Raw genomic sequence first — 55,461 nt, 5'->3', positions numbered from 1 at the left:
GGGAGGTGTCGGCGTCGCGGGGGACGCGGGCGTACATCTCCTCGGCGAGGGAGAAGACGTCACGGTGGCGGTACCGGCCGGCGGCGCGGTCGGTGACGCCGTGCGCCTCCAGGCCGGCCGCGATCTCCAGGGCGTCCACGGCCCGTGCGCACAGGTCGCGGTGACGGTGCATCAGCGCCTTCACGGGATCCGCGGCGCCGCGCGGGGCCGTGGGACGGCTGCCGGGGCGGTCCAGCTTCTCCGTTCCGGTCATCGCGCGCCTCCCACGGCCCATCCGGCCGTCGTGGCCCGCACCGGCGGCCCCCCGGATCGGACCGGGCCGCCGTCCGCGTCGGGCCGTGCCGCCGAGCCGGTCCAGCGACCGGGGACGTACGCCTCGGCGGGGACGGCGAACGGCAGGGGCTCGCCGGTCGCGTCGAGGACGACGCGGTGAACCGGGCAGCGCGAGACGATCTCCAGGTAGATGCTCTGGAACGCGTCGACGTTCTGCTCGACGGTGAACAGTTCCAGGGCGCGGGCGCGCGCCGCGGCGCCCAGACGTGCGCGGCGCTCCGGGTCGCGCAGCAGCGCCGCGCACGCCTCGGCGAGCGCCCGCGGGTTGCGCGGCGGCACGACGAGCCCCGTTCCGCCGATGACCTCCACGACCGCGCCGACGTCCGTGGACACCGTGGCGCGCCCGCAGAACATGGCCTCGACCAGGCCGGCCGGGAAGCCCTCCACGACGCTGGACAGGACGACGACGGCACCGGAGGCGTAGGCCTCGGCGAGGGTCGGTGTCTCCGGGTCGCCGATCTCGGTGAAGCGGACGGGGTTGTCGCCGACCGAGTGCAGGCCGTCCGCCTCGTCGGGGAACAGCTGTGCGGCCAGGGCGCGGCAGTGCGCCAGATAGGCCGGCCCGTCGGGGCCCGACGGGGAGCCGACGATCCGCAGCCGGGTCCTCGGCGCAGTCCGGCGGATCTCCGCGAAGGCGTGCAGGAGGGAGATCAGGTCCTTGGCCGGCTCGACGCGGCCCACCCAGACCAGCGTGTCCGGCGCCCCGCGCTCGGGCGACTCGCCCACCTCGGCGAACGGGGTCGCGTCCATGCCCGGGTGGACGGTGCGCAGCTTCGAGCGGTCGGCGCCGCAGCGTTCCTGCCAGCGGCGGGCGTGCGCGTTGCCGGGGGTGATGAGCGCGGCCCGGCGGTAGGTCTCCGCGGCGAGGCGGCCGTGGAAGGCGGCCAGCAGGGCGCGGACAGGGGACGCGGCAGACGGCGCGGCGGGCCCGGACGCCGGGCCCGCGAGGTAGTGGGCGCGCAGGTGCACGCCGTACTCGGTGACGAGCAGCGGAACGCCCGAGAAGTGCTGGGCGAGCAGGCCCGGCAGCGCGGCGACACCGCCGGACGCGGCGTGGCAGAGGTCGGCCGAGCCGAGCCCGTCGTCCTCGTACCAGTCGAGGGACAGGGGGCGCAGGGCGCGTTCCAGGTGGGCGGCGACGGCGAGCAGGTCGGGCACGCGCGCGGCGTGCGCCGGGGCGGACGCGCCGGGGGCCCGGCAGGCGCGCTCCAGGGCGCGTACGGCGGTCTCGGAGCGGAGGGCGACGGCCAGTCCGGCCTCGTCGCGGGCGAGTTCGGCGAGGCCGTACAGAGCGTTGCCGAAACGGTCCGCCTCTACGTCGGAGGAGACGGCGGAGGTGTCGGAGGCGGCCTCTGCGGACCCCCCGGCGCAGAGGACGGCGGCCAGTTCGCCGTACCACTCCCCGAACCGCCGGCGCGCACGACGGCCGAGGCGGCGGCCGTGACGACCGAAGCCGAGGCGATCCGGATCAGGTCCTCCAGCATCAAGACGACCAGAATCAAGACGGCCGGGACCGAGAAGGCCGGAGACGGCGCCGCCGGAGCCCGCACGGCCGTGGTCCTCGCCGGCCGTCCACAGCGGCGCCGTACGCACCCGGCGGACCTGTGGCGGCAGCGGGACCAGCCCGCCCTCCTCCTGACGGCGGCTGCGGCTGAGCGCGTACACCTCGAACTCGTGCTGCGCCAGCCCGTGCACGAGCCGGTCGCACCAGAGCCTGGCGTCACCGCTCACGTACGGATAACCACCCTCCGTAAGCAGTCCGATCCGCACGAGTGCCACCTCGATCTCCCGTAGGGGGAGCCGCCCCTGTCCGCGGCTCGCAGCGGAACGAAACGTAAGCGGACAGGCCGGTGGCGCGATGGACGGTTGTCCGTCGCACCACCAAAAGGGGTGAACGGACGTGACTTTCCCGTGCGGTGCGCGTTAGGCCGCGCTAAGCGATCGGACGTCCGCACATGGTCACGCCGGCGTGCGTCGGTGTGCGTCGAGGACTCAACCGCGCGGATAGGGCCAGGGGTTGGCCTTGCAGCGGATGCCGTCGTACTCCAGGAACTTCGTCTGCTGCTGCATGACCGGGGCCAGTTCGCCCTGCTTGTCGCAGGTGACGTGGGAGTAGCCGAGGCGGTGGCCGATCTCGTGGTTGATCAGCATCTGGCGGTAGGCGTGGATCTTGTCGCCGTAGGTCTTCGAGCCCTGGGCCCAGCGGTAGGCGTTGATCATCACGCGCTCGGTGGAGGCCGAGTCGCAGGAGACGTTGTCGACGGTGGTGTTCAGGCCGGACTTGGCGCACCACTCGGCGGTGGTACCCGGGCTCGCGAGTGTGATCACGAAGTCGGGTCTGCCGGAGTGGATCCGCTCGAAGGTGCGGCCCCCGTTGTGCGCCCAGCTGCGGTCGTCGTTCAGCGTCTTCTGCACGGCTTCGGCGAAGAGCTCGCCGTCGAGGCCGAGGCCCTGCTCGACGTCCACGCGGTAGGTGTACTTCTGCCCCGAGCCGGGCGCCTTGTCGATGCCCGCAATCGCGTCGAACCTGCCCGAGCCCTTGAGGGACGGGTCGAGCGGGTACGTACGGTCCATCTTCTGCTCGTACGTCAGCGGTGTCGCGCTCGGCGCGGCGGGGGCCGTCGGACGCCCGTCCCCGCGCGAGGCGAAGTCGCGGGCGTCCCTGGCCGGGTCGGTGGCCGACTGCGTCTCCACGTCGGTGTCGTCACGGCGGTCCGCGACCTGACCGGCGACGATCAGGCCGAGCACGGTGATGACGGCCGCGGCGGCGATGCCGGTGAACGCGCGGCCCTTGCCGCCCCTGGCGGGCTCGGCGGGCGGCCCGGTGGGCGGCGCGTCGTCGGGGTCGGCGTCGGACGGGGACGAGGCGGTGGCGCGGGGGGCGCCTACGGAGGGCGTACGGGGCGTGAATACGTCGTCGGCGTCGGTGTCGTCGTCCTCGCCGAAGGCGTCCAGGTACTCCTGCCTCGGGCCCCGTCCGGGCGGGGCCTGCCGCTGCCGGGGGAACGCGGCGCCGGTGCCTCGGGCCCCGTGGACGGGCCGCTGCCCGGGCAACTCGCCCCAGCCGCCACCGGGTTCCCGTTGCTCCGGGTGTCCACCGCGGACCTGCGGAATGCCGTGCGCGGGCGTGCCGTGGGGGAAACGGGGGACGCCACGAGCCGGAGTGCCCGGCGTGCCGTCAGGGAACCGAGGCAGCCCATGAGCGGGAGTGCCGTCAGGAAACCGAGGCACCCCCTGCGCCGGAGTGCCATCGGGGAACCGAGCCACCCCACGCGCGGGCGCGCCGTCCGCCACCCGCGGGAAGCCATGAGCAGGCGTACCGTCGCCCATCCGCGGCAGCCCGTGCGCCGGCGTGCCGTCCGGCGGACGCGGCACTCCCCGCCCCGGAACCCCCTGCCCGGGAACCCCCAGGCCCGGAAGCCCTTGCCCCGGCGCCCCGAAGACCGCCGTCCCCTCGACGGAACGCGGCACCGCGTCGTCAGCGGGCGCGGCGCTCGTCGGTACTGGGGTCTGGGGCCCCCCGGCGGGCCCGGGTGCGCGACTGCGGGCCTTCTTGTCCGGGGCCTCACCCTTCGGTGCCGGGCCCCGGCGACTATGGCGTCCCACCTCGCGTCTCAGCTCCCCGCGCTCGCGGAATCGGCTCCACTGGCGGACACCCTATCGGCAGACGCCCCGCCACCCGCCGGATGCGGGCCCGTCTCCGCCCGCGCCCCCGCGTTCGACGCGGTCTCCGCTCGCCCGCCCTGCGGCTCCGCCGCCTTCCTCCGCCCGCTCTCCGCCAGTAGCTGCCGGAACGACATGGCGACCGTCTCCGGGTACTCCATCATCGCCACGTGCCCCGCGTCCGGGAGCGTCACCAGACGGGAGTCGCGGAAGGAGCGGGCCGCCTTCTGGGCCATGCGGAAGCCGATGAGCTGGTCCCGGCCGCCGTAGATGAGGAGCGTGGGGGCGAGCACCCGCTCGGCCTGACGCCACAGCGCGTGCTGACCGCCCAGCGTGTAGGCGTTGACGATGCCGCGCGCGGAGCGGGCCATGGCGTCCCAGAAGTACGGCAGTTGCAGCCGCCGTTCCATCTCCTCCACCGCGTGCCGGAAGCCGTCCGGCGTCACCCGGCCCGGATCCCCGTAGCAGAGCGCGAGCACACCCCGCACTCGCTGCTCCGCCGTCCAGCCGGTCGTGTACCGGGTGAAAAGCCGGGCCACGCCGGGCACCGCCAGCAGCGCGGTCGGCACGGCCGTGCGCTGCACGCGCAACTCCGGCAGCGCGGGCGACACCAGGGTGAGCGTCCGGACGAGGTCGGGCCGGACGGCGGCCACGCGCGTGGCGACCGCGCCGCCGAGCGAGTTGCCGAACAGGTGGACGGGGCCCCGGCCGGAGGCGTCCAGGTAGCGGATGACCGCGCGCGCGTGCCCGGTGATCGAGTAGTCGCCGTCGTCCGGCGGCGGGGAGTCGCCGAAGCCGGGGAGGTCCACGGCCTCGCAGTCGAGGTCCGCGTCGAGCAGCTGCATCAGCGCCGACCAGTTCTGCGAGGAACCGCCGAGACCGTGCACGAACAGCGCGGGCTGAAGCCCTTCGCGCACGGGCGGCCGCGCGCGAACGGTCAGCGAGATGCCGGGCAGTTGGACCGACCTGAGCCGCTCGCCCTCCGCGACCCTCACGGGCGCCACCTTCGGGAGCACGTTGGTGGTCGGCACGTACGGCATCTCGGTCGAAGACATGCGGCAATGTTACGAGACGATCACGCCACGGTTCATGTGTTCGCCCTCACAGGCACGCGCGGTCTCACCGAATCCGCACAGAACCGCATCCGCGCAGGAGTGATCCCAAGCGTGGCGCGGATATACGCAGGGGTGACCACACATCCGCACACACACGATCCCACCGGATCGGCACGACCGCCGGACCGGCACGAACCACACCGCCGGACCGGCACCACCGCCGGATCGGACCACTACACCGCCGTCCGGTCCCGCCGCCGCGCGGCCGGACGGCGTCAGGGGTGCGCACCGCGTGACGATCCGGACGCGGATCGCATAGCGTCCGGATCGGGTGTCTCCTAGGCTCGTAAAGAGGGCACCCGCGTGTGGCCCCTGCTGCTTCAGGGACGTTCGTAGGAAGGGAGCCCACCATGGCCGTCGACCCCACCGACCCGGAGACGTTCGAGGACGAGGAGACCGCACAGGCCCAGGAGATCGGCGTCGAGGCCCCCGAGGGGGACGCCGCGGAACAGCAGGCGGACATCGCGCCCGAGCGCGACGAGCCGCTGACCCGCGTCGACCCCGACCGGGCCAACGAGGCGGACCTCGTGGAGCAGGCCCGGATCGTCTCGCTCGACGAGGACGACTACCGGTAAGCCGGCGCCGCTGAAACCTCCGGCTCACCACCGGACGCCGTGCGGCTTGCCGTCGAGCAGGAACGAGGCCGATCCTTGCCCGCTGTGCACCTGTTTCAAACCTTCTGCGTCGTTTTCATAGCCGTCCGGTCCGTGAAATTCTGCGCTCGCACCGCGCACAGCACGGTTACCGAAAAGTACGATGGCCGCGCGGCGCACACCGCATGTGGACGATCTTGGGAGGCGGCGTGACAGCCATCGAGCAGACAGAGGCGGCACGCCCACGAGGTACGCGCCTGCCGCGCCGTGCCCGCAGGAACCAGCTTCTGGGAGCCGCCCAGGAAGTCTTCGTGGCCCAGGGGTACCACGCGGCCGCGATGGACGACATCGCCGAGCGCGCCGGGGTCAGCAAGCCGGTGCTCTACCAGCACTTCCCCGGCAAGCTCGACCTCTATCTCGCCCTGCTGGACCAGCACTGCGAGTCCCTCATCCAGTCCGTGCGCAGCGCGCTCGCGTCGACGACCGACAACAAGCAGCGCGTACGGGCGACCATGGACGCGTACTTCGCGTACGTCGAGGACGACGGCGGCGCGTTCCGCCTGGTCTTCGAGTCGGACCTGACCAACGAGCCGGCCGTGCGCGAACGCGTCGACAAGGTGACGAACGAGTGCGCGGAGGCGATCTGCGACGTGATCGCCGAGGACACCGGCCTCTCACGCGCGGAGTCGATGCTGCTCGCGTCCGGTCTCGGCGGCCTCGCCCAGGTGGTGGCCCGGTCCTGGCTGCACAGCGACCGCAGCGTTCCGCGCGACCAGGCGGTCCAGCTGCTGACCTCACTGGCGTGGCGGGGCATCGCCGGTTTCCCGCTGCACGGCACCGAGCACCAGCACCACTGAGCGGTTCCGGTTCCGTTCCCGCCCGCTGTTCGCTACCGGCGTGCCCGGGCAGAGCGTGCCGGTCCCCTCACCGGGCTAATGTGTGCTGGGTACGGCGCGGACGTCCGCGCACTTCACTGACCGTCGGAGGGACATAGCCGTGGAGGTCAAGATCGGCGTGCAGCACGCGCCGCGCGAGATCGTTCTGGAGAGCGGTCAGAGCGCCGAAGAGGTCGAGCGCGTGGTGGCCGAGGCACTGGCCGGCAAGTCGCAGCTGCTCAGCCTCGTGGACGAGCACGGCCGCAAGGTGCTGGTCCCGGCCGACCGTCTCGCGTACGTCGAGCTGGGCGAGCCGGCCCCGCGCAAGGTGGGCTTCGGCGCGCTGTAGCCGGACCCGAGCACGACCCGAGCACAGGAGCCCGGCGGTTTTCAGGACCGTCGGGCTCCGGCGTTCCCGGAGGCCCCCGGCTTCACGAACGGCTCACGACTCGCGCACAGGGGAGGATTGCATTCCGCAGGCCACGGGTAGGACGGGCTACGACCGATCAGGGCAGACCGGCCGTGTGGAAGGACCCCGACATGCTCCTGGAAGCGCTCAGCTCCGCGATCCTCGGCCTGGCCCTGTCGTGGGCCCTGGCCCGTCGCCTGCCGCACCGCCTTCCGGCCCGCCCGCTCGTCCTGTCCACGGGGATCGCCGGCGCCCTCTTCGGCGCCTTCGTCACGCACGGCGCGCTGGAGGCCGGGGGCATTCTGCTGGTCCTGGCCGGTGCGGCGATCGTCTCGGCGGCGTCGCTGTCGCTGCTGGTGCGCCCGTCGGGAAGACTCCGCCGCCGCTCGGCGACGGCCTGAACGACCGCCGCCGCGATCGCCTGCGGCGGGCGGTCCACCTCCGCGGCAGGCCCGCAGCCGCACCGTCCGCAGGCCGCGGCGGACACACGACGCCGCGATGACGTCCGTGCCCTGCGCACCGATGGACGGCCGCCCGTGACGCCCCGCTGCCCGCCGACCGCACCCGTCGGCCGCCGCCATCGACCACACCACCGGCCGCCGCCGACCGCGCGGGCGAAGCCCCAAGGGCTCCGCCCGACCCCACCGCAATGGAGCGGACCGCCGTCCGACCGTACGGCCATCGGACCGAACCGGACTGAACCGCCGTCCGACCAAACTGCCGTCGGGCCAAACCGCCATCCGGCCCAACCGCCGTCCGGCCCACCGCCCCCGAACCGCCTAAGCCGCCAGCCCCAACGCGGCCATCCGCTTCGTGTGGGCCTCCGTGATGCGGGAGAACATCCGGCCCACCTCCGCGAGGTCGAAGCCGTCGGCGACGCCGCCCACCAGCATCGTGGACAGGGCGTCGCGGTCCGCGACCACCCGCTGGGACTGCGACAGCGCCTCGCCCATCAGCCGCCGCGCCCACAGCGCGAGCCGCCCGCCCACACGCGGGTCGGCGTCGATCGCCGCGCGCACCCGGTCGACGGCGAAGCCGGCGTGGCCGGTGTCGTCCAGCACCGCCAGCACCAGGGACCGGGTGTCGGAGTCCAGCCGTACCGCCACCTCGCGGTAGAAGTCACTGGCGATCGAGTCGCCGACGTAGGCCTTGACCAGGCCCTCCAGCCAGTCCGACGGCGCCGTCTGCTTGTGGAAGCCGTCCAGCGCGGCCACGAACGGCTCCATCGCCGCCGTCGGCTCCTCGCCGATCTCGGTGATCCGGTCCCGCAGCCGCTCGAAGTGGTGGAACTCCGCCGACGCCATCTTCGCCAGCTCCGCCTTGTCCTCCAGCGTCGGCGCCAGCTTGGCGTCCTCCGCGAGCCGCTCGAACGCCGCGAGTTCCCCGTACGCGAGCGCGCCGAGCAGGTCCACGACCGCGGCCCGGTACTGCGGATCGGCGGAGGCGGTCGCCCAGTCCTGGGCGGCGATCCCCGTGTGGGCGGCGGACTCGTCGGGGCTGTCGGAGGCGTTCTCGGGCCTGTCAGAGGTGGTCATGCAGCGCACAATAGCCCGCTCACCGCACGGCGGAAGTCCCTGGTCACCAGTGGGACGACGCAGACGCGCGGGACCGCCGGAATCGGTACGGGCACGACACCCGGCGGACCGGGTCGGCAGGTGTGACGACCACAACGTGACCGAATCGGCCATCGCGTGTGCGCCAATCCGGGGTATGGTGGTAATGCGCCTGCTGAGTACGCCAGCGGAATCGGACGTATCTCGACAGGCCGCACGTATGAGGATGCCCGGTCGGTGGCCCGATCGGCTCCGACCCGACAGCTCTCCCTGACCGTACGGCACAGTGCGTACGACGATCGGAGGGACCCCTCAGCGGTACGAACGCTAGAGCGTCGGAAGTGGTCCCGTGCCACACGGCCCGACCGAACACGGCGGCCGACGTCCCCGGCACGGTCCGACACGACCCCCGCGCTCGCCTCGCACCGCACACACAGAAGAGGCAGCACCCTGACTACGACGTTTCGATCCCTCGGAATCCTGCCCGAGACCGCCGAGGCCCTGGAGGCCGTCGGCATCGTCACCCCCTTCCCCATCCAGGAGATGACGCTTCCCGTCGCCCTCTCCGGCAAGGACGTCATCGGCCAGGCCAAGACCGGCACGGGCAAGACGCTGGGCTTCGGCCTCCCGCTCCTCGACCGCGTCACCGTCCCCGCCGACGTCGAGGCCGGCCGCGCCGAGCCCGAGGACCTCACCGACGCCCCGCAGGCGCTCGTCGTCGTCCCCACGCGCGAGCTGTGCACCCAGGTCACCAACGACCTGCTGACCGCGGGCAAGGTGCGCAACGTCCGCGTCCTCGCGATCTACGGCGGCCGTGCCTACGAACCCCAGGTCGAGGCACTCAAGAAGGGCGTCGACGTCGTCGTCGGCACCCCCGGCCGACTCCTGGACCTCGCGGGCCAGAAGAAGCTCGACCTCAAGCACATCAAGTCGCTCGTCCTGGACGAGGCCGACGAGATGCTCGACCTGGGCTTCCTGCCCGACGTCGAGAAGATCATCAACCTGCTTCCGGCCCGCCGCCAGACCATGCTGTTCTCGGCCACCATGCCGGGCGCCGTCATCGGCCTGGCCCGCCGCTACATGTCGCAGCCGACGCACATCAGCGCCACCGCGCCGGACGACGAGGGCGCGACGGTCGCGAACATCAAGCAGTTCGTCTACCGCGCGCACAACATGGACAAGCCCGAGATGGTCGCGCGCATCCTGCAGGCCGACGGCCGGGGACTGGCCATGGTCTTCTGCCGCACCAAGCGCACGGCGGCCGACATCGCCGAGCAGCTCCAGCGCCGCGGGTTCGCCTCCGGCGCGGTCCACGGCGACCTCGGGCAGGGCGCCCGCGAGCAGGCGCTGCGCGCGTTCCGCAACGGCAAGGTCGACGTCCTCGTCTGCACCGACGTCGCCGCCCGCGGCATCGACGTCGAGGGCGTGACGCACGTCATCAACTACCAGTCGCCGGAGGACGAGAAGACGTACCTGCACCGGGTGGGCCGTACGGGCCGCGCGGGCGCCAAGGGTACGGCGATCACCCTGGTCGACTGGGACGACATCCCGCGCTGGCAGCTCATCAACAAGGCGCTGGACCTCGACTTCGCCGACCCGCCGGAGACGTACTCCACCTCCCCGCACCTCTTCTCCGACCTCGGCATCCCCGAGGGCACCAAGGGCGTCCTGCCGCGCGCGGAGCGCACCCGGGCCGGCCTGGCGGCCGAGGAGATGGAGGACCTGGGCGAGCCGGGCGGGCGGGGTGGCCGCGGACGCGGCACCCGAGGCGGCCGTGACGGCAGGGACAGCAGGGACGGGCGCGACAGCCGTGACGGCCGTCAGAGCCGCGACGAGTCCCGCTCCGACGACGGCGAGCGCGCGGGAACGCCGCGCCGCCGCCGTCGGATGCGAGGCGGTACGCCGCTCACCGAGACGCCCGCGTCGGCTCCGGTCACCGCCGAGCCCACCGCCACCGCGGAGGTCACGGCCGAGGAGCTGACCGCTCCCCGGACCCTGCGCCGCCGTCGCCGCACCCGCGGCGGCACCCCGGCGGAAGCGACGGCGACGGTCGCGGCAGCGGTCGAGACCCCGGCCGCCGAGGCCGCACGGACCGCCGTGGAGACGGCCGAGGGCCCGTCCGCCGCCGTGGACGCCGACGAGACCGCGGCGAAGCCGCGCCGCCGTCGCGTCCGCAAGACGGCTCAGGCGTCCGCCGCCCCCGCCGAGACGGCCGGGGCCGCAGAGGCGACCGCCGCGTCCGCCCCGCAGGCGACGCAGCCGGCGGAGACGGTGGAGACGGTGGAAACCACGGCGCGCCGCCGCACCCGCAAGACGACAGCGACCACGGCCCCCGAGGCCGCCGTCGAGACGGCCGAGGGCGCCGAGGCCAAGCCGAGGACCCGCCGCACCCGCAAGACGGCAGCGACCACGACCGCCCCCGAGGCCGCCGAGGCGACGGCCGAGGCAGCGGAGGCCACGGAGGCACCCGCCGCCAAGCCGCGCCGTACCCGCAAGGCAGCCGCGGCCGCCCCGGAGGCCACCGCCGAAGCCGCCGTCGACACTGCCGAGGGCGCCGAGGCCAAGCCCAAGGTCCGCCGCACCCGCAAGACGGCAACGGCCGCCCCCTCCCCCGAGGCGACGACCGAGACCGCTCAGGCAGCGGAGGCCAAGCCGAAGCGCACCCGCAAGACCGCGGCAGCGACCACGGCCACGGATGCGGCCACGGCACCGTCGGAGACGGCGACGGCCGCCGGCGACGCCGCCGAGGCCAAGCCGAAGGCCCGCCGCACCCGCAAAACCGCCGCGACCGCCCCGGCCGCCGCCCCCGAGGCGACCGCCGGGATCCCGGCGCAGTCCACGCAGGAGCCGGAGGCGAAGCCGCGCCGCCGGATCCGCAAGGCGACGGTCGCCGCGGAGCCCAGCGACGGCTGATCCACGCGAGCACCCGTACGACGGCCCGGTCCCACCCCGCGTGGGACCGGGCCGTCGGCGTTCCCGCTACCCTGCCCCGGGTGAGCACCCCGACGCCTCCCGCACCGCCCTCCGACGCCCACGCCCGCTTCCTGCGCACCGCCCGCGGGGACTTCGCCGTCGTCGACGTGCCCGCGGCCCCCGGCGTCGAGCCGAAGGGCGTCGCGCTCCTGCTGCCCGGGTTCACCGGCAGCAAGGAGGACTTCCGCCTGATGCAGGGACGGCTCGCGGAGCGCGGATACCGCACCGTCGCCGTGGACGGCCGCGGACAGTTCGAGTCGGACGGACCGGTCGACGACGAAACCGCTTACGGGCAGCGCGAGTTGGCGCTGGACGTCCTCGCACAGGCACAGGCGCTCGGCACCGCGCCGGTGCATCTGCTCGGGCACTCCCTGGGCGGCCAGATCGCGCGGGCGGCGGTGCTGCTCGACCACTGCCCGTTCCGCTCGCTGACGCTCATGTCGTCGGGCCCCGCGCAGATCTCCGTCTCTCAGCAGCAGCGCGTGAAGCTGCTGCACGACGCCCTCTCCGCGATGACGATGGCCGAGGTGTGGGAGGCGATCGGGGCCATGGGACCGCCGGAGGAGGTCGGCGGTCCGGCACGCGGCATCGGCGGCCCCGAGCTGCTGCGCCGCCGCTGGCTGGGCAACAGGCCCGCGCAGTTGCTGGCCACGGGCCGGCAGCTGTGCACCGAGCCGGACCGGGTCGCCGAGCTGGCCGCCGTACCGCTTCCCGTCCATGTGCTGTCGGGCGAGCGCGACGACACCTGGCCGCTGCCGCTCCTCGACGAGATGGCGGACCGGCTGGGCGCGCGCCGCACCGTCGTCAAGGGAGCCGAGCACTCGCCGAACGCGGACCGCCCGCTTCCGACGGCCCGGGCCGTCGCCGACTTCTGGGACGCCCACGCCCCCACGACCGCACCCCGCACCGCCGCCGACGACGCCGAAGACCCCACCACCCCCGCCGCTTGACGCCGCCCGTACGGCCGTCGGCCGTCGGCCCGTATTGCCAGTACCGCTGGTACCGCTCAGTACTGCGTCTGCAGGTGCTCCCAGAACCCGTCCCGCAGCGCCCGCCGCAGGTCGGCCTGGCCGCGCAGGGAGTACTGGAGCATGCCCTCCGCCTCCACCAGCAGGTCCTGGTCCACCGAGCCCGGCAGATAGGGGTGCCCGGGCAGGAGCTCGACCAGGGCGTCCCGGCCCCGTGCCGCGAGCCACTTCGCCGAGATCTGCGCGCCGATGAAGCGGACGTCCTCGCGGGTGGGGCGGGCGGCGGCGGTGGCCTCGTAGGCGGCGGCCGTGCGCCGGGCGACGTACGGCTTGAAGAAGTCGAGGTCGAGGGTGCGCTGGCTGTCGACCTCCCACAGCAGCGGCTCGGCCTGGTTGCGGCCCTCGGGCGCCTCGATGCCCCACAGGTGCACCCGCGCCCCGTAGCCCTGCGCCGCCTCGACCGCCGAGACCAGGTCCTCGTCGCCGCCGAGGAGGGCCGCGTCGCTGATGGCGCGATGCCGGGCGAGGGACTCCAGGTCGGTGCGGATGAGGGAGTCGACGCCCTTCTGCTGGTTGTTGGCGTTGAGATTGCCGAGGCGGACCTTGACGTCCGGCAGTTCGGCGATGGTCTGCTGCTCGGCTGTGTGGATGCGGCGGCGGGCGCCGTCGTACCAGTAGACCCGCAGCAGCCGGCTGTCGGCGAAGATCGTGCGGGCCCGGTCGATGAGCGCGTCGATGAGCCCCTCGGCGTCCAGGTCGAACGCCCGCCGGTCCTCGGTGCCGGCGACGAGCCGTCCCGCGGCGGCGTAAAGGTACCCGGCGTCGACGAAGATCGCGTGGGTCGAGGGCGTCTTGGCCACCTCGGCGAGCATCCGCTGGAGCAGCTCGTTCGTGCGGTCGATGCGGGCGGCCAGGGCCGCGAGGTCGTCGTTCATCATCACCCATTGTTCCGGTGGTCACGCTGCGAACACAACCGGTCCCGGTTAGTCTCGAACGAGCAGCTTACCGGTCAGTAATTAGTCGTTCGAAAAATTTATTTAGCATAGGGAATGTTCGTAACAGTCGGCCTGTTGCATACGTATGGAACCCGGGGCACTTCCGCCGCACGGGACTCCACCCAGTAGTTCTCCTCAGGAGGATGACCAGACGAAGGGAGAAGCCCCATGCGCTTCGAAATCATGCGCCTCGACGACGTCGACGGCACGCCCGTCGACACCACCGTCGTGGACGCGGCCTCCGTCAACCGGATCGTGCAGCAGGCTGCCGCCATCGGCCAGCGCCTGTGGATCCGCCCGGCCGGGACCCCGGCCTCGTAACGCGGATCGTACTCTCACACACTTCGCGGCCCTCACCGGGAGCCTTTCCGGTGAGGGCCGCGCTGTATGCGCCGGGGACGGCGGGGTCAGCCGCCGGCCCGGATCACCTGCGTCACGCCGTTGATGATCTGCTGCACGGCGATCGCGGAGAGCATCATGCCCGCGAGCCGTGTCACGAGCACCACGCCGCCGTCCTTGATGACCCGGATGATCAGCAGCGAATAGCGCATCACCAGCCACAGCACGACGTGGATGGCGAGGATCGCCGACCACACCGACAGCTGTGTGGCGGCGCTGTCGGCCTTCTGGACGGCGAGGATGACCGACACGATCGCGCCCGGCCCGGCCAGCAGCGGCATCCCGAGCGGTACGAGGGCGACGTTGACGTCCTTGGTCTGCTTGGGCTCGTCCGTCTTGCCGGTGAGCAGGTCGAGCGCGATCAGCAGGAGCAGCAGCCCGCCCGCGATCATCAGCGCGGGCACGGAGACGTGCAGATAGGCGAGGATCTGGTGCCCGAGCAGCCCGAAGACGGTGATCACGCCGCCGGCGACGCACACGGCCTGGAACGCCATCCGCCGCTGCACCTTGGCGGGCCGCCCGGAAGTCAGGGCGAGGAAGATCGGGGTGATCCCTGGGGGATCCATGATGACGAAAAGGGTGACGAAGAGGGAGCCGAAGACGGCGACGTCGAACATAAGGGTGGTACTGGCCTTGCGCTGAGGAATGAGAAGGGGGAACGGGGGCGGGCGCGGCACAACGCCGTGCGCCTCGGTCAGGCCCCGCCGGTCCCCGGCACCGGGAACGCCCCGGTCGCGCGCCGCGTGATCTCGCCGTACACCTCGGGGTCGGTGGTGTACTCGCCGAGCACACAGGTCTTGCGGCTGCCGTGGTAGTCGCTGGAGCCGGTGACGAGCAGCCCCAGTTCCTTGGCCAGGCCGCGCAGCCGCGCCCGGGTGTCCGGGTCGTGGTCCATGTGGTCGACCTCGATGCCGTCGAGCCCGGCGGCGGCCAGCTCGGCGATCACCGCATCCGGCACCGTACGGCCCCGCTTGGATGCGGCCGGGTGCGCGAACACGGCGACGCCCCCGGCATCCTTGATCAGCCGGATCGCCTCGAAGGGGTCGGTCTCGTGCTTCTCCACGAAGGCCCGCCCGCCGTCTGCCAGCCACTCCTGGGTGAACGCGTCGCCCACGGTCTCCACGACGCCCAGCTCGACCAGCGCGGAGGCGACGTGCGGCCGTCCGACCGAGCCGTCGCCGGCGATCCGCGCGACCTGCTCCCAGGTGACCGGCACGCCGAGCGCGTTCAGCTTGGCGATCATGCCCTTGGCCCGCGGCACTCGGTCGTCGCGCACCAGCTCACGCTCGGCGAGCAGCGCGGGCTCCTCGGCGTCGAAGAGGTAGGCGAGCATGTGCATGCTGACACCGGACAGACGGCAGGACAGCTCGGCGCCGGTGACGAGGGTCAGCCCCTCCGGCAGGGCGGCGAGTGCCTCGGCGTGGCCGCGGGTGGTGTCGTGGTCGGTGAGGGCGACGACGTCGAGCCCCGCGGCGGCGGCGTGTCGCACCAGCTCGGCGGGGGTGTCCGTCCCGTCGGACGCGGTGGAGTGGGTGTGCAGGTCTATGCGCACGACACGGACTCCAAGCGGTGGGACGGGCAGCGGGCGGGGGACGAGCACTCAGGATAGCCGCCCGCCGGTCACCTCCGTGTCACACCCGCTCGCCGGGAGCGCCCCCTACGCGTGGCTCCACCGGGCGGCCTCCCGCCACGCGTGCGCCCCCACGCCGCCTACGGATGCAGCAACCGCGGCGACAACGCCCCGCACGGCACCAGTTCCAGCTCCGCCCCGGCCTCCCGGACGTCCGTCAGCACCAGTTCGTCGTACATCAGCAGCCCCGACTGCTCGGGCCAGACGACCGCCCACAGCCACAGCCCGAGCGCCTCGCCCGCGAAGACCGCGCGGTCGTCCGGCGTGCCGGAGACCAGCCAGAGGGGGGTGGGACGGCCGGCGGCGAGGACCTTGGCCTGGGGCGGCTTGCCGACGTCCATGTACGGGCCCGGGTCCGGGCCGTCGATGCCCGCGTACCGCGCGCCGAGGCCGACGCCGAGCTCCTCGGCGACCAGGATCAGCTCCCCTATGCCGCCGAGCGGCCCGGGGCCGGAGCAGGCCACTGCCGTGGCGCGGCCGCCGCTGCGGTCGTCGCCGGCACAGGCCACGCCCGTGAACAGCCAGCCGACCGGCAGCGGCCACGGCATCCACACCGGTACCTGCGTGCGATGCACCACGACGCTGAGGGCCTCGACGCTGGGCGGGATCACGGGCTGCAGCGGATGCACGGCGCCGTGGACATCGCACTGCCAGGAATCGGCGAAGAGTCCGGGAGCCCTGACCCGGCCACCACACTTCGGGCAACTGGGTTCGCCCCTCATAGGGCTCCACGGTCCTACCCAAGTCCCGTCCCGTCAAGGACGATCACCCGTCCGGGGGAAACCCGGGCCGAGCGGCGGTACGGGTGACGTTCCTCACCTCCGGCGACCGCTCGCTCGGGCGCCGGGTCAGTCCAGCGGGACGGACCGGCGGGCCGGGTCGCGCAGGTCGGTGCCGTGCGTCAGCCACCGCTCCTGGAGGGCCGCGGCACCGTGCACGCGCTTCCAGGCGGCCTCGTTCGGGGTCATCGGCAGCAGCGGCAGGAACCGCACGGGGTCGAGCGGCGGGTCCAGCTCCAGGTCCTCGACCAGGCCGCCGGGCTCGGCCACCAGCACGGAGGTGAAGGGAGCGCCGGGCCACAGCGGCTCGCCGACGTCCAGTGACGCGCCCGGCGCCACGACGACGCCCTCGACCTGCGGGGAGGCGGCGAGCACGGCGAGCGGGCGGAGCACCTTGTCGGTGTCGGCGCGCCCCGCGCGGACCGACAGGACCAGTTCGGCGCGCGGCCCCGCCACCGGGTCGGCGACCAGGGCCGTGGGGTCGGACATGGGCTGGGCGGACATGCCGAGCGTGGCGTAGCGGACGACGTCCCCCTCCTGGAAGCGGAGCACCTCGATGCGGTCGGTGCCGAGGAAGGTGACCGCGGCGCGGGCGTCCGGCTCGCCGAGCGCGGTGCGCAACCGGGCCTCGACCAAAGGAAGAACGTCAGCCATGCGGTGAGCATAGAACTCGTCAGGAGCGGGCAAAGCAGCACCTTGACACTTCAGTCGGCTGATACTCTTGGCCGGTGTTCGGGCAGCGCGCCAAGGCCCCTGGCAGGCCGTCGAGGCACTGAGGGAGCCGCGTTCCCGTCCGACGCCTGAAGACTCCCCTGCGGGGAACACCCCGTATCAGGGGGAATGGCTCGTCCCTCACGAGGGACCGACCGGAGGAGGTGGGGCTGTCATGGATCGAAGTCGACCGTGCAGTAGCACCCGCTCTTCCGGCCACTGACGGCCACTGACGTAGCTGCTTGGCTCTGGCCCGCCGCCGCCTTTCGCTCACGCGTCTTCACACGGAAGAGCACTTCGTTCGTTCTGCCTGATCTGTCTGACTGTTCTGTTGATCTGCATCAGCAGCTGAATCAGTAGCGAAGCTCGCCACCGCGACGGTGCGGTGCTCCCCGCTTTGTGGACGTGCCAAACCTCCTTCCCGTGCGCGATGTCGGGAAGACCCGCAGGACGTCCCCATTCCGGGCAGTTCCACCCGCCGCCGGCGGCCTTTCGTTGCTCGCGAAGGAGCCTGCCATGTCGATGATCCGTGACCTGCGCGCCGCGGTCCGGCCCTCGCGTCCCGCGCTGCGCAAGGAATCCGGCGCGTACGACACCACGCGCGACCCCCGCTCCACCAGCGCCGTCGTCGATTGCGCCGTCTACCGCGACGGCACCCGCGTCGAGACGGCGGGGCCGCTCACCCCGCACGAGGCGATGCGTCAGGTGCGGCGCGACGGCGGCTTCGTCTGGATCGGGCTGCACGAGCCGACCGAGGCCGAATTCGCCGGAATCGCCGGGGAGTTCGGGCTGCACCCGCTCGCCGTCGAGGACGCGGTGCAGGCCCACCAGCGGCCCAAGCTGGAGCGGTACGACGACTCGCTGTTCACCGTCTTCAAGACCATCCACTACGTCGAGCACGACGAACTCACCGCCAGCAGCCAGGTCGTGGAGACCGGCGAGGTGATGTGCTTCACCGGCCGGGACTTCTTCATCACCGTCCGGCACGGTGGCAAGGGCTCGCTGCGGGCGCTGCGGCACCGGCTCCAGGACGACCCCGAGCTGCTCGCCAAGGGCCCCTCGGCCGTGCTGCACGCCATCGCCGACCATGTCGTGGACGGCTACGTCGCGGTCGCCGACGCGGTGCAGGACGACATCGACGAGGTGGAGACCGAGGTGTTCTCCCCGGGCCGCAAGGGCGCACCGCGCGGTACGGACGCCGGCCGGATCTACCAACTCAAGCGCGAGGTGATGGAGTTCAGGCGGGCGGTGCAGCCGCTGATGCGTCCGCTGCAGCTGCTCAGCGAGCGGCCGATGCGGCTGATCGAGCCGGACATCCAGAAGTACTTCCGGGACGTCGCCGACCACCTGGCCCGGGTGCAGGAGCAGGTGACCGGCTTCGACGAGCTGCTCAACTCCATCCTCCAGGCCAACCTCGCGCAGGCGTCCGTCGCGCAGAACGAGGACATGCGCAAGATCACGTCGTGGGCCGCGATCATCGCCGTGCCGACGATGGTGTGCGGGGTGTACGGGATGAACTTCGACTACATGCCTGAGCTGCGCTGGAGGTTCGGCTACCCGCTGGTGCTCGGCGTCACCGCGATGATCTGTTTCGGGATCCACCGCACCCTCAAGCGCAACGGCTGGCTGTGAGGGCGGCCCGGATAGTCTGGGTCCCATGACTGGTGAGCTGCTCGACCGGGCCCTCGTCGAGGAGGCCACGAAGAAGTCCGGCCTGATCTGGGTCAAGGGCTCCGGCGTGCCGGCCGCGCGGGCGCTGTGGCATGTGTGGCACGACGGCGCCGCGTACGTCGTCGGCGACGGTCCGGGGGAGCAGCCGCTGCCGGGGCTGGTGGGCGGGGCGAGCGCCGAGGTGACGGTCCGCAGCAAGGACAAGGGCGGCCGGCTGGTCTCCTGGACGGCGCGCGTGGAGGAGCCCGCCGCCGGGTCCGAGGAGTGGGAGGCGGCCGTCGCCGAGTTGAAGGGCAAGCGGCTCAACGCCCCCGACGGCGAGGCGATGACGGAACGCTGGCGACGCGAGTGCCGGGTGGTGCGGCTGGCGCCGACCGGTGAGACGCACCCGCTGCCGCAGGGCTCGCTGGCCGCCGCGCCGGCGTCGACGCCGGCCACGACGCGCGAACCGATCCCGGCGGGGCTGCCCCGGCTCCTGAGGAAGCGCCGTCGCAAGTAGCCGGGCCGGCCGCTCAAGTCGTCGGCAGCTGGCGGCCGTAGTCGACCGTCTCCTCCTTCGCCGGCTGCTTCAGCTCGAAGTCCTTGCCCCACTCGGAGAAGCGGAGCGTGCCCGCGCCGCCCGCGCGCACCAGCCGCAGCGGATACGGGGTGCCCTCCAGGGAGACGTCGAGCGTGCCGCCGGCGCCCTCGTCGCCGGTGATGCGGACGGTGCGCACACCGGACTGCTCGTGGCGGCCGTCGGTCTTCAGGGCGCCGTGCAGGGTGAGCAGGCCGTCGAGGAGCTGGTCCTTGTCGGTGAAGCCGCTGAACCTCTTGTACGAGGGGTCGCCCTCGGGCACCTTCACGTACTTGCCCTCCAGCTTGCCCGCCGCCGCCTCGGAGTCGCCCTCCTCGCCGTCGCTCCAGAACTCCGCGTCGGCCATCAGGAACAGCTCCTCGCCGACCCGCAGCAGCCGGAAGGTGGCCCCCTCCGCGGTGACCGACCCGGTGCCGCCGTCGCCTTTCAGGCGCATGTCGAGGGAGTAGGTGTTCTTGCCGGCGACCACGGTCCCGGACAGGTGCACGGCCTCGGCGGACGCCGCCGCCTTCCGCGTCCGGGTCTGGATCTGCTCTGGCGGCAGCTTGCCGACCCCGTTCGTGCCCGCGTCGGGGTCCTCGCTGCTGCACCCTGTCAGCCCCGTTCCGGTCACGGCCAGTGCGCACATCGCGCTCACCAGTGCGGCCCGGCGGAGACGGCCGTGGAGCATCGCGGTCACAGGTTGGGACTGCCTTTCCGATCGGTGGTCCTGGGCGGCGTACGGCAGCGTACCGGGGCCAGGTGAAGCGGGCGGAGCCAGTCCGTCCGGACCGTTCTCCGGGGCGGAGCCGATCAGTACCGGCTAGCCTGAAGCCCACGCAAGCGGGCAATCGGAACAAGACAGACACCCGTGGGAGAAGGAGGCGCGGTCATGGCAGCGGGCGCCCCCCGGATCTTCGTCTCGCACCTGGCCGGTGTCGCCGTCTTCGACCCCAACGGCGACACCGTGGGCCGGGTGCGCGAGCTGGTCGTCATGCTGCGCGTCGGCCGACGGCCCCCGCGGCTGCTCGGCCTGGTCGTCGAACTGGCCACCCGCCGCCGGATCTTCCTGCCCATGACCCGGGTCACCGGCATCGAGTCCGGCCAGGTCATCACCACCGGCGTGCTCAACGTCCGGCGCTTCGAACAACGCCCCACCGAGCGCCTCGTCTTCGGGGAACTGCTCGACCGGCGCGTCACGCTGGTCGAGACCGGCGAGGAGGTCACCGTCCTGGACCTGTCGGTGCAGCAGCTGCCCGCCCGGCGCGACTGGGAGATCGACCGCGTCTTCGTCCGCAAGGGCCGCAGGGGCGGCGCGTTCCGGCGGGCCAAGGGCGAGACGCTGACGGTGGAGTGGTCCGCGGTCACCGGGTTCTCGCTGGAGGAGCACGGGCAGGGCGCCGAGAGCCTGCTCGCCACCTTCGAGCAGCTGCGCCCCGCCGACCTCGCCAACGTCCTGCACCACCTCTCCGCCAAGCGGCGCGCCGAGGTCGCCTCCGCCCTGGACGACGACCGGCTCGCCGACGTGCTGGAGGAGCTGCCGGAGGACGACCAGATCGAGATCCTCGGCAAGCTGAAGGAGGAGCGGGCCGCCGACGTCCTGGAGGCCATGGACCCCGATGACGCCGCCGACCTGCTCGCCGAGCTGCCCGAGGAGGAGAAGGAGCGCCTGCTGAGCCTGATGCAGCCCTCCGACGCCGCCGACATGCGCCGCCTGATGGCGTACGAGGAGCACACCGCGGGCGGTCTGATGACGACCGAGCCGATCGTGCTGCGTCCCGACGCCACCGTCGCCGACGCCCTCGCCCGGGTCCGCAACCCCGACCTCTCCCCCGCCCTCGCCGCCCAGGTCTACGTCTGCCGCCCGCCCGACGAGACGCCGACCGGCAAGTACCTGGGCACCGTCCACTTCCAGCGGCTGCTGCGCGACCCCCCGTACACGCTGGTCAGCTCGCTCGTCGACGACGATCTCCAGACGCTCGCGCCCGGGGCGGCGCTGCCGCTGGTCGCCGGGTTCTTCGCGACGTACGACATGGTCGCGGCGCCCGTCGTGGACGAGTCGGGTTCGCTGCTGGGGGCGGTGACGGTGGACGACGTGCTGGACCACATGCTGCCCGAGGACTGGCGGGAGACGGAGTTCCACTTCGACCAGGACGTCGAGGGGGCGGTCGCCGATGGCGCCTGAGCGCGAGGCGTGGCGCGAGACGGGCCGGGAGCGGGTACCGGCGGGCGCCACCGCCACCACGCGCAGCCGCCCCCGGCTGGACCAGCCGCGCCCGCCGCGCCGCCGGCTGCTGCCCGAGTGGGACCCGGAGGCCTTCGGCAAGGTGTCGGAGCGGATCGCGCGCTTCCTCGGCACCGGGCGGTTCATCGTCTGGATGACGTTCGCCATCGTGCTGTGGGTGGTGTGGAACGTCTCCGCGCCCGAGGCGCTGCGGTTCGACGAGTACCCGTTCATCTTCCTGACGCTGATGCTGTCGCTGCAGGCCTCCTACGCCGCCCCGCTGATCCTGCTCGCGCAGAACCGGCAGGACGACCGCGACCGGGTCAACCTGGAGCAGGACCGCAAGCAGAACGAGCGCTCGATCGCGGACACCGAGTACCTGACCCGGGAGATCGCCGCCCTGCGCATCGGGCTCGGCGAGGTGGCCACGCGGGACTGGATCCGCTCCGAGCTGCAGGACGTGGTGAAGGAGCTGGAGGACCGGGCGGACGGCAGGCGGGACGGGCGGCGGGTATTCCCGGCCGACCGGTCGGGGGCACGTGACGTAGACGACCGCTGACGGGCTTTCCCGGGTCCCCGCCGCGCGCCGTACCATCGTCCCTATGGCTACGGAAGACGCGGTGCGCGAGGCACTGGCGACGGTGAACGACCCCGAGATCAACCGCCCCATCACGGAACTCGGGATGGTCAAGTCGGTGGAGATCGGTGCGGACGGTGCGGTCGCGGTCACCGTGTACCTGACGGTCTCCGGCTGCCCCATGCGGGACACGATCACTCAGCGGGTGACCGACGCGGTCTCGCGGGTCGAGGGCGTCACGCGCGTCGACGTCACGCTGGACGTGATGAGCGACGAGCAGCGCAAGGAGTTGGCGGCGGCGCTGCGCGGCGGCCAGACCGAGCGGGAGGTGCCCTTCGCCAAGCCGGGCTCGCTGACCCGCGTCTACGCGGTCGCCTCCGGCAAGGGCGGGGTCGGCAAGTCGTCCGTGACCGTCAACCTGGCGGCGGCGATGGCGGCGGACGGGCTGAAGGTCGGTGTCGTGGACGCCGACATCTACGGCCACTCCGTGCCGCGGATGCTCGGCGCGGACGGACGTCCCACCCAGGTCGAGAACATGATCATGCCGCCGTCCGCCCACGGCGTGAAGGTGATCTCCATCGGCATGTTCACGCCGGGCAACGCCCCGGTGGTGTGGCGCGGCCCGATGCTGCACCGGGCGCTGCAGCAGTTCCTGGCGGACGTGTACTGGGGCGACCTGGACGTGCTGCTGCTGGACCTGCCGCCCGGCACCGGTGACATCGCCATCTCGGTGGCCCAGTTGGTGCCGAACGCCGAGATCCTGGTCGTGACGACCCCGCAGCAGGCGGCGGCCGAGGTGGCGGAGCGGGCCGGCTCGATCGCCGTGCAGACCCACCAGAAGATCGTCGGCGTGGTCGAGAACATGTCCGGGCTGCCCTGCCCGCACTGCGGCGAGATGGTCGACGTGTTCGGCACGGGCGGCGGTCAGACCGTCGCCGACGGCCTGACCCGCACGACCGGGGCGAACGTCCCGGTGCTCGGCTCCATCCCGATCGACGTCCGGCTGCGCGAGGGCGGCGACGAAGGCAGGCCGGTGGTGCTCAGCGACCCGGAGTCCCCGGCGGGCGCGGCCCTGCGCGCGATCGCGGGCAAGCTGGGCGGCCGTCAGCGCGGACTGTCGGGGCTGTCGCTGGGGATCACCCCGAAGAACAAGTTCTGACCGGGTTCCGACCGGCCGGACGGACACGGGAAGGGGCGCCGGCGCCGGCGCCCCTTCGTCACGTCCTGCGCGGGACGTACCGCGCGCCCGGTCAGGCGTACTGCGCGATGTCCTTGATCATCGCGAAGCCCAGCCCGTACGCGCTCATCCCCCTGCCGTACGCGCCCACGTGCACCTTGGACTCGGTGGATCCGGCCAGGACCCAGCCGAACTCCGACTCGCGGTAGTGGAACGGGGTGGGGACCCCGTCGACCGGCAGCGACAGCGTCGACCACTCGGGGCCGGCCAGGTCGTCCGCAAGGGCCCAGGCGGTCTCCGTCTGCTGCTCCAGCCAGTCGTCGCGCAGGCTGTGGTCCATCTGGCCGGGCCAGGTGAACGACAGCAGCCCGACGCCCGCGAGCCAGGCCGCGGACGACACCGTGGTCGCCTCCAGTACGCCCGTGCCGTCCGCGGTGCGCCGTACCGGGTGGGCCGCGACGGTCACCACGACCGCGAACCGCTCCCGGTCCTCCGTCCCCTCGTGCCGCACCGTGGGTTCGTCGCCGTGGCCGATGGAGCCGTGCTCCACCGCGCCGTCCGCCGTCGTGCCGACCTGCATCAGCCAGCGCGGTCCCATGAACGCCTCGTCGAGGCCGTACCACGGGAAGGGCGCGCGCAGGTAGCCGTCGACCGCGCGCCAGGCCGAGGGGGCGTGCGGTGCGCCCTCCGCGGCCGGCGCCTGCGCGACTGCCCTACTCGTCGTCTCCATGTGCCCGGACGCCTCCTCGCTCTCGTCGGACCGGTCGGCCCGCCCCCCATCGGGCGTACTCGTCCGGTCCGGACAACAACTCGGCAGCATAGCCACCCCGTCCCCGGGCGCCGGGAACACGCCCGTCGGGCGGCGGGGCGTCGCCCCTGCGCGGGCAGGCTCAGGTGGCGTCGGCGTCGAAGGGCGGGCGGTCGTCGGGCTTCTTCGTCATGTCGACGCGGTCGGCGGCGGGGGCGGCCGGCGCGGCGGTGGCGGAGGAGTCGGCGTCGCGGCCGTGGACCGCGTCGGTGACCTCGGCCATCTCCTTCTTGAGGTCGAAGCCGTTGCGGATTTCCTTGAGCCCCAGGTCGTCGTTGTCCAGCTGCTTGCGCAGGAACGTCTTGGGGTTGAGGTCCTCGAACTCGAAGTCCTTGAACTCCGGGCCCAGTTCCTGCCGGATGTCCTGCTTGGCACTCTCCGAGAAGTCCCGGATCTTGCGGATCGTGCGGGTGACGTCCTGGATGACCTTCGGGAGCTTGTCCGGACCGAAGACGAGCACCGCGAGGACGATGAGCGTCACCAGCTCGAGCGGTCCTATGTCATTGAACACCTGAAAGCTCCTTGCGATGTCCGGCCGGCACCACGGTACCCGCCGATCCCGTCCGGCCGGTACTGCCCCGTGCCCCCCGAGTGTGGGCAAGTGGGCGATTCGTCCCCTCTTCCCTTTTCCTGCATGGACGAATGGTCCGGACTGCGAGGTTCGTATGCGTTCGCTCAGCCGTCGCTCGAGCCGAGCACGAGGGAGAGCGTGCGCTCCTCCCCGTCACGGACCAGGGTCAGCTCCAGGCGGTCGCCGGGGCGGTGGGCACGGGTCTTGACGATCAGCTCCTCGCCGGAGTGGACCCGCTGCCCGTTCACCTCGGTGATGACGTCGCCGGGCTCGATGCCGGCCCGGTCGCCGGGGCCGCCGGGGACGACCGGGGGGCCGCCGTCGTTGTCCTTGACGCCGACGCGGGCGCCGTCCCCCGCATAGGCCATGTCGAGGGTGATGCCGATGACGGGGTGGGTCGCCCGGCCGGTGTTGATCAGTTCCTCGGCGACGCGCTTGCCCTGGTTGATGGGGATGGCGAAGCCGAGGCCGATGGAGCCGGACTGGCCGCCGCCCTCCTCGTCGTCCGGGCCGCCGCCGGCCGAGCGGATCGCGGAGTTGATGCCGATGACGCGGGCGCGGGCGTCGAGCAGGGGGCCTCCGGAGTTGCCGGGGTTGATGGGGGCGTCGGTCTGGAGGGCGTCCACGTAGGAGACGTCGCTGTCGTCGCCGCCGGCCGTGATGGGCCGTTCCCGGGCGCTGATGATGCCGGAGGTGACCGTGCCGGCGAGGTCGAAGGGGGCGCCGATGGCGACGACCGGGTCACCGACCTCGACGTTGTCGGAGTTGCCGAGCGGCAGGGGCTTGAGGCCCTTGACGCCCCGGACGCGGACGACGGCGAGGTCGTAGCCGCCGTCCCGGCCGACGATCTCGGCCTCGGCGGTGTCGCCGCTGTGGAAGGTGACGGTTATCTCGCCGTCGTCGTCGGCCGAGTCGACGACGTGGTTGTTGGTGAGGATGTGACCCCGGTCGTCGAGGACGAATCCGGTGCCGGTGCCCTGCCCGCCGGAGCCGTTGACGTGCAGGGTGACCACGCTGGGCAGGGCGCGCGCGGCGATCCCGGCCACGCTGTCCGCGGGCCGCCCGGCGGGCTCCTCACCTGCCTGGGGCAGCTCGATCTGTCCGACGCCGCCGTTGCGCTCCAGATAGGCGCCCACGACACCGCCGACGCCGCCCGACACGAGCGCGATCGCCGCTGCCGCGGCGACGAGCCCCCGCCTGACCCTGGTCCGCCGCTGGTCCCGGGTGAGCACACCGCCGCCGGTCTGCTGGAGGGGGGCGGAGGGGGACACGGGAGCGGCCCAGGGGTCGTAGCGGCGCCAGGGATCCAGGGAGGTGGGGGCGGGGGCGTCGGGGGTGGGCACGGGACCGGGGCCCGGGCCGGCCGTGGTGGGGACGGAGTCCGACACGGGGCCCGGCGCGAAGGGCGCGGGTGCGGTGAGGGGGGTGGCCGCGTCCGTCGAGGCGGGCGGGAAAGCGCTGTGCGGGGACGGCTCGGGCACACCGTGGGCCGGGGCCGCGCCGGACACCGGCAGGGCGGGCGCAGGGGCGGGGCCGTGCCCGACGGGGGCCGCTTCCGCCGTACCGGGCGGGAAGACGCCGTGCGCAGACGGCTCGGGCACACCATGGACCGGGGCCGCGCCGGACACCGGCAGGGCGGGCGCAGGGGCGGGGCCGTGCCCGACAGGGGCCGCTTCCGCCGTACCGGGCGGGAAGACGCCGTGCGCAGACGGCTCGGGCACACCATGGACCGGGGCCGCGCCGGACACCGGCAGGGCGGTTCCCTGCGCGGGCGTCGTGGCGGGGTGCTGTACGGGCGGGGCGGGCGCCCAGGGGCCCGGTTCGCCATAGGGAGGGGTGCTGTAGGGGTCGGGGTCGTGAAGCGGCCTGGGCCCGTCCTGCGGGGGCACGGCCGCGGGGGCGGTGCCGTCGGAGTCGGGCGCGGGCCCGGCCTCCGGCGCCGGGACGGGCTCGACGGCCTCTTCGCGGGCGGCCGGGCGGTCCGCCGCGAGCCCATAGGCCGTGGGGCGGTCCGCCGCGGACTCACGCGTCGGAGCGGACTCGGGCGCCGGACCGGACTCGCGCATCGCACCCGTCGCGGACGGAGGAGCCGGCACAGGAACGGCCTCCCCGTCCTCCGGCCGGCGCAGTGCGAAGTCGCCCTCCGCCGCTGCGGGCGGCTTCGGGCGTTCCAGTTCGAAGTCGCCGGCGTGCGCGGTGCCCTCCCGTTGCCCCGCAGGGTCCTGCGCGGGCTTCCCCTCGTTCATGCTCTCCCCACAGCCGGGCGCGGCCCGCTCGTCGTTGGTGGCCGCTGTCTTCGGTGCCACCTCGGATTCAACCAGGTTCGCGCGCCCGGGCGCAGCGGCGTCAGCGGGAGGGCCCCGGGGCGGGGGTGGGCTCCGAGAGCAGGTCCGGCGTCGTCGACCAGGCGGTCAGCGCGATCGGCGGGGCCGCCGAGAGCGGGCGTATGAGCGGGGACATGGCGGCCGCGCCCGCGACGACGGGCGCCGTGAGCGTGTCCACCGCCTGCCCGGCGCCGCCCGGCAGCAGCGGGGCGGACAGCTGTGTGGGAGCCGTCGGACTGCCGAGGGCCCGTCCGCCCTGGCCCTGTGCCAGCAGCGGGGCGACCGCGCGCCGCCGCTGGCCGTCGGGCGCCGTCGCGGCCCCCGACCCCGGCGAGCGCACCGGCGTCACATTGCTGCCGCTGCCCGAGCCGCCGCGGGTGTCCGTGTCGCCCGGCGTGCCCGTGGTGACGCCGCCCAGCGCGATGGCGGCCAGCGACACCGCCCCGGCGGCGACGAACGCGAAGCGCCGCCCGCGCGAGGCCGCGGCGCGCTCGGCCTCCTGACGGCCGACGTCATGGATGCGGAAGCCCGCGGCGGGCAGGTAGTCGAAGCCGAGACGCTCACCGCGTCTCATGCCGAAGACGCCGTCGCCGAGGCCTCCCCCCAGCGGCGGCAGTCCGCCGTCGTCGCGGTCGCCCGCCATCGGTCCGCCTCCGGGCAGGCCCTGCAGGCGGGCCAGGAAGCTCTCCGAGGGCGGCGGGGGCGCGGCCTGGGCGAAGACGTTCTTCAGCCGGCGCTGGGCGTCGACCTCCGCCTTGCACTTCGGGCAGGTCGCCACGTGCGCCAGCACACGCTCGCGCGTGTCATGACCGAGCTCTCCGTCGACGAGCGCGGCGAGCCGGTCTCCCAGGTGCTGTTCCGCCAGACGGTCCCCGGTGAGGCGGCCTTCGGCGGATTCGGGCCGTGTTCCACTCACGCGGACGCGCCCCCTCCTCCCAGAGCGGGCACCCGGGCGGCGAAGGAGCGGCGCTCGGCGCGCGCCTCCGGCGAGCGGTGCGCGAGCGCCTTGCGCAGCTGCGAACGGCCGCGGTGGATCCGCGACCGGACGGTGCCGAGCTTGACGCCGAGGGTCGCGGCGATCTCCTCGTACGACAGCCCTTCGATGTCGCAGAGCACGACCGCGGCACGGAACTCCGGCGCCAGGGTGTCCAGGGCCTGCTGGACGTCCGCGTCGAAGTGGGCGTCGTTGAAGACCTGCTGGGGGTTGGGCTCCCGGCTGGGCAGGCGCTCGGCCGCGTCCTCGCCGAGGGCGTCGAAGCGGATCCGCTGCTTGCGGCGGACCATGTCCAGGAAGAGGTTGGTGGTGATGCGGTGCAGCCAGCCCTCGAAAGTGCCCGGCGTGTACGTCGACAGCGAGCGGAAGACGCGGACGAAGACCTCCTGGGTGAGGTCCTCGGCGTCGTGCTGGTTGCCGGTGAGGCGGTAGGCCAGTCGGTACACGCGGCCACTGTGCGTGCTGACGATCTCCTCCCACGTGGGCGGAGTCCAAGCCTGCCCGTCCGCGTCGGTGGAGAAGGTCGCGGTCTGGGCACGGCCGCCGGAGGAACCGGCGGCGTGGCTGTGGTCAGCAGCGGTGTCGTTCACGGATTTCGGCCTGCCCGCCGACCCGAGGAAGCGCCTCAGCCCTCCTGCCCGGTCCACAGGCGCAGCCGCACCTCCCCTGTCGGCTCTGGTGGTGTCCAGTGGAGCCCCTACCATAGCCACCTCGTCCGTTAGCTCCGGATAAGCGGTTTTACGAGAATTTGATCTGGGCTGATACGGCTCATACGGCTGCGTCAGCACTTGCTCGTCGCCCCGCTGTTCGTCGTGATCCAACCGTGTCCCCCGCCCTCGTCTCCCGCCCTTCCAAACGTCCGGTCCCATCTGCGGGTTCCCGGCGGCAGCGGATACAGTCACGCCCAGGCAACCGTGGGGACAGGAGAGGGTCATTACCGGCAACCGGCAGACGAGCTGGGCGTTCGCCGACGCCTATGTCGCCGAGGACGAAGCGCTGCGCTGGGCCCGCGACCGGGCCCGCGAGGCAGGGCTGCGCTCGGTGTCGCCCGGCACGGGCGCCGCCCTGCGGTTGCTGGCCGCCTCGGTGGACGCCAAGGCCGTCGCCGAGATCGGCACCGGGACCGGCGTGTCCGGGATCCATCTGCTGCACGGGATGCGGCCGGACGGGGTGCTGACGACCGTCGACCCGGAGCCGGAGCACCAGCAGTTCGCCCGGCAGGCGTTCCGCGCCTGCGGCTTCGCCAGCAACCGGGCGCGCTTCATCCCCGGCCGCGCGCTGGAGGTGCTGCCGCGCCTGGCGGACGCCGGGTACGACCTGGTGTTCTGCGACGGCGACCGGCTGGAGGTGCTGGACTACCTCGCTGAATCGTTGCGGCTGCTGCGGCCGGGCGGGCTGGTCGCCTTCGAGGGCGTCTTCGGCGGCGGGCGCACCGTGGACTCGGGTCCGCAGCCCACGGAGGTCGTGCGGCTGCGGGAGCTGTTGCGGGCGGTGCGCGAGAGCCAGGAGCTGGTGCCGTCGCTCCTGCCGGTGGGCGACGGCCTGCTGTGCGCGGTCAAGCGCTGAGCCGCCCTCCGACGAGCAGGGCAGGTGCCCGGTACGCGTCCGCCCCGGCACCGAAGCGGCGCCGGGGCGGACGGAAGGGTTGGGGTCGTTCGCGGCGTCAGCCCACGACCTTCTTGAGGGCGTCGCCGAGCGCGTCGGCCTCGTCCGGGGTCAGCTCGACGACGAGCCGACCGCCGCCTTCGAGCGGAACGCGCATGACGATGCCCCGCCCCTCCTTGGTCACCTCGAGCGGGCCGTCACCCGTTCGCGGCTTCATGGCCGCCATGCTCGTTCCCCTTCCTGAAACCCAGCTCATCGTCAAAGCCGACGCGGCCCCCTGAAGGGCACGCGCGTCCTTCAGCAGGACGCGCGACACCGGCATCGAACACATTGCTTCCCAGCCATTATCCCGCATGGGACGACCCGATGACCAACATCGGTCGGCATCGCTTGGGCAACGCGCGCGAGCAAAACCACTCAATTCGGCGATGCGACTGCGATACTGCGCCACCTGCCGGACCTCGGCCGACCGGAAACTGCCGGAGATTCTTTGACGCAGGTCACACGCGCGCTCCGGCCCCGCGCCGCCGATCTCCGCCATGCTGTCCTCGATGACGGGCCCTACCGACCGGTAGGACCGAGCCGCGACACCGGAGGGGATGCCCCATGGCCGACACCGTGCTCTACGAGGTGAGCGACGGACTGGCGACGATCACGCTGAACCGCCCCGAGGCGATGAACGCGCTGAACATCGAGGCCAAGGAGGCCCTCCGGGACGCGGTCCGGTCCGCGGCCGGCGACGACGCCGTACGGGCCGTGCTGCTGACCGCCGCCGGCGACCGGGCGTTCTGCGTGGGGCAGGACCTCAAGGAGCACATCGGGCTGCTGGCCTCCGACCGGGAGTCGGGCGGGGGGCGGACCATGACCACCGTGCGGGAGCACTACAACCCGATCGTGCGGGCGCTCGCGGGCGCGGCCAAGCCGGTCGTCGCCGGGGTGAACGGTGTGGCCGCGGGGGCCGGGTTCGGCTTCGCCCTCGCCGCCGACTACCGGGTGGTGGCGGACACGGCGGCCTTCAACACCTCGTTCGCCGGGGTCGCGCTGACCGCGGACTCCGGGGTCTCCTGGACGCTGCCGCGGGTCGTGGGGCCGGGCCGCGCCGCCGACCTGCTGCTGTTCCCGCGCAGCATCACGGCGCAGGAGGCGTACGAGCTGGGCATCGCCAACCGCGTCGTCCCGGCGGCCGACCTGCGAGCGGAGGCCGAGACCGTCGCCCGCACGCTCGCAGAGGGCCCGACGGTGGCGTACGCGGCGCTGAAGGAGTCCATGGCGTACGGGCTGACCCACTCCCTGTCCGAGACCCTGGACAAGGAGGACGAGCTGCAGACGCGCGCCGGGGCCTCGGAGGACCACGCGATCGCGGTGCGCGCCTTCGTCAACAAGGAGAAGCCGAAGTACCTCGGTCGCTGACCGGCGGCGCGACGGCTCGGGCGGGCGACGGGATCACGCGGCGGCGCGGCGGGCGACGCAGTCGGCGAGGTGGTCGTCGACCAGGCCGCACGCCTGCATCAGCGCGTACGCCGTGGTGGGGCCGACGAAGCGCAGGCCCCGCTTCTTGAGCGCCTTGGACAGGGCCGTCGACTCCGGGGTGAGCGCGGGGACGTCGGCCAGGGCCTTGGGGACCGGGCGGGCGGCCGGGTCGGGGGCGTGGGACCAGATCAGCCCGTCCAGCTCGCCCGGCGCCCATCCGGCGAGCACGCGCGCGTTGGCGAGGGTGGCGTCGACCTTGGCGCGGTTGCGGATGATGCCGGGGTCGGCCAGCAGCCGCTCCCGGTCGGCGTCGGTGAACTCGGCGACCCTGGCGATCTCGAACCCGGCGAAGGCGGCGCGGAAGCCGGGGCGGCGGCGCAGGATGGTGATCCACGACAGCCCGGACTGGAACGCCTCCAGCGAGAGGCGTTCGAACAGGGCGTCGTCGCCGTGGACGGGGCGGCCCCACTCCTCGTCGTGGTAGGCCACGTAGTCCGGGGTGGACAGCGCCCACGGGCAGCGCAGGGCGCCGTCCGGGCCGGCCAGGGCCTCGCTCACGGCTGCTCCTCCCGCTGCTGCTGCTCGGGCTCGTCCGGGGCGCCGCCGCCGGCCGCGGTCCGGGCGCCGGCCAGGGCGGACTCCAGGTCGGCGATGCGGGCGTCGCGCTCGGCCAGCTCGGCGGCGAGCCGGCCGAGGGCGTCGTCGACGTCGGCCATGCGGTAGCCGCGCAGGGCGAGCGGAAAGCGCAGGGCGTCGATGTCCGCGCGGCCGACGGGACGGTCCGGGGGCAGCGGGTCGCGCAGCAGCTCCGGCCCCGTCCCGGTCAGCGGGCCGTTCTCGCCGCCGCCCACCACCGCGAGCGTCACCGCGGTGACCACGACGGCGAGGGCCACCACAAGGAACAAGAACATCACCATCGCTGAGGGTCCCCACGCTCGTGTCTCACGGACGGCACGCACCGGCGTACGGGGTGTCCCGCGGCGCGCGCCGACTTCGGATGTGTCAGGGTCCGATCGTGCCATGCGGTGCTGGCGGTTAGGGTCGCAGGCGGCCGAGAAGAGGCCGCCCAACGGGACGTACGAGGAGAGGCCACAGCGGATGCTCAGGCTGGGCAGGCGGGAATTCGAGCCGCACGAGCCGGTGATCATGGCGATCGTGAACCGGACCCCGGACTCGTTCTACGACCAGGGGGCGACCTTCCGCGACGAGCCCGCCCTCGCGCGCGTGGAGCGGGCTGTGACCGAGGGCGCCGCGATCATCGACATCGGCGGGGTCAAGGCGGGGCCCGGCGAGGAGGTCACCGCCGAGGAGGAGGCGCGGCGCACGGTCGGCTTCGTGGCGGAGGTGCGGCGGCGCTTCCCGGACGTGGTGATCAGCGTGGACACCTGGCGGCACGAGGTCGGCGAGGCCGTCTGCGAGGCGGGCGCCGATCTCCTGAACGACGCCTGGGGCGGGGTCGATCCCCGGCTCGCGGAGGTCGCCGCCCGCCACCGGGTCGGCCTGGTGTGCACGCACGCCGGCGGCGCCGAGCCCCGCACCCGCCCGCACCGGGTGACGTACGACGACGTGATGGCCGACATCCTCCGGGTGACCGTCGGACTCGCGGAGCGGGCGGTGGCGCTCGGCGTGCCGCGGGAGTCGGTGCTGATCGACCCGGGGCACGACTTCGGCAAGAACACCCGGCACAGCCTGGAGGCGACCCGGCGGCTCGGCGAGATGGTGGAGACGGGCTGGCCGGTGCTGGTGTCGCTGTCCAACAAGGACTTCGTCGGCGAGACCCTGGACCGCCCGGTGAAGGAGAGGGTGATCGGCACCCTGGCCACGACGGCGGTGTCGGCGTGGCTGGGCGCTCAGGTGTACCGGGTGCACGAGGTGGCGGAGACCCGCCAGGTGCTGGACATGGTGGCGTCGATCGCGGGCCACCGCCCCCCGGCGGCGGCCCGGCGGGGACTGGCCTGACCCGGGCGGGGCGCTATCGCCCCGCCTCCTTGGAGACCAGGGCCACCGCCTCGTCCACGTCGTCGGTGACGTGGAAGAGGAGGAGGTCCTTCTCCGCCGCCTTGCCCTGGGCGATGACCGTGCCGCGCAGCCAGTCGACCAGCCCGCCCCAGTACTCCGTGCCGAACAGCACGATGGGGAAGCGGGTGACCTTCTGGGTCTGCACCAGGGTGAGCGCCTCGAACAGCTCGTCGAGGGTGCCGAGGCCGCCCGGCAGGACCACGAAGCCCTGCGCGTACTTGACGAACATCATCTTCCGGACGAAGAAGTACCGGAAGTTGAGGCCGATGTCGACATAGGGGTTCAGCCCCTGCTCGAAGGGCAGCTCGATGCCGAGGCCGACCGAGATGCCCTTGGCCTCGCAGGCGCCCTTGTTGGCCGCCTCCATGGCCCCGGGGCCGCCGCCGGTGATCACCGCGAAGCCCGCCTCGACCAGCCCTCGGCCGAGCCGCACGCCCGCCTCGTACTCCGGGGAGTCGGCGGGGGTGCGGGCCGAGCCGAAGACGCTGATGGCCGGCGGGAGTTCGGCGAGGGTGCCGAAGCCCTCGATGAACTCCGACTGGATGCGCAGCACCCGCCAGGGGTCGGTGTGGACCCAGTCGGTGGGCGCGCGCTCGTCCAGCAGCCGCTGGTCGGTGGTGCTCGACTGCACCTGGTCCCGCCTGCGGAGGACCGGGCCCAGGCGCTGTTCCTCCGGCGGCCTCTTCTTGCCCTCGGGGTTGCCGGTAGCCATGTGCGCTCCCTCCGTCTGCAGGTGGTTCCACCTCAGCCTAGATCTACGCGGGTTACGTACGGGGGACCTCAGCATGTCCGCCGTGCGCCGGCGTAAACGCGATCACGCCGTCAGCCAGGCCCGCAGCCGCTCCTCCCCCGCGAGGATCTTCGCGGTGTCCACCCTTTCGTCCCGCTTGTGCGCCAAATGGGGATTGCCGGGACCGTAGTTGACGGCGGGGATGCCGAGGGCGCTGAAGCGGGAGACGTCCGTCCAGCCGAACTTGGGCTGCGGGGTGCCGCCGACCGCCTCGATGAAGGCCGCCGCGGCCGGGTGGGACAGCCCGGGCAGGGCCCCGCCGCTGTGGTCGTCGACCACGAACTCCTCGACCCCGCAGTCCGCGAACACCTCGCGGACGTGGTCGATCGCCTCCTGTTCGGTGCGGTCGGGCGCGTAGCGGAAGTTGACCGACACCACGCACTCGTCGGGGATGACGTTCCCGGCGACCCCGCCGGAGATCCCGACCGCGTTGAGGCCCTCGCGGTACTCCAGCCCGTCGATGACCGGCCGGCGCGGCTCGTAGGAGGCGAGGCGGGCCAGGATCGGGGCGGCCGCGTGGATGGCGTTGGACCCCATCCAGCCGCGCGCGGAGTGCGCCCGCTCCCCCTTGGTCTTCAGCAGCACCCGCAGCGTGCCCTGGCAGCCGCCCTCGACCTCGCCGTCGGACGGTTCCAGCAGCACCGCGAAGTCGCCGCGCAGCCACTCGGGGTGCGCCTCGGCGACGTGCCGCAGACCGTTGAGCTCGGCGGCGACCTCCTCGTTGTCGTAGAAGACGAAGGTCAGGTCGCGGTTGGGGGCCGGGACGGTGGCCGCGATGCGCAGCTGCACGGCCACGCCGGCCTTCATGTCGCAGGTGCCGCAGCCCCACAGCACGCCCTCGTCGTCGAGCCGGGAGGGCACGTTGTCGGCGATGGGCACGGTGTCGATGTGCCCCGCGAGGATCACGCGCTGCTCGCGGCCCAGATCGGTCCGGGCGATCACGTTGTTGCCGAAGCGGTCGACCGTCAGGTGCGGCAGGGTGCGCAGGGCGGCCTCGACGGCGTCCGCGAGGGGCTTCTCGGCGCCGCTCTCCGAGGGGATGTCGACGAGCCGGGCGGTCAGCCGCGCGGCATCCAGCGTGAGGTCAAGCGGGGTATCGGCCATGCCCCCGACCCTAGCGCCCGCCCCCGCGCACACGGTCCGTACCCTGCACGGAACCGCCCGTACTCTCCAGTACCTTGTTGGGATGCCAGAGCCGTCCCCCACCCCCAGCACGTCCCGGCGTCGCGGCCGCCTCCTGCGCACCGGGGCGGCCCTCGTGGTCCTGCTCGCCGTCGCGGCCTACCTCGCGGTGCAGTACGTCACCGGAGGCGCGGGCGGTCCGGGATGCAGGGTCGTCGCGGCCGACGGCGACGGGGAGACGTACGAGTTCTCGCCCGAGCAGGCGGTGAACGCGGCGACGATCACCGCCGTCGGCACCGCGCGGGGCCTGCCCGAGCGGGCGGTGACGATCGCGCTCGCGACCGCGCTCCAGGAGTCCGCCCTGCGCAACATCGACCACGGCGACCGCGACTCCCTCGGCCTCTTCCAGCAGCGGCCCTCCCAGGGCTGGGGCACCGAGCGCCAGATCATGGACCCGATCTACTCGGCGGGCATGTTCTACGACCACCTCGTCGAGGTGCCGGACTACACCGAGCTGCCGCTCACCGTCGCCGCCCAGCGGGTGCAGCGCAGCGGTTTCCCGGAGGCGTACGCCAAGCACGAGCCCGATGCCGCGCTGCTCGCCGCCGCGCTGACCGGGCGGGCCGGCGGAACGCTCACCTGCGCCGGCCGGCCGGACGCCGTGCGGGCCGCCGGTCCGGACGCGGTGCGCGACGCGCTGCTGCGCGACTTCGGGCGGGACGCGGTGCAGCAGGCCGGCTCGGCCGTGCCGGACGCCGCCGCGGCCTCCCCCGCGCCCGCGCCCGCCCCGGCGACGAGCGTCCCGGAGGCCGAGACCAGCGGGCGCACGGTGACCGTGCCCGTGGAGGGCGCCGGCCGGGACGGGCGGGACGCCGGGGAGCGCGGCTGGCAGTTCGCCCACTGGGCGGTGGCCAACGCCTCGGCGCTGCGCATCGAGCGGGTCTCGTACGCGGGCCGGGAGTGGATCGCGGGCCGCACCGACAGCCAGTGGCGGCCGGTCGCGGAGGACGCCAAGGGCGGCGACGGGGCGGACGGGGCCGCGGAGGCGGCGGTCCGCATCGTCACCGCGCAGTAGTACGACGCTTCACCCGCAGGGGTTACGCAGGCCCTTGTCGCGGCCGGTGGGTTCAGGTTTTCGCGCCTTCACCCCCAGGCACGCCGGACCCCTTGGGCGGCAAGGGCCGTAAGGATTCAGCAGACTTTAGGACCGGGTCCCTTTCATCCCGTTTCCTTCACAGCCGATTATGCGACGCATTGCCAACTCTTTACGGTGGGCCGCCGCAACCTTCGGAGGCTTCGAGCGGTAGTCACTGCGTCCGGGCCCGGTCGGCGGAAGTCGCCAACCGCCGGGAAACACCGGACAGTTCACCGTTCTCTTCCGTCAAAGGAGCATCATGTCCCTGCCTCTGACCCGCCGGATCGCCCGTGCCGCGCTGCTCGTCGCCGCGGGAGCGGCAGCCGGGGTCGGTGCGGCCGGCTCCGCCAGCGCGGCGCCCGAGCTGCCCGCCGCCCCGAACCTCGGCGGGCTGACCGCGGTGGACGGCGCGCACGTCGGCGAGGCCGTCGACGGCGCGGCCCAGAAGACCACGAAGACGGTCGGCGACGCCGGCGGCAAGACGGTCAAGAAGGCGGTGCCGGCCGCGGGCAAGACCGGCGGCCAGGCCGTGAAGAAGGCGGCTCCGGCGGTGCAGCGGGCGGCGGGCGACGTCGCGGCCTCGGCCGGGGACGTCGTCGGCGACACCGCCTCCACGGCGGCCAAGGGCTCGCTGCCCACGGACGGCCTGGCCAAGGGCGGCCTGCCGGCGGGCCAGGGCCTGCCGCTGAGCTGACGCCGCCGCACCCCCGAGCACGACGGCGGGGTCCAGGGAGTTCCCTGGACCCCGCCGTCGTGCGTGAACGTCCCGGACGCCTACCGGGCCGCGGCCAGGCGCTCGGCGGCCGCCCGTACGCGCTCGTCGGTGGCCGTGAAGGCGACCCGGACGAAGCGCTCGCCCGCCGGACCGTAGAAGTCGCCCGGGGCGACCAGGATGCCCAGTCCGGCGAGGTGGGCGACGGTGTCCCAGCAGGACTCCTCGCGGGTGGCCCACAGGTACAGGCTGGCCTCGCTGTGCTCGATGCGGAAGCCGTGTCCGACCAGCGCCTCCCGCAGGATCGCGCGGCGGGCGGCGTAGCGCTCGCGCTGGACGCGGACGTGCTCGTCGTCGGCGAGGGCCGCGGCGGCCGCCGCCTGCGTCGGGGCCGACGTCATCATGCCGCCGTGCTTGCGGATCTCCAGCAGCGGGCCGAGGACCGCCGGGTCGCCCGCGAGGAACGCGGCGCGGTAGCCGGCGAGGTTGGACCGCTTGGACAGCGAGTGCACGGCGACGATGCCCTCGTAGGAGCCGCCGTTGACGTCGGGGTGGAGCACCGAGACCGGGTCGGCCTCCCAGCCCAGCTCCAGGTAGCACTCGTCGGAGAAGACCAGCACCCCGTGCTCGCGGGCCCAGGCCACGACACGCGTCAGCTCGTCCTTGCCGAGCACCCGGCCGGTCGGGTTGGAGGGCGAGTTGAGCCAGAGCAGCCGCAGGTTCGCCGGGTCGAGGGCGGTCGGGTCGTCGTACGCCTGGTGGTCGGCGCGGGCGAGCCGGGCGCCCACCTCGTACGTCGGGTAGGCCAGCCGCGGGTAGGCCACCGTGTCGCCGGGGCCGAGCCCGAGCTGGGTCGGGAGCCAGGCGACCAGCTCCTTGGAGCCGACGATCGGCAGCACATGCCGGTGGGTGACCTCACGGGCGCCCAGCCGGCGCTCCAGCCAGCCGGTGATCGCGTCGCGCAGCGCGGGCGTGCCCCACACCGTCGGATAGCCCGGCGAGTCCGCGGCGTCGACCAGCGCTTTCCGGATCGGCTCCGGCACCGGGTCGACCGGGGTGCCGACGGACAGGTCGACGATGCCGTCCGGGTGCGCCGCGGCCGTCTGCTTGTACGGCGCGAGCTTGTCCCACGGGAAGGCGGGCAGGCGGTCGGAGACTGCGGACACGGTTACTGGCTCACTTTCGTACGGTGCGGCGCCCCGCGGGCTCACAGGGGAACGCCTCGGTCCCGCACGGCGCGGGGCCGTACGGGACCGAGGCGGCACGGCAGGGGCGGGCCGATTACGTGATTACTCGGCCGCCTGCGGCGGGAGCGCGGCGACGAACGGGTGGTCGCGCTCGATCAGCCCGAGCTTGCTGGCGCCACCGGGGGAGCCCAGCTCGTCGAAGAACTCGACATTGGCCTTGTAGTAGTCCTTCCACTCCTCCGGGACGTCGTCCTCGTAGAAGATCGCCTCGACCGGGCAGACCGGCTCACAGGCACCGCAGTCGACGCATTCGTCCGGGTGGATGTACAAGGACCGCTGGCCCTCGTAGATGCAGTCGACCGGGCACTCCTCGATGCACGCCTTGTCCTTGACGTCGACACAAGGCTGCGCGATGACGTAGGTCACGCTGTCGTTCCTCCTCGATAGGGCGCTGGCGGGCCTCCGTAGGCTCCGCCGCCTGGCGCGCGGGAGCGCGGCGTCGTCGATGCCCGCCCCTAGTATCTCCGTTCTTGGGCGTGAACCGAACAGGAGGGGTGAAGCGACCTGTGGAAATATCCGCGAAGGGACGCCTCGAAGTCCGTATCACCGCCGCTGACGTGGGCAAACGGGTCTCCGTTCGGCGTCTGCTGGCCCCCGCTGGCACGGGGGAGATTTTCACCGACACGGTCGGCGTTCTCACATCATGGGACCGCGGTGTGCTGACGATCACACGACGCGACGGCGAACGCGTCACCGTCGAGGAGTCCTCGCTGGTCGCGGGCAAGACGGTGCCCGCCGCCCCGGCCCGCCGCCGGGGGCCGGCCGCCTCCTACGAGGAGCTGGCTCGGGTCGCGGCGCGCGCCTGGCAGCCGGTCGAGAGCACCCGTCTGGGTGACTGGGAGCTGCGGGCCGCCGCCGGGTTCACCCGGCGCGCCAACTCCGTCCTCCCGCTCGGCGACCCCGGCGTGCCCCTGGACGAGGCGCTGACGGCCGTACGCCGCTGGTACGGCGCGCGCGGCCTGCCGGCGTACGTGCAGACCGCCACCGGCGCCGAGGGCACGCAGGAGCTGCTCTGCGCAGAGCTGGAGGAGCGCGGCTGGGTGCGCGAGGTGTCGGCCGAGCTGTGGGTCGGCGCGCTCGCCCCGCTCGCCGACCGCGCCCGGGGGCCGGAGGTGGCGCTGTCCAGGGAGGCGGACGGCGACTGGCTGTCCCGGTATCGGCGCAAGGGCGTGAGCGAGGTGGCGCTGCGGGTGCTGGGGGCGGGGCCGTCGGTGTGGTTCGCGACGGTGCCGGGCGAGGGCGGGCCGGCCGCGATCGGGCGGTGCGTGGTGGACGGGCGGTGGGCCGGTTTCGCCGCCGTGGAGGTCGATCCTGCGCTGCGGCGGCGGGGGCTGGCCTCGGCCGTCATGGCGGCGCTGGCCCGCCGGGCCCTCGACGAGGGCGCGTCCGCGGCCTGGCTGCAGGTCGAGACGGACAACGCGCCGGCGCGTGCGCTGTACTCGGGAATGGGCTTCGCCGCGCACCACGCCTACCACCACTACCGGTCTCCGTGAAAGGGCTCCCCTCCCCCATGAACGACCCCTTCCCGCCGCCGCCCGGGCGCGCCGCCGAGCTGCGCCGGCGGTTCGCCGAGGAGGCCCGCGCCGAGCGGCCCGATCTGGCCGCCCTGTGCCTGCTGGCGGCGGCGCAGGGGGACGCCGCACTGGACGAGGCGGGGCTGGACGCCGCGCAGGTCGAGCTGGACCGGCTGGCGGGCGAGGTGCGGTTCCGCCCGGGCGGCCCGCGCGCCTGGGCCGAGGCGCTGCGCGAACTGCTCGGCGAGCGGTACGGCTTCCACGGCACGCCGGGCGACTACCAGCGGCTGGACTCCTCGCTGCTGCACTCCGTGCTCCGGCGGCGGCGAGGGCTGCCGATCCTGCTGTCGGTGGTGTGGACGGAGGTCGCCCGGCGGGCGGGCGCGCCGGTGTACGGGGTGGCGCTGCCGGGGCACTTCGTGGTCGGGTTCGGTCCCCGCGAGGATCAGGTGCTGGCCGACCCGTTCGACGGAGGCCGCGTGCTCACCGGGGACGACGCGGAGCTGCTGGTGGCGGGGGCGACGGGGACCGGGCTGGACCCCGCGCTGCTGGAGCCGGCGGATCCGCTGGACGTCGTGCTGCGCATCCTGAACAACGTGCGGGCGTGGGCGGCGGCGCGGCCCGAGCGGACCGACGTGGCGCTGTGGGCGGTGGAGTCGTCCCTGCTGCTGCCCTCGCATCCGGCGCGGCTGCGGTTCGAGCGGGCGCAGTTGCTGGTGCGGCGGGGCGAGTTCCTGGCGGGGGCCGGTGAGCTGGAGGCGTACGCCGAGGTGGTGGGGGCGGTGGACGCGGAGGCCGCCGAACGGGTGCGGGCGCTGGCCCGTGCGGCCCGGGCCAGGCTCAACTAGGAGGCTCCGGCAACGGGACAGGGCGCCCGGCCGTGTCCGGGCGCCCTGTCCTCGTACGGTCCTCGTGCGTCAGCTGGGGTCCGTGTCGATCGTCGCCACCCGGTTGGTGGTGCTCGTCAGGGCCGGGCGCAGGGCGCCGATCACGTCCTCCACCGTCACCGGGGTCTTCTGGCCCGTGGCCCGGGTGATGAGCACGCCGTCGAACGTGCTGCCGTACAGCTCCTTGAGCGCGGCCTTGTCGTAGGTGTCGACCAGCTTGCCGTCGACGGCCTGGACGCGCAGGAACTTCCACAGCGAGTTCTCGGGGCTGAACGCGATCCGGTGCGCCGGGTCCGTCTCGACGGTGACGATGTCGGACATCGCCGGCTCGGCGAACTCCTTCATCATCCGGTCGACCTCGGCCTTGGCGACCGTCGGCTCCTTGGTGGTCGTCGGCACGCCCACCGGCGCGCCGGTCCCCTTCTCCACCTGGGTGCGGTACGCCTTCTCGACGGCCTCGGCGGCCTGGTCGACGGCGATGCCCTTGCCCGGCTTGCCGTAGACGGGGACCGCCTTGCCGGACTCGAACCTGATCGTGCCCTCGGTCGCCGTACCGGCGCCGCCCGCGGCGGTCTGAAGCGCGGACCGCAGCTTCTCCTCGTCCACCGGCATGACCGGCTCCACGACCCGCTGCTCGCCGAAGAGGGAGCCGATCACGGAGACCGGGTTGTAGTCGCTCCTGGCGGCGGCGCCGACCGTGGCGTCCACGTCGAACTGGAGGCCGGCCTGGTCCGGCTTGAGGGAGACCGTGTCGCCGTCCACGGACAGCTTCAGCGGCTTGGCGATGCGGTCGCCGAGGGCCTCGTCCAGCTTCTTGACGGCGTCGTCGCGGGTGCCGCCGCCGATGTCGACGCCGAGGACGTAGGTGCCCTTGGGCACGTCGGAGTGGTTCATCAGCAGCCCTGCGCCGTAGGCGACGCCGAGCAGGGTGATCGCGGCGCCGACGAGCAGGACCAGCTTGCTGCGGCCCTTCTTCCTCTTCGGGGGCGCCGCCGCGGGCACGCTCTGCTGCACGGGCTCCGGCAGCTTCGGCGGGGTGTGCGGCAGCACCCCGTCGGAGGCGCCGCCGGGGCCGAAGGGGGCGGGGCGGTCGGCGGAGGGCACCACGGGGATGCCGCTGCTGACGGTGTCGCCGGAGACGTTGTCGGGGCCGTAGAAGCCGCCGGGCGGCGGTTCGGGGGCCGGCTTCTGCGGGGTGAGGATCGCGGTGTCGTCGCTGAGGCCGCCGCCCGGGAGCGCGCCGGTGTGGCCGGGGTGCCCGGCGGCAGCGGGCGGGGCGAGCGGGCCGTCGCCGGCGGCCGGACCTCCGGGCGGGAGCGGGCCGTCGCCGGTGACCGGGCCGCCGGTCGGGCCGGCGGGGCGCCGGGGCAGACCGGGGCGCGGCTCGCCCTCCTCCGGGAAGTACGGGGTGTCCTCGCGCCGCGACTCGGCCGCCGCGAGGGCGTCGGTCACGTCGAAGGAGCCGGTGCCGCCGCCGTGCCCGGGAGCGACCGGGCCGCCCGTGGCGCCGGGCAGGCCCGCACCGTTCGTCCTGTTCGCCCCGCTCGTCCCGTTGGCGCTGCTCGCGCCGTTCACGCCGCTCGGCCGGGAACCGCCCGGCAGGCTCATCGCGCCGACCACGCCACCGGGGCGACCGGCCGCGGGACGCGCGCCGCCGGGGGCGGGGGCGCCGGCGGCCGTTCCGCCCGCGCTCGGGCCGGAGCCCGTGGACGCGGCGGCCGTGCCGTTCTGGGCGCCCTGGGCCGGGGCGGACTTGCGGGGCGCGAACCAGTCGCTGGTCTTCTCCTCGGCCGACGCCGACGCCGACGCCGGAGCGGACGTGGACGCCGGCGTCGCCGGCCGGCCCGGCTGGGACGCGTCCGCGGCCTGGGCCGACGGTGCGGGCGGTACGGGCCGCCGGGGCAGGTCCGCCGGCTCGGCGGGAGACCCGGCGGCGCCCGCGCCGGGGGCCGCAGCGCCCGGCGTCGTGGGCTCCGCGCCCGTGTCGTCGGCGGATTCGCCGTCCGCCACGGGCTTGCGCATGACGACCGGCGGGATCGGCCGCGATCCGGGGATGTTGATCCGGATACGGGTCGTCAGCGTGGTCTCGGTCTTGCGCTCCTCCGGCTGCGTGGCCGAACGGCCCGCGCCCGCACCGCCGTCGGCGCCCGCGGAGGTGCCGTAGGGCGGGGTGCCCGAGGGGTATGCGGCTCCGCCGCGCCCGTTGGGCCCGGAGGACGGACTGTCTGTTTCACGACTCAAGGCAGGTTCTCCCGGTTGGCTCCGCCGCCCTCGAACGCCTTGCTCTGCGCTGGGGGTACCCCCTGCTCCAGCCAGGTGGAGAGCTCGGGGAGGCTCGGCGGCGGCACCAACCATACTGGCCGCTTCCGGCGCTTATCCCACGACCGCCGGGGAAACCCACACGGGACTCGCACGAGCGCGAACCGGCGAACGGGTACGTCACTTGCCAAGTCGGACGGCCGGCCCGTCCGGTTGCCGCCCCGGTCCGAGGGTGGCGCAGATCACAGCCACGGCGATGCCGCCGAGCAGGAAGAGATAGGAGCCGGCTCCCGCGGCGAAGAGGAAGTCGCCCTCGGGACGGGAGGCGGTGAGCAGGATGACGGAGAGCATCCAGCCCCCGGCGCCCGCCGCCGCCCCGCCCCGGCCGCCGGTGAGCCGGGCGCCGCCGAGAAAGGTCCCGGCCGCGCCGGCGAGCGCCAGCAGCAGCCCGCCCGGGAACCAGCCGGACTGCACCAGCGCCCCGGCGCCGCCGACGGCGAGTCCCAGCAGGAACAGCCCGAGATGGGCGAGGATCCGCCCGGCGGAGGGCCGGTGCGGGGGCCGGGCGAGCAGCGAGCCGCGGTCCGTCGTCATGACGCCTCCCCGTTCCGCGTGGTCCCGGAGGCGCCGGCGGCCCCTGCGGCCCCCGGGCCCTGCGCGATCCCGGCGAACAGGTCCGTCTCCCGCTCGTCACCGCGCCCACCGCCCTCTCCGCGCACCAACTGGTAGTACTCGGTACGGAAGACCGGCTGCGCCAGCTCATTGGAGAGCGCGAAATACGGCTCGGCGACCTCGATCTGCGTGGCGTGCGCGCGCATCGCGGCGACCTTGGCGGCGTAGTACGGGCCGGCGTCGATCCCGGTGGTGATCAGCTCGTCCTCGACCACGCCCGGCACGTCCCCGACGGAGGCCGCGGCGGCGAAGGGCAGGCCGGGCAGGTCCTCGCGCAGCCGGGCGAAGGCTGCCTCGGCGACCGTGCGGGGGACGCGGTTCCAGTAGACCTTGGCGACCGGGCAGCCGGCGTCGGCGGCCAGTTCGGCGGCGCGCATGGCGATGCGGTGGGCCTGGATGTGGTCGGGGTGGCCGTAGCCGCCGTCCGGGTCGTAGGCGACCATCACCTGGGGGCGCACCTCCCGGATGACCTCGGCCAGCAGGGCGGCGGCCTCCTCGACGTCGGCCTGCCACAGGCAGTGCGGGTCGTCGTTGTCGGCCAGCCCCATCATGCCGGAGTCGGCGTAGCGGCCGGGTCCGCCGAGCTGACGGAAGTCCGTGACGCCCAGTTCGCGCATGGCGGCGGCCAGTTCGCGCAGGCGGTGTTCGCCGAGGGCGGGACCGGAGAGGTGGGCGAGCTCGGGCGGGATGACCTCGCCGCGCTCACCGAGGGTGCAGGTGACCAGCGTCACCCGCGCCCCCTCGGCGGCGTACTTGGCCATGGTGGCGCCGTTGTTGATCGACTCGTCGTCCGGGTGCGCGTGCACCAGCAGCAGACGCCGGCCGGGCTGTTCCGTCATGGGGCAAGCCTACGAGGGACCGGGGCCCCGGCCCGCCCCGGCGGCTCAGAACTTGATGCTTCCGATCATCCCCGCGATGTTCGTCGTCAGCTCGTCGATCGTCGGAGCGATGGTCGAAGAGGCGAGGTAGAAGCCCAGCAGCATGCAGACCACCGCATGCCCTGCCTTCAGCCCTGACTTCTTGATCAGAAGGAAGACGATGATCGCCAGCAGCACCACCGCCGAAATCGAGAGTGCCACGGCGGCTCACCTCCAAGGACCCAGGGGACGTGGGGGATTCAGCATCAGGGGCAAGCGGTTCTTACCCACTTTGCGCGACTGATCATAACTATCCGTACGAGGGCATCGGTCGGCGCACGGCGACACAAGGGGGCGCATGGCCAATATGGTCGGGGCATGACGACCGAGGTTGAGTCCTTTCCCAGGCGCCATGCCCGAACCCAGCGGTTCACGCTCGGCGCGCCGCGTTCGTTCACCGTGTCGCCCGACGGGGCGCGTGTCGTGTTCCTCCGGTCCCCTTCGGGCACGGACCGGGCGAACTCCCTGTGGGTGCTCGACACGGCGGACGCCGTGGAGCGGGTGGCGGCGGACCCGCGGGCGCTGCTCGGCGGGGCCGAGGAGCGGCTGCCGCCGCAGGAGCGGGCGCGCCGGGAGCGCAGCCGGGAGGGCGGTGCGGGCATCGTCGGCTACGCCACCGACGCCGCCGTGGAACTGGCCTCTTTCGCCTTGTCGGGGCGGCTTTTCACGGCCGAGCTGCGGGCCGGCACGGCGCGGGAGCTGCGGGTGCGCGGTCCGGTGGTGGACCCGCGGCCCTCCCCCGACGGACGGCACGTGGCCTACGTCGCGGACGGCGCGCTGCGCGTGGTGGGCGCCGAGGGCGACGGTGACCGGGCGCTGGCCGAACCGGACGGCGAGGGGGTGACGTACGGGCTCGCGGAGTTCATCGCGGCGGAGGAAATGGGGCGTTCGCGTGGTTTCTGGTGGAGCCCCGAGTCCGACCGGCTGCTCGTGGCCCGCGTGGACGACACGCCGGTGCGGCGGTGGTGGATCTCCGACCCGGCCCATCCGGAACGTGAGCCACATCATGTCGCCTACCCGGCTGCGGGCACTGGGAACGCGGACGTGCGGCTGTTCGCGGTCGGGCTGGACGGGGGCCGCACGGAGGTCCTCTGGGACCGGGCGCGCTATCCGTATCTGGCGCGAGTGCACTGGTCAGCGGCGGGTGCGCCGCTGCTCCTGGTACAGGCGCGGGACCAGCGCGGCCAGCTGTTCCTGGCCGTCGACCCGGACACCGGCGCGACCCGGATGGTGCACGCCGATGAAGATCCAACTTGGCTGGAACTTTTCCCCGGAGTGCCCTGCTGGTCCCCCTCCGGGCAGCTGGTGCGGATCGCCGACGAGGGCGGCGCCCGGGTCCTCGCGGTGGGCGAACGGCCGCTGACCGGAGCCCAGTTGCACATCCGTGCGGTGCTGGACGTCACCGACCAGGACGTGCTGGTCTCGGCGTCCGCGGGCGAGGAGGCGGAGCATCCGGAGATCGGCGAGGTGCACGTCTACCGGGTCAACGAGCTGGGCTGGGAGCGGCTGTCGCAGGAGCCCGGCGTGCACTCGGCGGTCCGCGCGGGGGACGTGACCGTGCTGGTGTCGGCCACGCTCGACCGGCCGGGGGCGCTGGTGCGGGTGCTGCGCGACGGCGAGCCGGCGGCGACGGTCCGGTCGTACGCCGAAGACCCCGGCATGTCGCCCCGGGTGACCCTGCTGGAGGGGGGCGCACGGCGAATTCCGTGCGCCCTGCTTATGCCACGGGACTACCGCGGTGACACTCCCCTGCCGGTTCTGCTCGATCCCTACGGCGGTCCGCACGGCCAGCGGGTGGTCGCCGCGCACAACGCGCACCTGACCTCGCAGTGGTTCGCCGACCAGGGGTTCGCGGTGGTCGTGGCGGACGGGCGCGGCACGCCGGGCCGGTCGCCTGCCTGGGAGAAGGCCGTCAGGGACGATCTGGCGGAGGTCGTCCTCCAGGACCAGATCGACGCGCTGCACGCGCTCGCCGCCGACCATCCGCTCGACCTCGGCCGGGTCGCGATCCGGGGCTGGTCCTTCGGCGGCTATCTGGCCGGGCTCGCGGTGCTGCGCCGCCCGGACGTCTTCCACGCCGGCGTGGTGGGCGCCCCGGTGACGGATCTGCGGCTGTACGACACCCACTACCAGGAGCGCTACCTCGGGCACCCGGACGAGCGACCCGAGGTGTACTCCCGCAACTCGCTCGTCGACGACTCCGGCCTGGTGGCCGCCGCCGAGCCGCACCGCCCGATGCTGATCGTCCACGGCCTGGCCGACGACAACGTGGTGGTGGCGCACACCCTGCGCCTGTCCTCGGCCCTCCTGGCCGCCGGCCGCCCGCACGAGGTGCTCCCGCTGTCGGGGGTGACCCACATGACCCCGCAGGAGACGGTCGCGGAGAACCTGCTCCTGCTCCAGCTGGACTTCCTGCGGCGGTCGCTGGGCCTCTAGGAACAGCAGCGGGCCGGGGTGACATGGCGCAACCCCGGCCCGCTCACGGCACCCGCACGGCCGTACGCTGTACAGACTGACGCGTCCGTATATCGGAGCGGCTTCCGTGAAGTTGCCTGCGTGTTAACGCGTTTCGTGGTCATTTGCGCGGGTGTGGCCGGTGCTCCTCCGGCGGCACCACCTGCTTCTCCTCCGCGAAGTGGCAGGCCGAGTCGTGCGCCGCGGGCCCCGGGGTGTGCCGGAACTCCGCGGGCACGGCCAGCGCCGGGACCTCCAGGGCGCAGCGCTCCCGCGCCTTCCAGCAGCGGGTGCGGAAACGGCAGCCCGAGGGGATGTTGGTGGGCGAGGGCACGTCCCCGGCGAGGATGATCCGCTCGCGGTGCTCCCGGGCCTGCGGGTCGGGCACGGGGACGGCCGAGAGCAGCGCCTGGGTGTAGGGGTGCGTCGGGTGGTCGTAGATCTCGGCGTCGCGGCCGGTCTCGACGATCCGGCCGAGGTACATCACGCCGACCCGGTCCGAGATGTGCCGGACGATCGACAGGTCGTGCGCGATGAACAGGTAGGACAGCTCGAACTCGTTCTGGAGCCGCTCCATCAGGTTGATCACCTGCGCCTGGACGGAGACGTCGAGGGCGGAGACCGGCTCGTCGGCGACGATGATCTCGGGGCGCAGGGCGAGGCCCCGGGCGATGCCGATGCGCTGGCGCTGGCCGCCGGAGAACTGGTGGGGATAGCGGTTGATGTACTCCGGGTTGAGGCCGACCACGTCGAGCAGCTCCTGCACCCGTCGGCGCCGGTCGCCCTTCGGGGCCACCTCGGGATGGATGTCGTACGGCTCCCCGACGATGTCGCCGACCGTCATCCGCGGGTTGAGCGAGGTGTACGGGTCCTGGAAGACCATCTGGATGTTGCGGCGCACGGCCTTCAGCGCCCTGCCGGACAGCCGGGTGACGTCCTCGCCCTTGTACTTGATCACCCCGGCCGTCGGCTTCTCCAGGTTGACCAGCATCCGCGCGACCGTGGACTTGCCGCAGCCGGACTCGCCGACGATGCCGAGGGTCTCGCCCCGGTGCAGGGTGAAGTCGACGCCGTCGACGGCCTTCACCGCGCCGATCTGCTTGCGGAACAGGACGCCCCGGGTGAGCGGGTAGTGCTTGACCAACCCGGCCACCTCCAGGATCGGCTCAGCCATGCAGGCACTCCCTCCAGAAGTGGCAGGCGCTCGTGCGGTCCGCGGCCGAGTCGGTGACCTGGTACAGCGGGGGCACGTCCGTGCGGCACACATCACGGGCCATGGGGCAGCGCGGGTGGAAGGCGCAGCCCTGCGGGATGTCCAGCAGGCTGGGCGGCAGGCCCTTGATGGCGTAGAGCTCGTGGCCCTTTTGGTCCAGGCGCGGGATGGAGTCGAGCAGACCGCGCGTGTAGGGGTGGGCCGGCGCCTTGTAGATGTCGTGGACCGGCGCCGACTCCACGATCCGGCCCGCGTACATGACCGCGATCCGGTCGGCCACGTCGGCGACCACGCCGAGGTCGTGGGTGATGAGGATCAGCCCCATGTCCAGCTCCCGCCGCAGCTGGGCGAGCAGCTCCATGACCTGGGCCTGGACGGTGACGTCGAGGGCGGTGGTGGGCTCGTCGGCGATGATCAGCGCCGGTTCCAGGGCCAGCGCCATCGCGATCATGATGCGCTGGCGCATGCCGCCGGAGAACTGGTGCGGGTACTGCCTGACCCGCTCCCCGGCGGCCGGGATGCGGACCCGGTCCATCAGCTCGACGGCCTTGGCCCGGGCGTCCTTCTTCGACATGCCCCGGTGCACCGTGAACATCTCGCCGAGCTGGTCCCCCACGGAGAGCACGGGGTTGAGGGCGGACAGCGCGTCCTGGAAGATCATCGCCATCTCGGCGCCGCGCACCTTTCGCCGCTCCTCCTCCTTGAGCTTCAGCAGGTCCCGGCCCTTGAAGACGACCTCGCCGCCGGTGATCCGCCCGGGCGGCATGTCGAGGATGCCCATCACGGCCTGGGCGGTGACCGACTTGCCCGAGCCGGACTCGCCGAGCACGGCGAGGGTCTCACCGGCGTCCACCGCGTAGCCGACGCCGTTGACGGCCCGGGCGACGCCGTCGCGGGTCCGGAACTCCACGCGCAGGTCGCGCACTTCGAGCAGCACGGCGGTTCACCTCAGCTTCGGGTCGAGGGCGTCGCGCACCGCGTCGCCGAGCATGATGAACGCCAGCACGGTCACGGCCAGCGCTCCGGAGGGCCACAGCAGGGCGTGCGGGGCGTTGCGGATGTAGGGCGAGGCGGCGGAGATGTCGATGCCCCAGGAGACGCTGGGCGGCTTCAGGCCGACGCCGAGGTACGACAGGGTGGCCTCCAGCGCGATGTAGGTGCCGAGCGCGATGGTGGCCACGACGATCACCGGGGCGACCGCGTTGGGCGCGATGTGCCGCAGGAGCAGCCGGGAGTTGGAGGAACCGAGGGCGCGGGCGGCCTGGACGTAGTCGTGCTGCTTGGCGGTGATGACGGAGCCGCGGGCGATGCGGGAGATCTGCGGCCAGCCGAGCAGCACCATGAAGCCGATCACCGGCCAGATGCTGTTGCTGGTGACGACGGACAGCAGCACCAGGCCGCCGAGCACGACGGGGATGGCGAAGAAGACGTCGGTGATCCTGGACAGGACGGCGTCCCAGATGCCGCCGAAGAACCCGGCGAGCCCGCCGAGCACGCTGCCGAGCACGGCGACCCCGAGCGTGGCGAGGACGCCGACCGCGACGGAGGTGCGGGCGCCGTGGACGGTGCGCGTGTAGACGTTGCAGCCCTGTCCGTCGTAGCCGAAGGGGGCGCCGGGGCCGGGGCCCTCCTGCGCCTTGGCCAGGTCGCACTTCAGGGGGCTGCCGGAGGCGATCAGGGACGGCCAGAGCGCGATGACCAGGAGGAACAGGATCACCAGCGCGGAGATGAGGAAGACCGGGTTGCGGCGCAGGTCGTGCCAGGCGTCGGACCACAGCGAGCGCGGCCGGCCGGAGGGGCCCGTGCCGTCGGGGCCGGACGGGATCTTCTCCAGGCTGACCGCCTCGCTCGCGGCGAGGTCCATCTGGCCGCCCATGCCGGTGCCGGCGACGGCGCCGTCGTGTTCCCTGGCGTCAGACATAGCGGATCCTCGGGTCGAGTACGGCGTACAGCAGGTCGACGAGGAGGTTGGCGACGAGGAAGACCAGCACCAGCACGGTCACGAAGCCGACGACGGTCTGGGTGTTCTGGCGCAGGATGCCCTGGTAGAGCTGGTAGCCGACGCCGTGGATGTTGAAGATGCGCTCGGTGACGATCGCGCCGCCCATCAGCGCGCCGATGTCGGTGCCGATGAACGTGACCACGGGGATCAGGGAGTTGCGCAGCAGGTGCCGGGTCACGACCCGGCGCCGGGGCAGCCCCTTGGCGATGGCCGTGCGGACGTAGTCGGACCGCTTGTTCTCCGCGATCGACGTCCGCGTCAACCGCGTCACATAGGCGAGCGAGACGGAGGCGAGGACCAGTCCGGGCAGGATCAGCTCGTCGAACCGGGCGTCGGAGGAGACGGACGGCCGGATCCAGCCCCACTCGACGCCGAGCAGCAGCTGGAGCAGCAGGCCGGTGACGAAGGTCGGCACCGAGATGACGACCAGGGTGACCAGCAGGACCGTGGTGTCGACGGGACGGCCGCGGCGCAGGCCGGTGATCACGCCCAGGGTGATGCCGATGACGATCTCGAACAGGATGGCGACGACGGTCAGCCGGATGGTGACGGGGAACGCGGACGCCATCAGCTCGGTCACCGGCTGGCCGTTGAAGGCGGTGCCGAAGTCGCCGGTGAAGACGTTGCCCATGTAGGTCAGGTACTGCTGCCACACCGGCTTGTCGAGGCCGAACTCCCGTCTGAGCTGGGCGGCCGTCGCCGGGTCGCACTCCCGGTCCCCGCACAGACCGGCGATGGGGTCGCCCATCACGTTGACCATGAGGAAGATCAACAGGGTCGCCCCGACGAATACCGGGATCATCTGCAGCAGCCGCCGCAGGACGTAGCGTCCCATGGCGCCGCCTCAGCCAACCTTGATCTCGTTGTACACGGGGACGCTGAAGGGGTTGAGCTTCACGTCCGACAGGCGCTCGGAGTAGCCGGCGCTGCCGTTCTGGTACCAGAGCGGGATCGCCGCCATCTCGTCCCGGACGACCTCCTGGGCCTGCTGGAAGGTCTGCACCGCCGTGGCGGTGTCGGTCTCCGCGTTGGCCTTGTCGATCAGGTCGTCGAACTTCTTGTTGCTCCACTTGCCGTCGTTGGAGGAGGCGTTGGTGTAGTAGAGCGGCTGGAGGAAGTTCTGGATCAGCGGGTAGTCCATCTGCCAGCCCGCGCGGAACGGGCCGGACATCTTGCGGTCGGTGATCTGGCTGCGGAAGTCGGCGAAGGTGCCGACGGGGTTGCCGACGCAGGCCTTGTCGTTGCCGAGGGCGTTGTTGATGGAGTTGCAGACGGCGTCGACCCACTGCTTGTGGGAGCCGGTGTCCGCGTTGTAGGTGATCTTGACCTGGCCGCCGGGGAGCCCGCCGCCCTCCTCGACGAGCTTCCTGGCCGCCGCGGCGTCGTACTCGCACCACTCGCCGCACAGCCCTTCCTTGTAGCCGCCGTCCTCGCCGAGGACCGGGGACGTCCAGTCGGTGGCGGGGGTGCGGGTCTTCTGGAAGATGGTGTCGGTGATCTGCGTACGGTCGATCGCCCGGGACAGGCCCTTGCGGACCTTGTCCATGCCCTCCTTGTTCCACCTCTTGTCGTAGTACGGGAAGGCGAGGGTCTGGATGATGCCGGCGGGGGTGTTGAGGTAGCGGTCGCCGAGGTCGTTCCGGACGTTCTTGAGCTGGGAGGCGGGGACGTCGTCGACGAGGTCGAGGTTGCCGGCCATCAGGTCGGTGTAGGCGGTGTTGTTGTCGGTGTAGACCTTGAGGTCGACGCCGCCGTTTCGCGCCTTGTCCTCGCCCGGGTACTCCTCCCACGCGCGCAGGGACATCTGGGAGCCCTTGGCGTACGACTGCACGGTGTACGGGCCGTTGCCGACGGGCTTGCTCAGCCAGGCGTCGTGGTCCTCGAAGAAGGCGCGCGGGAGGGGAGCGTACGCCGGGTAGCCGAGGGTGTCGGGGAAGGTGGAGAACTTCTGGCTGAGCCGCACGGTGAAGGTGCGCTCGCCGGTGACCTTCAGCCCCGACAGCGTCTCGGCGGTCTGCTTGCTCCCGTCCTCGGGGTGGACCTTGTCGTAGCCGTCGATGTAGCTGAAGAAGTACGCGTTGCGCTGGTTGTTCTTCAGGCTCGCGCCGTAGTTCCAGGCGTCGACGAACGACCTCGCGGTGACCTTCTCGCCGTTGCTGAAGGTCCAGCCGTCCTTGACGGTGACGGTGAAGGTCTGCGAGTCCTCGGTCTCGATGCTCTCCGCGAGCATGTCCTCGGCCTCGCCGGTCCCGGGGTCGTACCGCTTCAGCCCGCGGAAGATCATGTCGAGGACCTTGCCGCCCTGCACCTCGTTGGTGTTCGCGGGCTCCAGCGGGTTCTGCGGATCGCCCCAGGAGGAGCTGAGCACCGCCCCGCCGTCCCCGCTCCCGCTCCCTCCGCCGTCGCCTCCTCCGCAGGCCGTCGCCGCGAGGGCCACCGCCACCGCGCAGGCGACCCCTTTGACGTGCGTGGCTCCTGGCATGGTGTGCCTCCTCGTCGTGCGCGGTACCGCCGGCGCCGGGACGCCGCTTCATTACCGGCCAATATCGGCCCGTAACACGCATACCGCACACGCTGGGAGCCCTTTGGGCTAAGCGGCGGCGGGTACGACGACGGGAGGCGGGAGCCGTACGGCTCCCGCCTCCCGTCCTGCGATCGTCACCGGTCGCCGTGCGGGCCCGCGCCCGCCCCGGTTCACTCCTTGCCGGCCGTGCCGCCCTCGTCGTGGGACTCCAGCGCCTTCAGCGCCGGGTCGAGGACGACGTCCTCGGCGCGGGCCTCGGTCGTCGGCTCCTCCGGGAAGTGGCAGGCCGTCAGGTGGCCCTCGCGGTTGCCGGTGATCTGGACGAGCGGCGGCTCCTCCGTGGCGCACTTGTCCTGCGCCTTCCAGCAGCGGGTGCGGAAGCGGCAGCCGGACGGCGGGTGGATCGGCGAGGGCACGTCGCCGGAGAGGCGGATGCGCTCGCGCTGCTCGGCGTCGTCGCCGATCTCCACCTCGGGCACGGCCGACAGCAGGGCGTGGGTGTACGGGTGGCGGGGCCGGTTGTAGATGGAGTCCCGGTCGCCGACCTCGACCACCTTGCCGAGGTACATCACCGCGACCCGCTGCGAGAAGTGCCGCACGATCGCCAGGTCGTGGGCGATGAAGACGAACGCGATGCCGAGTTCGTCCCGCACCTTCTGGAGCAGGTTGACGACCTGCGCCTGGATGGAGACGTCGAGCGCGGAGACGGGCTCGTCGGCGACGATCAGCTTGGGGTTCAGCGCGAGCGCGCGGGCGACGCCGATGCGCTGGCGCTGACCGCCGGAGAACTCGTGCGGGAAGCGGTTGTAGTGCTCGGGGTTGAGACCGACCAGCTCCAGCAGCTCGCGCACCCGGTTCTCCAGGCCGCCCTCGGGCTTGATCCCGTTGACCTCCATCGGCGACTTGATGATCGTGCCGACGGTCTGCCGCGGGTTCAGCGACGAGTACGGGTCCTGGAAGATCATCTGAATCTCGGACCGCACCGGCGCCAGCTTCTTGCGCGAGGCGGTGGTGATGTCCTGGCCCCGGTAGGTGATCCGGCCGGCCGTCGGCTCCATCAGGCGGGTGATGAGCCGGCCCGTGGTCGACTTGCCGCAGCCGGACTCGCCGACCAGGCCGAGGCTCTCGCCGACGCCGACGCTCAGGTCGACGCCGTCGACGGCCTGGACGGCGCCCACCCGGCGCCGGATCGGGAAGCCGCCGTAGATCGGGAAGTGCTTGGTCAGGCCGCTGACCTCGAGCAGCGTCTCCCGGGTGGTGCCGGTGGAACCCTGCTGTGCGGGGAGGGTGAGGTTGTCGCTCATGATCTCGTATCTCCCTAGCGCAGCCGGGGCTGGATCTCGTTGATGAAGATGTCCTGCTTCTGCCCGGCCGTCAGGTGGCAGGCAGCCGCGCGACCGTCACCCAGCGGCGGCCGGGTCGTGGTGCACAGGTCGCCCTCGACCCGGTCCTTGAAGGTGCAGCGCGGGTTGAAGCGGCAGCCCGACGGCGGGGTGAGCAGGGACGGCGGCGTGCCCGGGATGGGCGTCAGCGCCTTGCTGATGTCGCTGTCCAGGCGCGGCATGGAGCTGAGCAGGCCCCAGGTGTAGGGGTGCCGCGGAGCGCCGAGCACCTCCTTCATGGTGCCGCGTTCCACGGCCCGGCCCGCGTACATCACCAGCAGGTCGTCCGCCATCTTCGAGATGACGCCGAGGTCGTGGGTGATGAAGATGATCGCGGAGCCGAACTCCTGCTGGAGGTCCTTGAGCAGGTCCAGGATCTGGGCCTGCACGGTGACGTCCAGCGCGGTGGTGGGCTCGTCGGCGATCAGGAGGTCGGGGTCGCACATCAGGGCCATGGCGATCATGGCGCGCTGGCGCATACCGCCGGAGAACTGGTGCGGGTAGTCGCCGAACCGGGCCTTGGGCTGGGGGATGCCGACCTTCTCCAGCATCTGGATCGCCCGGTCCTTGGCCTCCTTCTTGGAGGCGCCCATGTGCTTCATGTAGGGCTCGGACAGCTGCCGGCCCACGGTGTAGTACGGGGACAGGGCGGTCAGCGGATCCTGGAAGATCATCGCCATCTTGTTGCCGCGGAGCTTCTCGAGCTCGTTCTCGCGGGCGGTGATCAGCTCCTGCCCGTCCAGCAGGATCTCGCCGTCGATGGTGGCGAACTGACGGTTGTGCAGCCCCAGGATGGTCAGGTTGGTCACCGACTTGCCCGAGCCCGACTCGCCCACGATGCCGAGCGTCTGGCCCCGCTCCAGGTCGAACGAGAGCCCGTCGACGGCCTTGACGACGCCGTCCTCGGTCTTGAACCGGACGCGCAGGTCGCGCACCGACAGGAACGCCCCGGCGTCGGCCGAGGAGGGAGCCCCCGATTCCTTGGTCAGAGTGGTCACAGAAAGCTCCTAGGACAGCCGCACGCGCGGGTCGATGAAGGCATAGCAGGCATCGACGACGATGTTGAACAGAAGGATCATGGCGGCCGAGAACAGCATCACACCGAGCAGCAGGGGCAGGTCGCTGAAGCTCACCGCTTCCACGGCCAGTCGGCCGAGGCCCGGCAGACCGAAGGTGAACTCCGTGATGATCGCGCCGCCCAGCAGCGAGGCGATGTCGATACCGAAGATCGTCACGATCGGGATCAGCGAACCGCGCCAGGCGTAGCGGAAGAAGACGTAGCGCTGGGACATGCCCTTGGCGCGGGCGGTCCGGACGTGCTCCTCCTGGAGCTGCTCGATCATCGACGACCGCGCCATACGAGTGTACTGAGCGGCGAAGATCGTCGAGAGCACGGCCCAGGGGATGATCAGCCCGGAGAACCAGGCCATGGGGTCCTCGGTCAGTGCCGTGTACTTGGGCTCGTCGAACGCGCCCATCTGGTACACGAGGATGGCGAGCGCGAGCGGGCCGAGGAAGTAGATCTGCATGGAGCTGAGGACCATCGCGCCCGCGGTGAAGGCCTTGTCGATGATCGTGCCGCGCTTCCAGGCGGCGAGCATGCCCGAGCCCAGTCCGACGACGAGGAAGAGGATCGCGG

General features: G+C 72.8%; 55 protein-coding genes (2 of these 55 cut by a window edge). 20 read left to right on the top strand and 35 right to left on the bottom strand.

The genetic code is table 11. The annotated features are described in order from the left end of the window. The 4 genes from ABZY13_RS00530 to ABZY13_RS00515 all read right to left on the bottom strand — a co-directional run. Positions 1 to 253: the 5' end (the start) of a hypothetical protein gene (locus ABZY13_RS00530; RefSeq protein ID WP_356626442.1), read on the bottom strand. 917 nt of this gene lie to the left of the window's left edge; the window shows 253 of its 1,170 coding nt (coding positions 1-253); its start codon is at positions 251 to 253; its stop codon lies beyond the left edge, outside the window. Next, complete coding sequence (locus ABZY13_RS00525; protein ID WP_356626441.1) at positions 250 to 2,103, bottom strand: DUF3492 domain-containing protein; 1,854 nt, start codon at positions 2,101 to 2,103, stop codon at positions 250 to 252. Before ABZY13_RS00525 ends, ABZY13_RS00530 begins: the two co-directional genes overlap by 4 nt. A gap of 222 nt (positions 2,104 to 2,325) precedes the next feature. After that, positions 2,326 to 3,939, bottom strand: a complete 1,614-nt coding sequence (locus ABZY13_RS00520; RefSeq protein ID WP_356626440.1) for a DUF3152 domain-containing protein — start codon at positions 3,937 to 3,939, stop codon at positions 2,326 to 2,328. Positions 3,940 to 3,947: 8 nt separating this feature from the next. Continuing rightward, positions 3,948 to 5,051, bottom strand: a complete 1,104-nt coding sequence (locus ABZY13_RS00515) for an alpha/beta fold hydrolase (protein ID WP_356626439.1) — start codon at positions 5,049 to 5,051, stop codon at positions 3,948 to 3,950. Between the two features lie 410 nt (positions 5,052 to 5,461). Here ABZY13_RS00515 and ABZY13_RS00510 point away from each other — a divergent pair, with 410 nt between their 5' ends. From ABZY13_RS00510 to ABZY13_RS00495, 4 genes are all read left to right on the top strand, one after another. Continuing rightward, entirely contained in the window at positions 5,462 to 5,686 is a 225-nt protein-coding gene (locus ABZY13_RS00510; protein ID WP_356626438.1) for a hypothetical protein, read from the top strand. A 227-nt stretch (positions 5,687 to 5,913) separates the two neighbouring features. After that, positions 5,914 to 6,561: a TetR/AcrR family transcriptional regulator gene (locus ABZY13_RS00505; RefSeq protein ID WP_356626436.1), complete on the top strand. Its 648-nt coding sequence runs from the start codon at positions 5,914 to 5,916 to the stop codon at positions 6,559 to 6,561. Between the two features lie 139 nt (positions 6,562 to 6,700). Then, a complete protein-coding gene (locus ABZY13_RS00500) occupies positions 6,701 to 6,928 on the top strand; it encodes a DUF3107 domain-containing protein (RefSeq protein WP_073940165.1) in 228 nt (75 codons plus the stop codon). Between the two features lie 191 nt (positions 6,929 to 7,119). Then, positions 7,120 to 7,389 carry a hypothetical protein gene (locus ABZY13_RS00495; RefSeq protein WP_356626434.1) on the top strand — a complete coding sequence of 90 codons (270 nt, stop codon included), beginning with the start codon at positions 7,120 to 7,122 and terminating at the stop codon, positions 7,387 to 7,389. A gap of 378 nt (positions 7,390 to 7,767) precedes the next feature. Here the strand turns inward: ABZY13_RS00495 and ABZY13_RS00490 are convergent, their stop codons facing one another. After that, entirely contained in the window at positions 7,768 to 8,523 is a 756-nt protein-coding gene (locus tag ABZY13_RS00490) for a ferritin-like fold-containing protein (RefSeq protein WP_356626433.1), read from the bottom strand. A 561-nt stretch (positions 8,524 to 9,084) separates the two neighbouring features. Between ABZY13_RS00490 and ABZY13_RS00485 the strand changes: the two genes are divergently transcribed. Together ABZY13_RS00485 and ABZY13_RS00480 are read left to right on the top strand one after the other, a co-directional pair. Continuing rightward, positions 9,085 to 11,454 carry a DEAD/DEAH box helicase gene (locus ABZY13_RS00485; RefSeq protein WP_356626432.1) on the top strand — a complete coding sequence of 790 codons (2,370 nt, stop codon included), beginning with the start codon at positions 9,085 to 9,087 and terminating at the stop codon, positions 11,452 to 11,454. Between the two features lie 80 nt (positions 11,455 to 11,534). Beyond that, the gene (locus ABZY13_RS00480) at positions 11,535 to 12,464 is read left to right on the top strand and encodes an alpha/beta hydrolase (protein WP_356626430.1); all 930 of its coding nucleotides are present in this window, start codon (positions 11,535 to 11,537) and stop codon (positions 12,462 to 12,464) included. Positions 12,465 to 12,520: 56 nt separating this feature from the next. Here the strand turns inward: ABZY13_RS00480 and ABZY13_RS00475 are convergent, their stop codons facing one another. Continuing rightward, entirely contained in the window at positions 12,521 to 13,417 is an 897-nt protein-coding gene (locus ABZY13_RS00475) for an NYN domain-containing protein (RefSeq protein ID WP_356626428.1), read from the bottom strand. Positions 13,418 to 13,645: 228 nt separating this feature from the next. On the opposite strand from ABZY13_RS00475, the gene ABZY13_RS00470 reads away from it, so the two are divergent. Further along, positions 13,646 to 13,798, top strand: coding sequence for a hypothetical protein (locus tag ABZY13_RS00470; RefSeq protein ID WP_356315535.1), 153 nt, complete (start codon positions 13,646 to 13,648; stop codon positions 13,796 to 13,798). Positions 13,799 to 13,884: 86 nt separating this feature from the next. Here ABZY13_RS00470 and ABZY13_RS00465 read toward each other — a convergent pair whose 3' ends face one another. From ABZY13_RS00465 to ABZY13_RS00450, 4 genes are all read right to left on the bottom strand, one after another. Further along, on the bottom strand, positions 13,885 to 14,493 hold the full coding sequence (locus ABZY13_RS00465; RefSeq protein WP_356626426.1) for a MarC family protein: 609 nt from the start codon (positions 14,491 to 14,493) through the stop codon (positions 13,885 to 13,887). 77 nt (positions 14,494 to 14,570) lie between these two features. Then, positions 14,571 to 15,428: a PHP domain-containing protein gene (locus tag ABZY13_RS00460; protein ID WP_356626425.1), complete on the bottom strand. Its 858-nt coding sequence runs from the start codon at positions 15,426 to 15,428 to the stop codon at positions 14,571 to 14,573. 158 nt (positions 15,429 to 15,586) lie between these two features. Continuing rightward, positions 15,587 to 16,228: a DUF6758 family protein gene (locus ABZY13_RS00455; protein WP_356626423.1), complete on the bottom strand. Its 642-nt coding sequence runs from the start codon at positions 16,226 to 16,228 to the stop codon at positions 15,587 to 15,589. A 126-nt stretch (positions 16,229 to 16,354) separates the two neighbouring features. Continuing rightward, entirely contained in the window at positions 16,355 to 16,939 is a 585-nt protein-coding gene (locus ABZY13_RS00450) for a suppressor of fused domain protein (RefSeq protein WP_356626422.1), read from the bottom strand. A gap of 573 nt (positions 16,940 to 17,512) precedes the next feature. Here ABZY13_RS00450 and ABZY13_RS00445 point away from each other — a divergent pair. After that, the gene (locus ABZY13_RS00445; RefSeq protein WP_356626420.1) at positions 17,513 to 18,628 is read left to right on the top strand and encodes a magnesium and cobalt transport protein CorA; all 1,116 of its coding nucleotides are present in this window, start codon (positions 17,513 to 17,515) and stop codon (positions 18,626 to 18,628) included. Positions 18,629 to 18,653: 25 nt separating this feature from the next. Next, positions 18,654 to 19,166: a hypothetical protein gene (locus ABZY13_RS00440; protein ID WP_356626418.1), complete on the top strand. Its 513-nt coding sequence runs from the start codon at positions 18,654 to 18,656 to the stop codon at positions 19,164 to 19,166. A gap of 13 nt (positions 19,167 to 19,179) precedes the next feature. Here ABZY13_RS00440 and ABZY13_RS00435 read toward each other — a convergent pair whose 3' ends face one another. Then, a complete protein-coding gene (locus ABZY13_RS00435; RefSeq protein WP_356626802.1) occupies positions 19,180 to 19,914 on the bottom strand; it encodes a hypothetical protein in 735 nt (244 codons plus the stop codon). A gap of 201 nt (positions 19,915 to 20,115) precedes the next feature. Between ABZY13_RS00435 and ABZY13_RS00430 the strand changes: the two genes are divergently transcribed. The 3 genes from ABZY13_RS00430 to ABZY13_RS00420 are packed head-to-tail and all read left to right on the top strand — an operon-like array spanning position 20,116 to position 23,183. Then, entirely contained in the window at positions 20,116 to 21,408 is a 1,293-nt protein-coding gene (locus ABZY13_RS00430; RefSeq protein ID WP_356626416.1) for a CBS domain-containing protein, read from the top strand. Beyond that, entirely contained in the window at positions 21,398 to 22,006 is a 609-nt protein-coding gene (locus ABZY13_RS00425) for a DUF1003 domain-containing protein (protein ID WP_356626414.1), read from the top strand. Before ABZY13_RS00430 ends, ABZY13_RS00425 begins: the two co-directional genes overlap by 11 nt. Before the next feature lie 43 nt (positions 22,007 to 22,049). Further along, a complete protein-coding gene (locus ABZY13_RS00420) occupies positions 22,050 to 23,183 on the top strand; it encodes an Mrp/NBP35 family ATP-binding protein (protein ID WP_356626412.1) in 1,134 nt (377 codons plus the stop codon). Between the two features lie 91 nt (positions 23,184 to 23,274). Here ABZY13_RS00420 and ABZY13_RS00415 read toward each other — a convergent pair whose 3' ends face one another. From ABZY13_RS00415 to sigE, 5 genes are all read right to left on the bottom strand, one after another. After that, positions 23,275 to 23,931 carry a hypothetical protein gene (locus tag ABZY13_RS00415; protein ID WP_356626411.1) on the bottom strand — a complete coding sequence of 219 codons (657 nt, stop codon included), beginning with the start codon at positions 23,929 to 23,931 and terminating at the stop codon, positions 23,275 to 23,277. A gap of 160 nt (positions 23,932 to 24,091) precedes the next feature. Next, positions 24,092 to 24,520 (bottom strand): sec-independent translocase, encoded by a 429-nt coding sequence (locus ABZY13_RS00410; protein WP_356626409.1) that lies wholly within the window; start codon positions 24,518 to 24,520, stop codon positions 24,092 to 24,094. 164 nt (positions 24,521 to 24,684) lie between these two features. Next, a complete protein-coding gene (locus tag ABZY13_RS00405; RefSeq protein WP_356626407.1) occupies positions 24,685 to 26,886 on the bottom strand; it encodes a trypsin-like peptidase domain-containing protein in 2,202 nt (733 codons plus the stop codon). 40 nt (positions 26,887 to 26,926) lie between these two features. Further along, positions 26,927 to 27,820, bottom strand: a complete 894-nt coding sequence (locus tag ABZY13_RS00400) for a zf-HC2 domain-containing protein (RefSeq protein WP_356626406.1) — start codon at positions 27,818 to 27,820, stop codon at positions 26,927 to 26,929. Continuing rightward, positions 27,817 to 28,602, bottom strand: a complete 786-nt coding sequence (gene sigE, locus ABZY13_RS00395; RefSeq protein WP_356626405.1) for an RNA polymerase sigma factor SigE — start codon at positions 28,600 to 28,602, stop codon at positions 27,817 to 27,819. The genes ABZY13_RS00400 and sigE overlap by 4 nt, the downstream gene beginning before the upstream one ends. Positions 28,603 to 28,765: 163 nt before the next feature. Between sigE and ABZY13_RS00390 the strand changes: the two genes are divergently transcribed. Continuing rightward, complete coding sequence (locus tag ABZY13_RS00390; RefSeq protein ID WP_356626800.1) at positions 28,766 to 29,464, top strand: O-methyltransferase; 699 nt, start codon at positions 28,766 to 28,768, stop codon at positions 29,462 to 29,464. 97 nt (positions 29,465 to 29,561) lie between these two features. Here the strand turns inward: ABZY13_RS00390 and ABZY13_RS00385 are convergent, their stop codons facing one another. Further along, entirely contained in the window at positions 29,562 to 29,729 is a 168-nt protein-coding gene (locus tag ABZY13_RS00385) for a DUF3117 domain-containing protein (RefSeq protein ID WP_003966491.1), read from the bottom strand. Positions 29,730 to 30,109: 380 nt separating this feature from the next. Between ABZY13_RS00385 and ABZY13_RS00380 the strand changes: the two genes are divergently transcribed. Further along, on the top strand, positions 30,110 to 30,913 hold the full coding sequence (locus tag ABZY13_RS00380; RefSeq protein WP_356626404.1) for an enoyl-CoA hydratase-related protein: 804 nt from the start codon (positions 30,110 to 30,112) through the stop codon (positions 30,911 to 30,913). Between the two features lie 33 nt (positions 30,914 to 30,946). On the opposite strand, the gene ABZY13_RS00375 is transcribed toward ABZY13_RS00380, so the two are convergent. Both ABZY13_RS00375 and ABZY13_RS00370 read right to left on the bottom strand, forming a co-directional pair. Then, a complete protein-coding gene (locus tag ABZY13_RS00375; protein WP_356626402.1) occupies positions 30,947 to 31,531 on the bottom strand; it encodes a DNA-3-methyladenine glycosylase I in 585 nt (194 codons plus the stop codon). Then, positions 31,528 to 31,890 (bottom strand): DivIVA domain-containing protein, encoded by a 363-nt coding sequence (locus ABZY13_RS00370; protein WP_356626400.1) that lies wholly within the window; start codon positions 31,888 to 31,890, stop codon positions 31,528 to 31,530. Before ABZY13_RS00370 ends, ABZY13_RS00375 begins: the two co-directional genes overlap by 4 nt. 181 nt (positions 31,891 to 32,071) lie before the next feature. Between ABZY13_RS00370 and folP the strand changes: the two genes are divergently transcribed. Beyond that, positions 32,072 to 32,932, top strand: a complete 861-nt coding sequence (folP, locus tag ABZY13_RS00365; RefSeq protein ID WP_356626398.1) for a dihydropteroate synthase — start codon at positions 32,072 to 32,074, stop codon at positions 32,930 to 32,932. 13 nt (positions 32,933 to 32,945) lie between these two features. On the opposite strand, the gene ABZY13_RS00360 is transcribed toward folP, so the two are convergent. Both ABZY13_RS00360 and dapE read right to left on the bottom strand, forming a co-directional pair. Next, positions 32,946 to 33,704, bottom strand: a complete 759-nt coding sequence (locus tag ABZY13_RS00360; RefSeq protein WP_356626397.1) for a TIGR00730 family Rossman fold protein — start codon at positions 33,702 to 33,704, stop codon at positions 32,946 to 32,948. Positions 33,705 to 33,806: 102 nt separating this feature from the next. After that, positions 33,807 to 34,886 carry a succinyl-diaminopimelate desuccinylase gene (gene dapE / locus ABZY13_RS00355; protein ID WP_356626396.1) on the bottom strand — a complete coding sequence of 360 codons (1,080 nt, stop codon included), beginning with the start codon at positions 34,884 to 34,886 and terminating at the stop codon, positions 33,807 to 33,809. Between the two features lie 82 nt (positions 34,887 to 34,968). Here dapE and ABZY13_RS00350 point away from each other — a divergent pair, with 82 nt between their 5' ends. Together ABZY13_RS00350 and ABZY13_RS00345 are read left to right on the top strand one after the other, a co-directional pair. Beyond that, entirely contained in the window at positions 34,969 to 35,979 is a 1,011-nt protein-coding gene (locus ABZY13_RS00350) for a heavy metal transporter (protein ID WP_356626394.1), read from the top strand. Positions 35,980 to 36,298: 319 nt separating this feature from the next. Then, positions 36,299 to 36,733, top strand: a complete 435-nt coding sequence (locus tag ABZY13_RS00345; protein ID WP_356626393.1) for an ATP-binding protein — start codon at positions 36,299 to 36,301, stop codon at positions 36,731 to 36,733. A gap of 80 nt (positions 36,734 to 36,813) precedes the next feature. Here ABZY13_RS00345 and ABZY13_RS00340 read toward each other — a convergent pair whose 3' ends face one another. Beyond that, positions 36,814 to 37,917, bottom strand: a complete 1,104-nt coding sequence (locus tag ABZY13_RS00340) for a bifunctional succinyldiaminopimelate transaminase/glutamate-prephenate aminotransferase (RefSeq protein WP_356626391.1) — start codon at positions 37,915 to 37,917, stop codon at positions 36,814 to 36,816. A 123-nt stretch (positions 37,918 to 38,040) separates the two neighbouring features. Beyond that, entirely contained in the window at positions 38,041 to 38,364 is a 324-nt protein-coding gene (gene fdxA / locus ABZY13_RS00335) for a ferredoxin (protein WP_356626389.1), read from the bottom strand. Positions 38,365 to 38,504: 140 nt separating this feature from the next. On the opposite strand from fdxA, the gene ABZY13_RS00330 reads away from it, so the two are divergent. Then, positions 38,505 to 39,491 (top strand): GNAT family N-acetyltransferase, encoded by a 987-nt coding sequence (locus ABZY13_RS00330; protein WP_356626799.1) that lies wholly within the window; start codon positions 38,505 to 38,507, stop codon positions 39,489 to 39,491. A gap of 17 nt (positions 39,492 to 39,508) precedes the next feature. Then, positions 39,509 to 40,360: a transglutaminase-like domain-containing protein gene (locus ABZY13_RS00325; RefSeq protein ID WP_356626387.1), complete on the top strand. Its 852-nt coding sequence runs from the start codon at positions 39,509 to 39,511 to the stop codon at positions 40,358 to 40,360. 69 nt (positions 40,361 to 40,429) lie between these two features. On the opposite strand, the gene ABZY13_RS00320 is transcribed toward ABZY13_RS00325, so the two are convergent. From ABZY13_RS00320 to ABZY13_RS00305, 4 genes are all read right to left on the bottom strand, one after another. Then, positions 40,430 to 42,640, bottom strand: a complete 2,211-nt coding sequence (locus tag ABZY13_RS00320; protein ID WP_356626385.1) for a hypothetical protein — start codon at positions 42,638 to 42,640, stop codon at positions 40,430 to 40,432. 198 nt (positions 42,641 to 42,838) lie between these two features. Next, positions 42,839 to 43,252 (bottom strand): DUF6113 family protein, encoded by a 414-nt coding sequence (locus ABZY13_RS00315; RefSeq protein ID WP_356626383.1) that lies wholly within the window; start codon positions 43,250 to 43,252, stop codon positions 42,839 to 42,841. Beyond that, the gene (gene mshB / locus ABZY13_RS00310) at positions 43,249 to 44,169 is read right to left on the bottom strand and encodes an N-acetyl-1-D-myo-inositol-2-amino-2-deoxy-alpha-D-glucopyranoside deacetylase (protein ID WP_356626382.1); all 921 of its coding nucleotides are present in this window, start codon (positions 44,167 to 44,169) and stop codon (positions 43,249 to 43,251) included. The genes ABZY13_RS00315 and mshB overlap by 4 nt, the downstream gene beginning before the upstream one ends. Positions 44,170 to 44,214: 45 nt before the next feature. Continuing rightward, positions 44,215 to 44,409: a hypothetical protein gene (locus ABZY13_RS00305; protein ID WP_356626380.1), complete on the bottom strand. Its 195-nt coding sequence runs from the start codon at positions 44,407 to 44,409 to the stop codon at positions 44,215 to 44,217. Between the two features lie 156 nt (positions 44,410 to 44,565). On the opposite strand from ABZY13_RS00305, the gene ABZY13_RS00300 reads away from it, so the two are divergent. Then, the gene (locus ABZY13_RS00300; protein ID WP_356626379.1) at positions 44,566 to 46,683 is read left to right on the top strand and encodes a prolyl oligopeptidase family serine peptidase; all 2,118 of its coding nucleotides are present in this window, start codon (positions 44,566 to 44,568) and stop codon (positions 46,681 to 46,683) included. Between the two features lie 139 nt (positions 46,684 to 46,822). On the opposite strand, the gene ABZY13_RS00295 is transcribed toward ABZY13_RS00300, so the two are convergent. The 8 genes from ABZY13_RS00295 to ABZY13_RS00260 all read right to left on the bottom strand — a co-directional run. Continuing rightward, entirely contained in the window at positions 46,823 to 47,875 is a 1,053-nt protein-coding gene (locus ABZY13_RS00295; RefSeq protein WP_356626377.1) for a dipeptide ABC transporter ATP-binding protein, read from the bottom strand. Continuing rightward, positions 47,868 to 48,851 (bottom strand): ABC transporter ATP-binding protein, encoded by a 984-nt coding sequence (locus ABZY13_RS00290; RefSeq protein WP_356626375.1) that lies wholly within the window; start codon positions 48,849 to 48,851, stop codon positions 47,868 to 47,870. Before ABZY13_RS00290 ends, ABZY13_RS00295 begins: the two co-directional genes overlap by 8 nt. Before the next feature lie 6 nt (positions 48,852 to 48,857). Next, entirely contained in the window at positions 48,858 to 49,835 is a 978-nt protein-coding gene (locus tag ABZY13_RS00285) for an ABC transporter permease (protein ID WP_356626373.1), read from the bottom strand. Continuing rightward, positions 49,828 to 50,751, bottom strand: coding sequence for an ABC transporter permease (locus ABZY13_RS00280; RefSeq protein WP_356626372.1), 924 nt, complete (start codon positions 50,749 to 50,751; stop codon positions 49,828 to 49,830). The genes ABZY13_RS00285 and ABZY13_RS00280 overlap by 8 nt, the downstream gene beginning before the upstream one ends. Positions 50,752 to 50,760: 9 nt before the next feature. Beyond that, positions 50,761 to 52,398 carry an ABC transporter substrate-binding protein gene (locus ABZY13_RS00275; RefSeq protein ID WP_356626370.1) on the bottom strand — a complete coding sequence of 546 codons (1,638 nt, stop codon included), beginning with the start codon at positions 52,396 to 52,398 and terminating at the stop codon, positions 50,761 to 50,763. 212 nt (positions 52,399 to 52,610) lie between these two features. Next, positions 52,611 to 53,744, bottom strand: coding sequence for a dipeptide ABC transporter ATP-binding protein (locus ABZY13_RS00270; protein WP_356626368.1), 1,134 nt, complete (start codon positions 53,742 to 53,744; stop codon positions 52,611 to 52,613). Positions 53,745 to 53,758: 14 nt separating this feature from the next. Further along, positions 53,759 to 54,820: an ABC transporter ATP-binding protein gene (locus ABZY13_RS00265; protein WP_356626366.1), complete on the bottom strand. Its 1,062-nt coding sequence runs from the start codon at positions 54,818 to 54,820 to the stop codon at positions 53,759 to 53,761. A gap of 9 nt (positions 54,821 to 54,829) precedes the next feature. Continuing rightward, positions 54,830 to 55,461: the 3' portion of an ABC transporter permease gene (locus ABZY13_RS00260; protein ID WP_356626365.1), read on the bottom strand. Its footprint extends 349 nt past the window's final position; the window shows 632 of its 981 coding nt (coding positions 350-981); its start codon lies off the right edge, out of view; it ends in the stop codon at positions 54,830 to 54,832.

The sequence above is a fragment of the Streptomyces sp. NPDC006610 genome (assembly GCF_040611575.1).
In the GTDB taxonomy this organism is placed as follows: domain Bacteria; phylum Actinomycetota; class Actinomycetes; order Streptomycetales; family Streptomycetaceae; genus Streptomyces.
Note: the sequence above shows the minus strand (reverse complement) of the source record. Positions and strands in the feature narration are given on the sequence as shown.

What these genes read in the sequence shown, in the direction of transcription:
- ABZY13_RS00515 (WP_356626439.1), bottom strand. Translation starts at nt 5,051, where the DNA reads ATGTCTTCGACCGAGATGCCGTACGTGCCGACCACCAACGTGCTCCCG.
- ABZY13_RS00510 (WP_356626438.1), top strand. Translation starts at nt 5,462, where the DNA reads ATGGCCGTCGACCCCACCGACCCGGAGACGTTCGAGGACGAGGAGACC.
- ABZY13_RS00495 (WP_356626434.1), top strand. Translation starts at nt 7,120, where the DNA reads ATGCTCCTGGAAGCGCTCAGCTCCGCGATCCTCGGCCTGGCCCTGTCG.
- ABZY13_RS00490 (WP_356626433.1), bottom strand. Translation starts at nt 8,523, where the DNA reads ATGACCACCTCTGACAGGCCCGAGAACGCCTCCGACAGCCCCGACGAG.
- ABZY13_RS00485 (WP_356626432.1), top strand. Translation starts at nt 9,085, where the DNA reads ATGACGCTTCCCGTCGCCCTCTCCGGCAAGGACGTCATCGGCCAGGCC.
- ABZY13_RS00475 (WP_356626428.1), bottom strand. Translation starts at nt 13,417, where the DNA reads ATGAACGACGACCTCGCGGCCCTGGCCGCCCGCATCGACCGCACGAAC.
- ABZY13_RS00470 (WP_356315535.1), top strand. Translation starts at nt 13,646, where the DNA reads ATGCGCTTCGAAATCATGCGCCTCGACGACGTCGACGGCACGCCCGTC.
- ABZY13_RS00465 (WP_356626426.1), bottom strand. Translation starts at nt 14,493, where the DNA reads ATGTTCGACGTCGCCGTCTTCGGCTCCCTCTTCGTCACCCTTTTCGTC.
- ABZY13_RS00455 (WP_356626423.1), bottom strand. Translation starts at nt 16,228, where the DNA reads ATGAGGGGCGAACCCAGTTGCCCGAAGTGTGGTGGCCGGGTCAGGGCT.
- ABZY13_RS00450 (WP_356626422.1), bottom strand. Translation starts at nt 16,939, where the DNA reads ATGGCTGACGTTCTTCCTTTGGTCGAGGCCCGGTTGCGCACCGCGCTC.
- ABZY13_RS00445 (WP_356626420.1), top strand. Translation starts at nt 17,513, where the DNA reads ATGTCGATGATCCGTGACCTGCGCGCCGCGGTCCGGCCCTCGCGTCCC.
- ABZY13_RS00440 (WP_356626418.1), top strand. Translation starts at nt 18,654, where the DNA reads ATGACTGGTGAGCTGCTCGACCGGGCCCTCGTCGAGGAGGCCACGAAG.
- ABZY13_RS00435 (WP_356626802.1), bottom strand. Translation starts at nt 19,914, where the DNA reads ATGCTCCACGGCCGTCTCCGCCGGGCCGCACTGGTGAGCGCGATGTGC.
- ABZY13_RS00430 (WP_356626416.1), top strand. Translation starts at nt 20,116, where the DNA reads ATGGCAGCGGGCGCCCCCCGGATCTTCGTCTCGCACCTGGCCGGTGTC.
- ABZY13_RS00425 (WP_356626414.1), top strand. Translation starts at nt 21,398, where the DNA reads ATGGCGCCTGAGCGCGAGGCGTGGCGCGAGACGGGCCGGGAGCGGGTA.
- ABZY13_RS00420 (WP_356626412.1), top strand. Translation starts at nt 22,050, where the DNA reads ATGGCTACGGAAGACGCGGTGCGCGAGGCACTGGCGACGGTGAACGAC.
- ABZY13_RS00415 (WP_356626411.1), bottom strand. Translation starts at nt 23,931, where the DNA reads ATGGAGACGACGAGTAGGGCAGTCGCGCAGGCGCCGGCCGCGGAGGGC.
- sigE (WP_356626405.1), bottom strand. Translation starts at nt 28,602, where the DNA reads ATGGTAGGGGCTCCACTGGACACCACCAGAGCCGACAGGGGAGGTGCG.
- ABZY13_RS00385 (WP_003966491.1), bottom strand. Translation starts at nt 29,729, where the DNA reads ATGGCGGCCATGAAGCCGCGAACGGGTGACGGCCCGCTCGAGGTGACC.
- ABZY13_RS00380 (WP_356626404.1), top strand. Translation starts at nt 30,110, where the DNA reads ATGGCCGACACCGTGCTCTACGAGGTGAGCGACGGACTGGCGACGATC.
- ABZY13_RS00370 (WP_356626400.1), bottom strand. Translation starts at nt 31,890, where the DNA reads ATGGTGATGTTCTTGTTCCTTGTGGTGGCCCTCGCCGTCGTGGTCACC.
- folP (WP_356626398.1), top strand. Translation starts at nt 32,072, where the DNA reads ATGCTCAGGCTGGGCAGGCGGGAATTCGAGCCGCACGAGCCGGTGATC.
- ABZY13_RS00360 (WP_356626397.1), bottom strand. Translation starts at nt 33,704, where the DNA reads ATGGCTACCGGCAACCCCGAGGGCAAGAAGAGGCCGCCGGAGGAACAG.
- dapE (WP_356626396.1), bottom strand. Translation starts at nt 34,886, where the DNA reads ATGGCCGATACCCCGCTTGACCTCACGCTGGATGCCGCGCGGCTGACC.
- ABZY13_RS00350 (WP_356626394.1), top strand. Translation starts at nt 34,969, where the DNA reads ATGCCAGAGCCGTCCCCCACCCCCAGCACGTCCCGGCGTCGCGGCCGC.
- ABZY13_RS00345 (WP_356626393.1), top strand. Translation starts at nt 36,299, where the DNA reads ATGTCCCTGCCTCTGACCCGCCGGATCGCCCGTGCCGCGCTGCTCGTC.
- ABZY13_RS00325 (WP_356626387.1), top strand. Translation starts at nt 39,509, where the DNA reads ATGAACGACCCCTTCCCGCCGCCGCCCGGGCGCGCCGCCGAGCTGCGC.
- ABZY13_RS00315 (WP_356626383.1), bottom strand. Translation starts at nt 43,252, where the DNA reads ATGACGACGGACCGCGGCTCGCTGCTCGCCCGGCCCCCGCACCGGCCC.
- mshB (WP_356626382.1), bottom strand. Translation starts at nt 44,169, where the DNA reads ATGACGGAACAGCCCGGCCGGCGTCTGCTGCTGGTGCACGCGCACCCG.
- ABZY13_RS00300 (WP_356626379.1), top strand. Translation starts at nt 44,566, where the DNA reads ATGACGACCGAGGTTGAGTCCTTTCCCAGGCGCCATGCCCGAACCCAG.
- ABZY13_RS00295 (WP_356626377.1), bottom strand. Translation starts at nt 47,875, where the DNA reads ATGGCTGAGCCGATCCTGGAGGTGGCCGGGTTGGTCAAGCACTACCCG.
- ABZY13_RS00285 (WP_356626373.1), bottom strand. Translation starts at nt 49,835, where the DNA reads ATGTCTGACGCCAGGGAACACGACGGCGCCGTCGCCGGCACCGGCATG.
- ABZY13_RS00280 (WP_356626372.1), bottom strand. Translation starts at nt 50,751, where the DNA reads ATGGGACGCTACGTCCTGCGGCGGCTGCTGCAGATGATCCCGGTATTC.
- ABZY13_RS00275 (WP_356626370.1), bottom strand. Translation starts at nt 52,398, where the DNA reads ATGCCAGGAGCCACGCACGTCAAAGGGGTCGCCTGCGCGGTGGCGGTG.
- ABZY13_RS00270 (WP_356626368.1), bottom strand. Translation starts at nt 53,744, where the DNA reads ATGAGCGACAACCTCACCCTCCCCGCACAGCAGGGTTCCACCGGCACC.